Annotated in this window: 53 protein-coding genes and 1 tRNA gene (1 of these 54 only partly in view); 7 read left to right on the top strand and 47 right to left on the bottom strand. The window is 72.5% G+C overall.

Translation table 11 applies throughout. From position 1 onward, the window contains the following. On the bottom strand, window positions 1-974 hold the 5' portion of the coding sequence (locus tag ACFVVL_RS22630) for a sensor histidine kinase (RefSeq protein ID WP_387677950.1). The gene continues 247 nt to the left of window position 1, outside the view; 974 of the gene's 1221 nt are visible here — the first part of the coding sequence; its start codon is at window positions 972-974; its stop codon lies beyond the left edge, outside the window. A gap of 147 nt (window positions 975-1121) precedes the next feature. On the opposite strand from ACFVVL_RS22630, the gene ACFVVL_RS22625 reads away from it, so the two are divergent. Continuing rightward, the gene (locus ACFVVL_RS22625; RefSeq protein ID WP_387677947.1) at window positions 1122-1715 is read left to right on the top strand and encodes a hypothetical protein; all 594 of its coding nucleotides are present in this window, start codon (window positions 1122-1124) and stop codon (window positions 1713-1715) included. Window position 1716: 1 nt separating this feature from the next. On the opposite strand, the gene ACFVVL_RS22620 is transcribed toward ACFVVL_RS22625, so the two are convergent. The 26 genes from ACFVVL_RS22620 to ACFVVL_RS22495 form a co-directional block, all read right to left on the bottom strand. Beyond that, window positions 1717-2289: a cob(I)yrinic acid a,c-diamide adenosyltransferase gene (locus ACFVVL_RS22620; RefSeq protein WP_387677944.1), complete on the bottom strand. Its 573-nt coding sequence runs from the start codon at window positions 2287-2289 to the stop codon at window positions 1717-1719. Between the two features lie 40 nt (window positions 2290-2329). Further along, window positions 2330-2830, bottom strand: coding sequence for a DUF2550 domain-containing protein (locus ACFVVL_RS22615; RefSeq protein WP_344324216.1), 501 nt, complete (start codon window positions 2828-2830; stop codon window positions 2330-2332). Between the two features lie 147 nt (window positions 2831-2977). Beyond that, window positions 2978-3361: a F0F1 ATP synthase subunit epsilon gene (locus tag ACFVVL_RS22610; protein WP_380286721.1), complete on the bottom strand. Its 384-nt coding sequence runs from the start codon at window positions 3359-3361 to the stop codon at window positions 2978-2980. A 185-nt stretch (window positions 3362-3546) separates the two neighbouring features. Continuing rightward, the gene (gene atpD / locus ACFVVL_RS22605) at window positions 3547-4992 is read right to left on the bottom strand and encodes a F0F1 ATP synthase subunit beta (RefSeq protein ID WP_380286723.1); all 1446 of its coding nucleotides are present in this window, start codon (window positions 4990-4992) and stop codon (window positions 3547-3549) included. 2 nt (window positions 4993-4994) lie between these two features. Next, window positions 4995-5909, bottom strand: coding sequence for a F0F1 ATP synthase subunit gamma (locus ACFVVL_RS22600; protein ID WP_387677939.1), 915 nt, complete (start codon window positions 5907-5909; stop codon window positions 4995-4997). 32 nt (window positions 5910-5941) lie between these two features. Next, the gene (atpA, locus tag ACFVVL_RS22595) at window positions 5942-7516 is read right to left on the bottom strand and encodes a F0F1 ATP synthase subunit alpha (RefSeq protein ID WP_380286725.1); all 1575 of its coding nucleotides are present in this window, start codon (window positions 7514-7516) and stop codon (window positions 5942-5944) included. Window positions 7517-7671: 155 nt separating this feature from the next. Further along, window positions 7672-8487: a F0F1 ATP synthase subunit delta gene (locus tag ACFVVL_RS22590; protein WP_380286726.1), complete on the bottom strand. Its 816-nt coding sequence runs from the start codon at window positions 8485-8487 to the stop codon at window positions 7672-7674. Beyond that, entirely contained in the window at window positions 8484-9044 is a 561-nt protein-coding gene (locus tag ACFVVL_RS22585) for a F0F1 ATP synthase subunit B (protein ID WP_376091430.1), read from the bottom strand. The genes ACFVVL_RS22590 and ACFVVL_RS22585 overlap by 4 nt, the downstream gene beginning before the upstream one ends. Before the next feature lie 33 nt (window positions 9045-9077). Then, the gene (atpE, locus tag ACFVVL_RS22580; RefSeq protein ID WP_030302757.1) at window positions 9078-9320 is read right to left on the bottom strand and encodes an ATP synthase F0 subunit C; all 243 of its coding nucleotides are present in this window, start codon (window positions 9318-9320) and stop codon (window positions 9078-9080) included. A gap of 90 nt (window positions 9321-9410) precedes the next feature. Then, entirely contained in the window at window positions 9411-10223 is an 813-nt protein-coding gene (gene atpB / locus ACFVVL_RS22575; protein WP_224277566.1) for a F0F1 ATP synthase subunit A, read from the bottom strand. Window positions 10224-10508: 285 nt separating this feature from the next. Continuing rightward, window positions 10509-10883 (bottom strand): hypothetical protein, encoded by a 375-nt coding sequence (locus tag ACFVVL_RS22570; protein ID WP_387677934.1) that lies wholly within the window; start codon window positions 10881-10883, stop codon window positions 10509-10511. A gap of 361 nt (window positions 10884-11244) precedes the next feature. Next, window positions 11245-12630: an MraY family glycosyltransferase gene (locus tag ACFVVL_RS22565; RefSeq protein ID WP_380286728.1), complete on the bottom strand. Its 1386-nt coding sequence runs from the start codon at window positions 12628-12630 to the stop codon at window positions 11245-11247. 160 nt (window positions 12631-12790) lie between these two features. Beyond that, entirely contained in the window at window positions 12791-14065 is a 1275-nt protein-coding gene (gene glyA, locus ACFVVL_RS22560) for a serine hydroxymethyltransferase (RefSeq protein WP_380286729.1), read from the bottom strand. Between the two features lie 124 nt (window positions 14066-14189). Further along, window positions 14190-14828, bottom strand: a complete 639-nt coding sequence (locus tag ACFVVL_RS22555) for a protein-tyrosine-phosphatase (RefSeq protein ID WP_380286772.1) — start codon at window positions 14826-14828, stop codon at window positions 14190-14192. A gap of 29 nt (window positions 14829-14857) precedes the next feature. Continuing rightward, entirely contained in the window at window positions 14858-15505 is a 648-nt protein-coding gene (locus ACFVVL_RS22550; RefSeq protein ID WP_380286730.1) for an L-threonylcarbamoyladenylate synthase, read from the bottom strand. 37 nt (window positions 15506-15542) lie between these two features. After that, window positions 15543-16409: a peptide chain release factor N(5)-glutamine methyltransferase gene (gene prmC / locus ACFVVL_RS22545; protein WP_380286731.1), complete on the bottom strand. Its 867-nt coding sequence runs from the start codon at window positions 16407-16409 to the stop codon at window positions 15543-15545. 58 nt (window positions 16410-16467) lie between these two features. Continuing rightward, a complete protein-coding gene (gene prfA, locus ACFVVL_RS22540) occupies window positions 16468-17544 on the bottom strand; it encodes a peptide chain release factor 1 (RefSeq protein WP_380286732.1) in 1077 nt (358 codons plus the stop codon). A gap of 132 nt (window positions 17545-17676) precedes the next feature. Then, window positions 17677-17898 carry a 50S ribosomal protein L31 gene (rpmE, locus tag ACFVVL_RS22535; protein ID WP_030057539.1) on the bottom strand — a complete coding sequence of 74 codons (222 nt, stop codon included), beginning with the start codon at window positions 17896-17898 and terminating at the stop codon, window positions 17677-17679. A 136-nt stretch (window positions 17899-18034) separates the two neighbouring features. Beyond that, window positions 18035-19138, bottom strand: a complete 1104-nt coding sequence (locus ACFVVL_RS22530) for an LCP family protein (protein WP_387677928.1) — start codon at window positions 19136-19138, stop codon at window positions 18035-18037. Between the two features lie 136 nt (window positions 19139-19274). Continuing rightward, a complete protein-coding gene (rho, locus tag ACFVVL_RS22525) occupies window positions 19275-21359 on the bottom strand; it encodes a transcription termination factor Rho (protein WP_387677925.1) in 2085 nt (694 codons plus the stop codon). A 581-nt stretch (window positions 21360-21940) separates the two neighbouring features. After that, on the bottom strand, window positions 21941-22876 hold the full coding sequence (gene thrB / locus ACFVVL_RS22520) for a homoserine kinase (RefSeq protein WP_380286735.1): 936 nt from the start codon (window positions 22874-22876) through the stop codon (window positions 21941-21943). Between the two features lie 359 nt (window positions 22877-23235). Beyond that, window positions 23236-24333 carry a threonine synthase gene (thrC, locus tag ACFVVL_RS22515; RefSeq protein ID WP_387677921.1) on the bottom strand — a complete coding sequence of 366 codons (1098 nt, stop codon included), beginning with the start codon at window positions 24331-24333 and terminating at the stop codon, window positions 23236-23238. Window positions 24334-24342: 9 nt separating this feature from the next. Further along, window positions 24343-25635: a homoserine dehydrogenase gene (locus ACFVVL_RS22510; protein WP_380286737.1), complete on the bottom strand. Its 1293-nt coding sequence runs from the start codon at window positions 25633-25635 to the stop codon at window positions 24343-24345. A gap of 136 nt (window positions 25636-25771) precedes the next feature. Then, window positions 25772-27166 (bottom strand): diaminopimelate decarboxylase, encoded by a 1395-nt coding sequence (gene lysA / locus ACFVVL_RS22505; protein ID WP_387677917.1) that lies wholly within the window; start codon window positions 27164-27166, stop codon window positions 25772-25774. An 87-nt stretch (window positions 27167-27253) separates the two neighbouring features. Continuing rightward, window positions 27254-28915: an arginine--tRNA ligase gene (gene argS / locus ACFVVL_RS22500; RefSeq protein WP_380286739.1), complete on the bottom strand. Its 1662-nt coding sequence runs from the start codon at window positions 28913-28915 to the stop codon at window positions 27254-27256. A gap of 73 nt (window positions 28916-28988) precedes the next feature. Next, window positions 28989-29417: a response regulator gene (locus ACFVVL_RS22495; protein ID WP_380286773.1), complete on the bottom strand. Its 429-nt coding sequence runs from the start codon at window positions 29415-29417 to the stop codon at window positions 28989-28991. A 167-nt stretch (window positions 29418-29584) separates the two neighbouring features. Between ACFVVL_RS22495 and ACFVVL_RS22490 the strand changes: the two genes are divergently transcribed. After that, window positions 29585-29656 (top strand) — tRNA-Arg (locus ACFVVL_RS22490). A gap of 146 nt (window positions 29657-29802) precedes the next feature. Here the strand turns inward: ACFVVL_RS22490 and ACFVVL_RS22485 are convergent. The 5 genes from ACFVVL_RS22485 to ACFVVL_RS22465 form a co-directional block, all read right to left on the bottom strand. Continuing rightward, window positions 29803-30486 carry a hypothetical protein gene (locus tag ACFVVL_RS22485; protein WP_380286740.1) on the bottom strand — a complete coding sequence of 228 codons (684 nt, stop codon included), beginning with the start codon at window positions 30484-30486 and terminating at the stop codon, window positions 29803-29805. 100 nt (window positions 30487-30586) lie between these two features. Further along, on the bottom strand, window positions 30587-31525 hold the full coding sequence (locus tag ACFVVL_RS22480; protein WP_380286741.1) for a trypsin-like peptidase domain-containing protein: 939 nt from the start codon (window positions 31523-31525) through the stop codon (window positions 30587-30589). A 185-nt stretch (window positions 31526-31710) separates the two neighbouring features. Further along, window positions 31711-33315 carry an MFS transporter gene (locus ACFVVL_RS22475; RefSeq protein WP_387677913.1) on the bottom strand — a complete coding sequence of 535 codons (1605 nt, stop codon included), beginning with the start codon at window positions 33313-33315 and terminating at the stop codon, window positions 31711-31713. A gap of 213 nt (window positions 33316-33528) precedes the next feature. Then, window positions 33529-35253: a DUF885 domain-containing protein gene (locus ACFVVL_RS22470; protein ID WP_387677910.1), complete on the bottom strand. Its 1725-nt coding sequence runs from the start codon at window positions 35251-35253 to the stop codon at window positions 33529-33531. Between the two features lie 63 nt (window positions 35254-35316). After that, window positions 35317-36036: a rhomboid-like protein gene (locus ACFVVL_RS22465; RefSeq protein ID WP_387677907.1), complete on the bottom strand. Its 720-nt coding sequence runs from the start codon at window positions 36034-36036 to the stop codon at window positions 35317-35319. A 227-nt stretch (window positions 36037-36263) separates the two neighbouring features. Here ACFVVL_RS22465 and ACFVVL_RS22460 point away from each other — a divergent pair, with 227 nt between their 5' ends. Both ACFVVL_RS22460 and ACFVVL_RS22455 read left to right on the top strand, forming a co-directional pair. Next, the gene (locus ACFVVL_RS22460; RefSeq protein WP_380286745.1) at window positions 36264-37019 is read left to right on the top strand and encodes a TetR/AcrR family transcriptional regulator; all 756 of its coding nucleotides are present in this window, start codon (window positions 36264-36266) and stop codon (window positions 37017-37019) included. Window positions 37020-37074: 55 nt separating this feature from the next. Further along, window positions 37075-37776: an MBL fold metallo-hydrolase gene (locus ACFVVL_RS22455; protein WP_380286746.1), complete on the top strand. Its 702-nt coding sequence runs from the start codon at window positions 37075-37077 to the stop codon at window positions 37774-37776. Here ACFVVL_RS22455 and ACFVVL_RS22450 read toward each other — a convergent pair. The 7 genes from ACFVVL_RS22450 to ACFVVL_RS22420 form a co-directional block, all read right to left on the bottom strand. Beyond that, on the bottom strand, window positions 37732-38922 hold the full coding sequence (locus tag ACFVVL_RS22450) for a serine/threonine-protein kinase (protein ID WP_380286747.1): 1191 nt from the start codon (window positions 38920-38922) through the stop codon (window positions 37732-37734). The genes ACFVVL_RS22455 and ACFVVL_RS22450 overlap by 45 nt on opposite strands. Window positions 38923-39030: 108 nt before the next feature. After that, window positions 39031-40011, bottom strand: coding sequence for an ABC transporter substrate-binding protein (locus tag ACFVVL_RS22445; RefSeq protein ID WP_380286748.1), 981 nt, complete (start codon window positions 40009-40011; stop codon window positions 39031-39033). Window positions 40012-40068: 57 nt separating this feature from the next. After that, a complete protein-coding gene (locus tag ACFVVL_RS22440; protein WP_380286774.1) occupies window positions 40069-40821 on the bottom strand; it encodes an amino acid ABC transporter ATP-binding protein in 753 nt (250 codons plus the stop codon). A 56-nt stretch (window positions 40822-40877) separates the two neighbouring features. Next, a complete protein-coding gene (locus tag ACFVVL_RS22435) occupies window positions 40878-41906 on the bottom strand; it encodes an amino acid ABC transporter permease (protein ID WP_387677902.1) in 1029 nt (342 codons plus the stop codon). A gap of 52 nt (window positions 41907-41958) precedes the next feature. Continuing rightward, window positions 41959-42909 carry an ABC transporter substrate-binding protein gene (locus ACFVVL_RS22430; protein WP_387677899.1) on the bottom strand — a complete coding sequence of 317 codons (951 nt, stop codon included), beginning with the start codon at window positions 42907-42909 and terminating at the stop codon, window positions 41959-41961. Window positions 42910-42934: 25 nt separating this feature from the next. Beyond that, window positions 42935-43432: a GNAT family N-acetyltransferase gene (locus tag ACFVVL_RS22425; protein ID WP_380286752.1), complete on the bottom strand. Its 498-nt coding sequence runs from the start codon at window positions 43430-43432 to the stop codon at window positions 42935-42937. Then, window positions 43429-44598, bottom strand: coding sequence for an LLM class flavin-dependent oxidoreductase (locus ACFVVL_RS22420; RefSeq protein ID WP_387677896.1), 1170 nt, complete (start codon window positions 44596-44598; stop codon window positions 43429-43431). The genes ACFVVL_RS22425 and ACFVVL_RS22420 overlap by 4 nt, the downstream gene beginning before the upstream one ends. Before the next feature lie 675 nt (window positions 44599-45273). On the opposite strand from ACFVVL_RS22420, the gene ACFVVL_RS22415 reads away from it, so the two are divergent. Together ACFVVL_RS22415 and ACFVVL_RS22410 are read left to right on the top strand one after the other, a co-directional pair. Beyond that, a complete protein-coding gene (locus tag ACFVVL_RS22415; RefSeq protein ID WP_380286754.1) occupies window positions 45274-46293 on the top strand; it encodes an amino acid ABC transporter permease in 1020 nt (339 codons plus the stop codon). After that, entirely contained in the window at window positions 46290-48212 is a 1923-nt protein-coding gene (locus tag ACFVVL_RS22410) for an FAD/NAD(P)-binding protein (RefSeq protein WP_380286755.1), read from the top strand. Before ACFVVL_RS22415 ends, ACFVVL_RS22410 begins: the two co-directional genes overlap by 4 nt. A 94-nt stretch (window positions 48213-48306) precedes the next feature. Here ACFVVL_RS22410 and ACFVVL_RS22405 read toward each other — a convergent pair whose 3' ends face one another. Continuing rightward, a complete protein-coding gene (locus tag ACFVVL_RS22405; RefSeq protein ID WP_387677891.1) occupies window positions 48307-50058 on the bottom strand; it encodes a protein kinase in 1752 nt (583 codons plus the stop codon). Window positions 50059-50244: 186 nt separating this feature from the next. On the opposite strand from ACFVVL_RS22405, the gene ACFVVL_RS22400 reads away from it, so the two are divergent. Then, window positions 50245-52524 (top strand): FdhF/YdeP family oxidoreductase, encoded by a 2280-nt coding sequence (locus ACFVVL_RS22400; protein WP_387677888.1) that lies wholly within the window; start codon window positions 50245-50247, stop codon window positions 52522-52524. A 6-nt stretch (window positions 52525-52530) separates the two neighbouring features. Here the strand turns inward: ACFVVL_RS22400 and ACFVVL_RS22395 are convergent, their stop codons facing one another. The 7 genes from ACFVVL_RS22395 to ACFVVL_RS22365 form a co-directional block, all read right to left on the bottom strand. Beyond that, entirely contained in the window at window positions 52531-53016 is a 486-nt protein-coding gene (locus tag ACFVVL_RS22395) for a DUF6879 family protein (protein ID WP_387677885.1), read from the bottom strand. 72 nt (window positions 53017-53088) lie between these two features. Then, entirely contained in the window at window positions 53089-53577 is a 489-nt protein-coding gene (locus ACFVVL_RS22390; RefSeq protein WP_387677882.1) for a hypothetical protein, read from the bottom strand. 80 nt (window positions 53578-53657) lie between these two features. Beyond that, entirely contained in the window at window positions 53658-53900 is a 243-nt protein-coding gene (locus tag ACFVVL_RS22385; protein WP_387677879.1) for a DUF397 domain-containing protein, read from the bottom strand. 77 nt (window positions 53901-53977) lie between these two features. Continuing rightward, window positions 53978-54811, bottom strand: a complete 834-nt coding sequence (locus tag ACFVVL_RS22380) for a helix-turn-helix domain-containing protein (RefSeq protein ID WP_387677877.1) — start codon at window positions 54809-54811, stop codon at window positions 53978-53980. Continuing rightward, entirely contained in the window at window positions 54808-55335 is a 528-nt protein-coding gene (locus ACFVVL_RS22375) for a DUF6879 family protein (RefSeq protein ID WP_387677875.1), read from the bottom strand. Before ACFVVL_RS22375 ends, ACFVVL_RS22380 begins: the two co-directional genes overlap by 4 nt. Then, window positions 55319-55510, bottom strand: a complete 192-nt coding sequence (locus ACFVVL_RS22370) for a hypothetical protein (RefSeq protein WP_387677872.1) — start codon at window positions 55508-55510, stop codon at window positions 55319-55321. The genes ACFVVL_RS22375 and ACFVVL_RS22370 overlap by 17 nt, the downstream gene beginning before the upstream one ends. Window positions 55511-55653: 143 nt before the next feature. Further along, a complete protein-coding gene (locus tag ACFVVL_RS22365; protein WP_387677869.1) occupies window positions 55654-55845 on the bottom strand; it encodes a DUF397 domain-containing protein in 192 nt (63 codons plus the stop codon). Between the last annotated feature and the right edge of the window lie 648 nt (window positions 55846-56493).

Genomic DNA, 56493 nt, shown 5'->3' with positions numbered 1-56493 from the left:
GCGTGCTTGAGCGCGTTGGTCAGCGACTCCTGCACGATCCGGTACGCCGCCAGCTCCACCGGCACCGGCAGGTCGCCGCGCTCGCCCCGCTCGGCCATCGCGAAGTCCAGCCCGACGTCCTGCCCGGCCGCCCGTGCCTTGGCGAGCAGCGCGTCCACCGCCGACAGGTCCGGCGCGGCGTAGGACTCGTCGGCCTCGCCGCCGCCGCTGTCCCGCAGCAGCCCGATGATGCGGCGCATCTCGGCCAGTCCCTGGACGCTGTTCTCCCGGATCACCCCGAGCACCTCGACCACCGGATCGTCCGCCGGCCGCCGCTGACGCCGCGCCACCGACTGCGCACCGGTCGCGTGGATCGCGATCGCCGACAGGTGGTTGGCCACCACGTCGTGCAACTCGCGGGCCATCCGGGCCCGTTCGGCGACCACCGCCTCGCGCCGGTCCATCTCCGAGAGCAGCGCGGTCTGTTCCGCCCGCAGCCGCTGGGTCTCCGCCTCCTGGCGGTGCTTGCGCACGATGTCGGCGGTCCACAGCGGGCCCAGGAAGATCAGCACGGTGATCACGGCCACCGTGACGGCCGTCGCCGGCTGGTCGTACACGAGGGTCAGGGTGGTCAGCACCAGCACCGAGGCGGTGCCGGTGGCGTGCAGCACCGGCGACATCCGGCGGGGTCCGTACACCACCGCCGCGTAGAGCAGGTCGGTGTACATCATGGTGGTCGCCAGCAGCGCGCCGGAGAAGATGCTCCCGGCGAAGACCAGTCCGCCGAGCACCGCGATCAGGACCGGCCTGGTCCGCCGGACGAGCTCCAGCCCCGCCATGGCCACCAGGGCCGGCAGCACCTGCCAGCGCGGGATGGCCGAGGAGTGGTCGTACACCTGGAAGGCGATCAGCAGCAGCCCGCCGAGCAGGCCCGCGAGCGCGATGCCCGCGTCGACCTGCCGTGGGGTGGGTGTCGGTCTGCGCACGCCCCCCATCAGATCATCCCGGCCCGCCACCGGGCTCGGGTGCCGGGAGGAGCCCGGGTACATCGAAAGGTGCAGCCCGGGCCCGTCCCCGGTGACGACGCGCGCGCGGGGGATGCTCCGCGAGCCTGGAAGCATCACCCACTCCCGGAGGAGACCATGATCGTCACCCTGATCGTCGCCGCCGAGATCGCCTTCTGGCTGGTCCTCTCACTGGGCCTCGCCACCCGCTACCTGCTGCGTCTGCGCAGGGCGAGCACCGTTCTGCTGGTCGGGCTGCCCGTGATCGACCTGGTGCTCTTCCTGCTCACCTTCCTCGACCTGCGCGGCGGCGCCACCGCCTCCTGGACCCACCCGCTGGCCGCGAGCTACCTGGGCTTCTCGATCGGCTACGGCCCGTCGGTGGTCCGCTGGGCCGACGCCCGCTTCCTGCACCGCTTCGCCGGCGGCCCGAAGCCGCTGCCCGCGCCCAAGTACGGCAGCGCGCGCAGCCGCTACGAGTGGACGGTCTGCCGGCGCACACTGGTCTCGGTGGCGATCACGATCACCCTGATCACCGTGCTGAGGCTGTTCACCGACGCGCCCGGCAGCTCCGTCTTCGACCAGTGGTACTGGAAGCTGGGGATCGCCGCGGTGGTGAACACCGCGATCGCCGTCAGCTACACGCTCTGGCCGAAGGAGCCGCCGGCCGGCGCGATCGTCGAGGACGGCCGGATCGTGGGCTCGCGGGTCCCCGAGCGGGCGGACCGCTGACTCAGCGGTTCTCGCCCGGCACCCAGAGCACGTCGCCGCGCTCCTTGTTGGCCGAGCGGGCCAGGATGAACAGCAGGTCGGACAGCCGGTTGAGGTACTTGGCGGTCAGCGGGTTGACGGTGTCCCCGTGCGTGTCGATCGCCGCCCAGGTGGCCCGCTCGGCCCGGCGCACCACCGTGCAGGCCAGGTGCAGGTGGGCGGCGCCGGGGGTGCCGCCGGGCAGGATGAAGCTGCGGAGCTTCTCCAGCGTCTCCAGGTAGTGGTCGCAGTCCGCCTCCAGCTTGTCGATGTAGGACTGCTCGACCCGCAGCGGCGGGTACTGGGGGTCCTCCACCACCGGGGTGGCCAGGTCGGCGCCGACGTCGAAGAGGTCGTTCTGCACCCGGGTCAGCACCGCGACCACGTCCTCGGGCAGCGCGCCGGCCGCGACCGCCACGCCGATCGCGGCGTTGGCCTCGTTGGTGTCGGCGTACGCGACCAGTCGCGGGTCGGTCTTGGTCGTGCGGCTCATGTCGCCCAGCGCGGTGGTGCCGTCGTCGCCGGTGCGGGTGTAGATGCGCGTCAGATTGACCATGCGGCCAGCCTAGCGGGACCGGTCCGGGCGTCGGCCCCCGTCAGGCGACGTTGACCCGCTGCCCGGGCGGGGCCGCCTCCAGCCAGGCGAGGAAGCCGGTGAGCGCGTCCTCGCTCATCGCCAGCTCCAGCGGGGCGCCGTTGTGCAGGCAGCGCAGCACCACCGAGCCGGAGAGCAGGGCCAGCTCCTCCTGCCCCTCCGGGTAGCGCCGGCCGAGCACCTCGATCTCCCGGCGCGGCAGGACCTTGCGCGGGCGCGGGGCGTAGGAGAAGACCCGGAACCACTCGATCGAATCGCCGCTGTACCGGCCGATACCAAAAACCCACCCCTTGCCGTCGGTCTGCGGGACCGGGGCCGGGGTGGGTTGGCCGTTCTCGTCGAGGTCGGGCTGCGTCGAGGCGTCGGCCGGCATTTTGAGCCGGTAGCTGCAGTCGAACGTGCCACCGACCCGCTGGATCACACGGCGGCGTACCGCGAACGCGACCAACCCGATCACACCGAGCGCCACGACCGCCGCACACACCACAAGGGCGAGGACCATGCTCACCTACCTCCTCGCTACCCGCGTTCCCCGTGTCGGTCGTACCAACGACCGCGTTGACCTACCAACTGAGACGACAGTCCCGGGGTCACGCTCACGCGTCCCCGGGACCGTCGGTCGACCCCGCTCGGGCGGGGTCCGGCGCACTCAGGCGTGGACCTTGTGGCCGCGCGCCGCGAACAGCCGGACCTCGGCGCGACGCTCGGCGTGCGCGTCCAGGTCGGACTTGGCCTTCTCCAGTGCGCGCTCGGCGCGCGCGACGTCGATCTCGTCCGCCAGCTCGGCGATCTCCGCGAGCAGAGACAGCTTGTTGTCGGCGAAGGAGATGAAGCCGCCGTGCACCGCGGCGATCACGGTGCCGCCGTCCGTGGTGCGGATGGTGACCGGACCGGTCTCCAGCACGCTCAGCACCGGGGTGTGACCCGGCATGATGCCGGTGTCACCGGAGGCCGTACGGGCGACGACGATGGTGGCCGCACCGGACCACACCTTGCGGTCGGCTGCGACCAGCTCGACGTGCAGCTCAGCCAACGTGGGCTCCTAGGCTCATGCAACGCCCGATTACTCGGGAGTTTCGGTAAGAATAACGGGCCCGCGCCCCCGGCATGAAACCGGCGGCACGGATTTGACCGGAATCACAGCCGATGCGACGCGAGGGGTGGGTCCCAGGGTTGGGGCCCACCCCTCGCGGTCACGCTCGGCTGCTACCGGCCGGACTACTTCTTCGCCAGCTCGGCGGCGTTCTTCTCCAGGTCCTCGATGCCACCGCACATGAAGAAGGCCTGCTCCGGGACGGAGTCGTACTTGCCGTCCGCGATCGCGTTGAAGGCCTCGATGGTCTCCGACAGCGGAACGGTCGAGCCCTCGACACCGGTGAACTGCTTCGCCACGTAGGTGTTCTGCGAGAGGAAGCGCTCGATGCGGCGGGCACGGTGGACCGTGACCTTGTCCTCCTCGGACAGCTCGTCGATACCGAGGATCGCGATGATGTCCTGGAGGTCCTTGTACTTCTGCAGGATCCCCTTGATACGGACGGCCGTGTCGTAGTGGTTCGCAGCGATGTACCGCGGGTCGAGGATGCGGGACGTGGAGTCCAGCGGGTCGACGGCCGGGTAGATGCCCTTCTCCGAGATCGGACGCGACAGAACGGTGGTCGCGTCCAGGTGGGCGAAGGTGGTGGCCGGCGCCGGGTCGGTCAGGTCGTCCGCGGGGACGTAGATCGCCTGCATCGAGGTGATCGAGTGACCGCGGGTCGAGGTGATGCGCTCCTGCAGGAGGCCCATCTCGTCGGCCAGGTTCGGCTGGTAACCCACCGCGGAGGGCATGCGGCCGAGCAGGGTCGACACCTCGGAACCGGCCTGGGTGAACCGGAAGATGTTGTCGATGAAGAGGAGCACGTCCTGCTTCTCGACGTCGCGGAAGTACTCCGCCATGGTCAGCGCGGAGAGCGCGACGCGCAGACGGGTGCCCGGCGGCTCGTCCATCTGGCCGAAGACCAGCGCGGTCTTGTCCAGAACGCCCGAGTCGACCATCTCGTCGATGAGGTCGTTGCCCTCACGGGTGCGCTCGCCGACACCGGCGAACACCGACACACCACCGAAGTTCTCGGCGACGCGGTAGATCATCTCCTGGATCAGAACGGTCTTGCCGACACCGGCACCACCGAACAGACCGATCTTGCCACCCTGGACGTACGGGGTGAGGAGGTCGATGACCTTGATGCCGGTCTCGAACATCTCGGTCTTGGACTCAAGGTCCTTGAACTCCGGGGCCTTGCGGTGGATCGGCCAGCGGACCTCGACCTGCTTGTCGAACTCCGCCTGGTCCACGTTCAGCACGTCGCCGAGGGCGTTGAAGACCTTGCCCTTGGTGATCTGGCCGACCGGGACCGAGATCGCGGCACCCGTGTCGGTGACCTGCGAGCCACGGACCAGACCGTCGGTCGGCTGCATCGAGATGCCGCGGACCAGGCCGTCGCCGAGGTGCTGGGCGACCTCAAGGGTCAGGGTCTTCTTGCCCGTGCCGTCGGGGTTGTCCACCTCGACGTGCAGGGCGTTGAACATGTCCGGGATGGCGTCGACGGGGAACTCCACGTCGACGACCGGGCCGATGACCCGCGCGACGCGGCCCGTCGCCGTGGTCGGCTCAACAGTGGTGGTCATACTCATTCGCTCCCCGCGCTAGCGTCGGCCAGGGCGTTCGCGCCACCGACGATCTCGCTGATTTCCTGGGTGATCTCGGCCTGACGGGCCGAGTTGGCAAGCCGCGTGAGCGACTTGATGAGCTCGCCGGCGTTGTCCGTCGCGCTCTTCATGGCGCGGCGGCGGGCGGCGTGCTCGGAGGCGGCCGACTGCAGCAGCGCGTTGTAGATCCGGCTCTCGACGTACCGCGGCAGCAGCGCGTCCAGGACGCCCTCCGCCGACGGCTCGAAGTCGTACAGCGGGAAGATCTCCGACCTGGCCGGCTTCTGGTCGCTGAGCTGGACCTCGTCCAGCTTCAGCGGCAGCAGCCGCGCCTCCACCGCGTTCTGCGTCAGCATGGACACGAACTCGGTCGAGATCAGGTGGAGCTCGTCCACGCCGCCGGTCTCCGCCGTGAAGGCCTCGATCAGCTCGGACGCCACCGTCTTCGCGTCGCCGTAGGTCGGCTTGTCGGAGAAGCCCGTCCACGAGCTCTCGACCGCGAGGTTGCGGAACCCGTAGTACGAGACGCCCTTGCGGCCGACGATGTACGTCACCACGTCCTTGCCCTCGGCGCGCAGGCGCTCGGAGAGCGTCGCCGCGGCCTTGATGGCGTTGGTCGAGTAGCCGCCCGCCAGACCGCGGTCCGCCGTGATCAGCAGGACCGCGGCGCGCGAGGCGCTCGGGTTCTCGGTGGTGAGCGGGTGCTTGGCGTTGGACCGGGTGGCCACCGCCGTCACCGCCCGGGTGAGCTCATCGGCGTACGGAGTGGAGGCGGCCACCGCGCGCTGCGCCTTGACGATGCGCGACGCGGAGATCATCTCCATCGCCTTGGTGATCTTCTTCGTCGCGGTGACAGAGCGGATCCGGCGCTTGTAGACCCGAAGCTGTGCTCCCATGGGTCGTTACGTCCTTTCCCTCGCTACCGGACTCAGGCCTGCTCGGAGAGCAGCTTGCCGTCAGCGGTCTGGTAACCCGCCTTGAAGGACTCGATGGCCTTCGTCAGCGCGTCGACGGTGCCGTCGGCCAGCAGGCCGGTCTCGACGATGCCGGCGAGCAGGTCCTTGTGCTGCAGGCGCACGTAGTCCAGGAACTCGCGCTCGAAGCGGCGGATCTCCGCGACCGGGACGTCGTCCAGCTTGCCGGTGGTGCCGGCCCAGATGGAGACGACCTGCTCCTCGACCGGGAACGGCTGGTACTGGCCCTGCTTCAGCAGCTCGACCATGCGCGCACCGCGCTCCAGCTGGGCCTTGGAGGCCGCGTCCAGGTCGGAACCGAAGGCGGCGAAGGCCTCCAGCTCGCGGTACTGGGCGAGGTCCAGACGCAGACGGCCGGCGACCGAGCGCATGGCCTTGATCTGGGCGGAGCCACCGACGCGGGAGACCGAGATACCGACGTTCACGGCCGGGCGGATGCCGGCGTTGAACAGGTCGGACTCCAGGAAGCACTGGCCGTCGGTGATGGAGATGACGTTGGTCGGGATGTACGCCGAGACGTCGTTGGCCTTGGTCTCGATGATCGGCAGACCGGTCATCGAGCCGCCGCCGAGCGCGTCGTTCAGCTTGGCGCAGCGCTCCAGCAGGCGGGAGTGCAGGTAGAAGACGTCACCCGGGTAGGCCTCGCGGCCCGGCGGGCGGCGCAGCAGCAGGGAGACGGAGCGGTAGGCCTCGGCCTGCTTCGACAGGTCGTCGAAGATGATCAGGACATGCTTGCCGTCGTACATCCACTCCTGGCCGATGGCCGAGCCGGTGTACGGGGCGAGGTACTTGAAGCCGGCCGGGTCGGAGGCGGGAGCGGCCACGATGGTGGTGTACTCCAGCGCGCCGGCCTCCTCCAGGGCGCCGCGGACGGACGCGATGGTGGAGCCCTTCTGGCCCACGGCGACGTAGATGCAGCGGACCTGCTTCTCCGGGTCGCCCGAGCGCCAGTTGTCGCGCTGGTTGATGATCGTGTCGACGGCCACCGCGGTCTTGCCGGTCTGGCGGTCACCGATGATCAGCTGACGCTGGCCACGGCCGATCGGGGTCATCGCGTCGATGGCCTTGATGCCGGTCTGCAGCGGCTGCTTGACCGACTTGCGGGCCATGACGCCCGGAGCCTGGAGCTCCAGGGCGCGACGGCCGGTCGAGGCGATGTCGCCCAGGCCGTCGATCGGGTTGCCCAGCGGGTCCACGACGCGGCCGAGGTAGCCGTCGCCGACCGGGACGGAGAGGACCTCTCCGGTGCGGCGCACCGTCTGGCCCTCCTCGATGCCGCCGAACTCACCGAGGACGACGACACCGATCTCGCGGGTGTCGAGGTTCAGCGCGAGGCCGAGGGTGCCGTCCTCGAACTTCAGCAGCTCGTTCGCCATGACCGAGGGCAGACCCTCGACATGGGCGATGCCGTCCGCCGCGTCAGTGACCGTGCCGACCTCTTCCACAGAGGCGGCGTCCGGCTGGTACGACTGGACAAAGTCGGCCAGCGCGTCCCGGATCTCCTCCGGACGGATCGTAAGCTCCGCCATCAGGCTTCCCTGCTCTCCTAGTTTGCGATCCTCGGCCCGCCATTGAGGGCCGCAAGTACTCGACTCTCGGCCGGGTCGTATGAACCGGCCGTACGTTTTCCCGACTCCGGTGGAGCCGGTTTCCCGACCGAGGGTCGGATGTGCTGCTTGGGTGTTCAGCCTTCGAGCGACTGACGAGCGCCCTCAAGGCGGCTCGACACCGTGCCGTCGATGATCTCGTCACCGATCTGCACCCGGACACCGCCGACGACCTCGGGGTCGATGTCGATGTTCAGGTGGACCTGGCGGCCGTACAGTCGGCCGAGGGCACCCGACAGGCGCTCCTTCTGGCCGTCCGACAGCGGCGCCGAGGTGGTGACCTGGGCCACCACACGGTCACGCCGGGCCGCGGCGAGCTTGGAGTAGGACTCCAGCCCCTGCTCCAGGCTACGGCCACGCGGGTTGGTGACCAGGCTGGTGACCAGCCGCACGGTGCCCGCGTTGGCGCGGCCGCCGAGCAGCTTCTTGATCAGGGCCGCCTTGGCGACGGCGCCGGCCTTGGGCTCGGTCAGCGCGGAACGCAGCTCGTGCGAGCCGCTCACCACCCGGCCGAACCGGAAGAGCTCGTCCTCGACGTCGTCCAGGGCACCGGCCTTGTCGGCGGCGATGACCTCGGCGTACGCGGCCAGCTGCTCCGTGGCGTCGACCAGGTCGCGGGCGCCCGACCAGCGGGACCGGACCAGGCCGGAGACCAGGTCGACCGTCTCGCCGGACACCTGGCCGGTCAGCAGCGAGGAGACCAGCTGCGCCTTGTCCTGGCCCGACCGGGAGGGGTCGGTCAGAACGCGGCGGAGCGACACCTCACGGTCCAGCAGGGTCGTGACGGCGGTGAGCTCCTCGGCGAGCACGGCCGCGTCCACCGAGGTGGAGTCGGTCAGGCTCTCCAGGTTCTGCCGCCCGGCGGCCAGAGCCTCGCGGCTGGCGCCGATCACTTGGCCGCACCCTGAGCAACGGCGGCCTTGGCCTCCAGCTCGTCCAGGAAGCGGTCGACGACACCGCTCTGCCGCGCGTGGTCCTCAAGGGACTCACCCACGATGCGGGACGCCAGCTGGGTGGCCAGCGAGCCCACGTCCTGGCGCAGGGCGGCGGTCGCCTGCTTCTTGTCGGCCTCGATCTGGGCGTGGCCGGCGGCGACGATGGCCTCGCGCTGGCGCTGGCCCTCCTCGCGCATCTCGGCGAGCTGGGCGGCGCCCTGCTCGCGAGCCTGCTCGATGATGCGAGCAGCCTCGTGACGCGCCTCGGCGAGCTCCGCGCGGTACTGCTCAAGCGTGGCCTGGGCCTCGGCCTGAGCGGCCTCGGCGCGCTCCATGCCGCCCTCGATCGCGTCCCGGCGCTCCGACAGCACCTTCTCGATGCTGGGGAGGAGCTTCTTGCCGAGGATCCCGAAGACGATGAAGAAGCAGAGCAGGCCGATGATGATCTCGGGCCATGCGGGCAGAAGGGGGTTCATGATCTCCCCCTCCTCCGCGAGGTGAGCCGCGATGCTCATATCTGGACCTTCCTCGAAGGGTCTACGCCGGGATTACTTGGGGCCCTGGCCGAAGACGAACGGCATGACGATGCCGATGAGGGCGAGCGCCTCGGTCAGCGCGAAGCCGATGAACATGTTGGAACGGATCAGGCCGGCGGCCTCGGGCTGACGGGCCATGGCCTGGACACCGTTACCGAAGATGAGACCGACACCGATGCCGGGGCCGATCGCGGCGAGGCCGTAGCCGATGGAAGCGACGGAACCGTAGACGCCGACCTCAGCGAGCATGCTCATTGCAATGTGTCCTTTGCGGGGATGGTGATCCGGTGGTGATTGGCCACCGGGCGTTCCGGGGGGTGGTTCAGGAGGGCCGCAGCCCCTGGCTCAGTGCGCCTCTTCCAGGGCACCGGCGATGTAGCTGCTGGCCAGCATCACGAAGATGTAGGCCTGCAGGAACTGGACCAGCAGCTCGAAGGCGGTCAGGCCGACGGCGACGATGAACGAGGCCGAGCCGTACAGCGCGCCCAGGGTCGGGCTGAGCAGGTACCAGGAGGCGATGGAGAACATCACGATCAGCAGGTGGCCGGCGAACATGTTCGCGAAGGCTCGGACCGCGAGCGTGAAGGGGCGCACGAAGATGTTCGAGAAGAACTCGATCGGCACCAGGATGAACATGACCCAGCCGGGGATGCCCGAGGGCCAGCAGAGGTTCTTGAGACCGCCGACGAAGCCGTGCTTCTTGAAGGTCAGCGTCATGTAGGTGATCCACACGACCGCGGCCAGACCGGCCGGGAACGCGATCGCCGCCGTCACCGGGAACTGGGCGAACGGGATGACCGACATGATGTTCAGCAGCCATACGAAGAAGAACATCGAGACCAGCATCGGGACGTACTTCTCGCCCTTTTTGCCGATCGTCTCCAGCACGATGGAGCGCTTGACGAAGTCGTAGCCGATCTCACCGACCAGCTGCAGCTTGCCCGGGACCAGCTTCGGCTTGGCGAACGCGGCCCAGAAGAACACCACGACCAGCGCGGCCACGATGATCGACAGCAGCATCGGCTTGTTGAACTCGAAGCTGCCGATCGAGAAAATCGGCTCGAACTGGAACTCGTTCAGGCCCGGGGCCGGGAAGCCGCAGCCAGCGTCCCCGAAGTGGCAACTGCCTGAGGCGAGGGACGTGAGTTCAGCACTCACCACGGACTCCTTCGTCGTGACGCATGGTTACGGCAACCTCGCTGTGTCGGCGTGGCCTGCGACCACGGAGCGGCACTGGAACTTGATGGGTTTCTCGCCGACCCCGCGCGTCAGTGCGCTGCACCGAAGCGGGATCATCGAAGACTGCGCGGATCCGGGGGGCGATCGGTCCGCCGTGCGGACAGACCAGGCCTCTTCCCGTACTCCGTTGTTGCGACGGACGATAGCAGCCCGTCAGCGCGGCATAAACACCGCCCCCCTCGTTGGGGGGACAGTGGGGCGTCATCACTGTTGACGCCCCTTGTCGGACGGCTTCTCGGCCTTCTTTTCAGAGGCTTCGGGGTCGACGTAGAAGGTCTTGGCCTTCAGGGCGCCGCGCACCTGGAACCCGGTCCAGATCAGCGCGCAGCCGAGCAGCGTGAAGGCGAAGGCCTGCCGGTTGAAGAGTTCGGTGTCCTTGAAGACCGCCAGCACGATGCCGACCAGCAGGATCTGCGTGGTGTACACCAGCAGCGCGGCGGCCATCATGATCTGGGGGTTCGACCTGGTCAGCCGGTCGAGGGCGACCTGCCCGAAGGTGAAGAAGGCCATCACCAGCAGGGCGCCGAAGAGTGCTCCGAGCAGGCCCTTGCCCCCGGCGACGGCGAAGGAGATCGCCATCGCAATGACTCCGGCGGCCGCAGTGGGGATCGCGGCGCCTCGGAGGATCCGGGCGTCGTTGGACGGCATGTCGGCAACTCCGGCGGCATGTCGATGTGGCGGGGGGACGGGCGAGAAGCGCGGTGGGGACACCGGACCGGAACCGCCGCGGGCCGGCCGCTCGACGGCGAGCCCGTCGAGGGAGACCCACCAGGGACGGAAGTCATCCACCTGTCAGGTCTTTCGGCGTGTTCTCGGTACTCGTGAACGGTATCACAAACTATTTGATGAGAGCTTTACCATGAATGTGTGGCACCTGTCACACCGACGGGCCAAGGGTGCCGCCGAACGGGTGACGACGGTTGACGGGCCATCACCTCCGCTAGCGGCTCCGGCCGTTGCCGTGACCCCGGCCGGTGATCGCCGACGATCCCTTCGGCACCCCGCCGAGCAGGCGCTTGTCCTCGGCCGACAGTTCGGCCATCGGTTCGGAGGCCGCACGACCGGCCGATTCGGCGGTGAGCTCCGCGCGCTCCGCGCCCTCCCCACCTTCCGCGGTCCGGGCACCGTGCGCAACCGGCCCGGCGGTCCGGGCCACCGGACGGCGGCGGTAGCGCGGCGGCACGAAGGCCTGCACCGCGCGCGGGGCCCGCGGCCGGAACCGCGGAGTGAGCAGCACCACCAGGCCGACCAGGCAGAGCCCGGCCAGCGTGAGGACGACGGTGCGGCCGGTGTTGGTGACCGAGAAGGCGACGGTCCCGAACGCGATCAGCGCGGCCCAGAAGTACATGATCAGTACGGCACGGCTGTGCGAGTGGCCGACCTGGAGCAGTCGGTGGTGCAGGTGCCGCTTGTCGGCGGCGAACGGGGACTGGCCCGCCCAGGTGCGGCGGACCACCGCGAGCAGCAGGTCCGCCAACGGCAGCGCGATGACCGTCAGCGGCAGCAGCAGCGGGATGTAGATCGGCACCAGGGCGTGCACGGTGGCGGTCTGCGAGCCCAGCTCGCTGGTGATCAGGTCGGGGTCCACGCGGCCGGTGATGGAGATCGCGGCGACGGCCAGCATCAGCCCGAGCATCATCGACCCGGAGTCGCCCATGAAGATCCGGGCCGGGTGCATGTTGTGCGCCAGGAAGCCCAGACACATGCCGATCAGCAGCACGCTGAACAGCACGGCGGGGGCGGCGTCGGTGATCGTGTAGCCGTACCAGAGCCGGTAGGAGTACAGGAAGAAGGCCATCGCGGCGATGCAGACCATGCCGCCCGCCAGGCCGTCCAGGCCGTCGATGAAGTTCACCGCGTTGACCATGACGACGACCATGACCACCGAGATGACCATGCCCTGGGTGGGGCTGACCGCGACCGGCCCGACACCCGGCACCGGCAGGGTGATCACCGTGACGCCCTGCCAGACCATCACGCCGGCGGCGATCATCTGGCCGCCGAGCTTCACCAGGGCGTCCACGCCCCACTTGTCGTCCAGCACGCCGAGCAGCCACATGATGCCGGCGCCGGAGAGCAGCGCCCGGATGTCGGTGCCCTGGGAGAACACCTTGCTCAGGTTGTCCAGCTGGGAGGCGACCAGGATGCCCGCGCAGAGTCCGCCGAACATGGCGATGCCGCCGAGCCGGGGCGTGGGCTCGCGGTGCACGTCGCGGGCGCGGACCGGGGGCATCGCCCCCGCCGCGATGGCGAACTTCCGGACCGGGCCGGTCAGCAGGTAGGTGACGGCCGCGGTGCAGAACAGCACCAGCAGATACTCACGCACCACTGGCCTCCTGCATCGCTGTCCGACGGGTGGGTACCGAAGGTACGCCCGTGCCTGTCCGGGGTTCGAGGTGCGTCGCCACGGCACACACCTTATTGAGTCCGACGCCGGGGGCGCGCATCGCGGTTCGCCCTGCCGGGCAGGAGATTCGGACAGCCGTTCACCGGCGCCCGGCGAAGGCCCGCGCCAGCTCCCGCACCCGCTCCCCCACCCGGACGTCCGCGCCCCGGACGAGCAGCCGTCCGATCAGCCCGGCGATCTCCGCCAGCTCCGCCTCCCCCATGCCCTGCGAGGTCACCGTGCCGCTGCCGAGGCGGATCCCGGAGGCCTCCGCGGGCGGCGCCTCGTCGTACGGCAGCGCGCACTTGCCGAGCAGCAGCCCGGCGGCCGCGCAGCGGCGCTCCGCCTCGGCGCCGGTGACCCCGAGCGGGGCGACGTCGGCCGTCACCAGGTGGGTGTCGGTCCCGCCGGTCAGCGGGCGCGCGCCGGCCTGCGCGAGCCCCTCCGCGAGCACCCGCGCGCCGGCCACCGCGCGGTGCGCGTAGGCGCGGTAGGCGGGCGTCGCGGCCTCGGCCAGCGCGACGGCCTTGCCGGCCACCTCGTTCATCGCGGCGCCGCCCTGGCTGAACGGGAAGACCGCCCGGTCGACCCGCTCGGCCAGCTCCGCGGTGCACAGCAGCAGGCCCCCGCGCGGGCCGCGCAGCAGCTTGTGGGTGGCCGCCACCGTGACGTCCGCGTACGGCACCGGGGACGGCGCCGCGCCGGCCGCGATCAGGCCGGTGGTCTGCGCGGCCGCGGCCACCAGGTAGGCGTCCGCCTCGTCGGCGATCTCCCGGAAGGCGGCCCAGTCCGGGTGGCGCGGGTAGGAGATGGAACCGGCCACGATCGCCTTCGGGCGGTGGCGCAGGGCCAGCTCGCGCACCTGGTCGAGGTCGATCAGGCCGTCCTCGCGGCGCACCCCGTAGCCGACGAAGTCGAACCAGCGGCCGGAGAAGTTGGCCCGCGAGCCGCAGCTGAGGTGGCCGCCGTGCTCCAGCGACATCGCGAGCACCACGTCGCCGGGCCGCAGCAGCGCGGCGTAGGCGGCCAGCATCGCGGAGGTGCCGGAGCGCGGCTGCACATTGGCGTGCGGGGCGGCGAACAGCGCCCGGGCCCGGTCGACCGCGAGCAGCTCGGCGGCGTCGGCGAGCGCGCAGCCGGTGTGGTGGCGGCGGCCGGGGTAGCCCTCGGCGTACTTGTCGATCAGCGGGCCGGTGAGGGCCGCCAGGACGGCCGGGCTGGTGAGGTTCTCCCCCGCCAGCAGCTGGAGCGTCTCGGCCCGCCGCTCGGCCTCGGCGGCCAGCAGGTCGGCCAGCTGCGGATCGGCCCGGTGGAGGGCCGCGGAGAGCGCCTCGGAGGTCTCGACGGGGCCGGTCGCTGCATCGGTGACGGTCATGGCGGGGCTCCCGGGCGCGTCGGGTCGGATTTCTCCAGCGTAGGACCGCCTCCGTGCCCCGGCACGGCGGCGCGTGCCGGGGCACGCCCGCCCGGGCCGGGCACCGCCCGAGTGGGCGCGTCGGCTACAGCGCGCGGACCCCGGTCAGCGCGGTGACCACCGGGTCGACGGCGTGGAATATCTCCTCGCCGCAGTTGCGGAACATCCCGATCGGCGCGCCGTAGGGATCGTGCAGTTCGTCGGCCTCGGGGTCGGCGGCCAGCAGCCAGCCGCGCAGCGAGGCGGCGGCGCGGACCAGCGCGCGGGCGCGCTCGGTGACGTCCGCGCCGCGCCGGGGGTCCGGCAGGGTGCCCGGGTCGATCGTGCGCACCAGCCGGGTGAACTCCTTCAGCGTGAAGGTGCGCAGCCCCGCCTCGTGGCCCATCGAGATGACCTGGGCCCGGTGGTCCAGGGTCGCGGTGAGCACCAGGTCGGCCTCGACCACGTGCTCGTCCAGCAGTTCGCGGCCGGTGAAGCCGCCGCTGTCGGCGCCGTACTCGTCCAGCACCGTGGCGGCGTGCTCCTCCATCGGCGCGCCCACATGGCCCCAGGTGCCGGCCGACTCCACCAGGATCCGCCCGGCCACCCGGGGGTTGAGCCGGGTGTCCAGCTCACGCCGGGTCAGCCGCTCGGCGATCGGCGACCGGCAGATGTTGCCGGTGCAGACGTACAGGATCCGGAAGTGGTCCAGCGGCCTGGGGCCCACGCTCAGGTACGGCGATATGCCGGGCCCGGCATGGAGGGAGGCGGCCGTCAACTGCCGGCCTCCAGGTCGGGGACGACCTCCCTCAGCTGCTCGGCGGAGATCGCGCCGGCCCGCAGCAGCACCGGCACCTTGCCCGTGACGTCCACGATCGACGAGGCCTGGGCGTGGTCGGCGGTGCCGCCGTCCAGGTAGACCGAGATGGCGTCGCCGAGCTGCTGCTGGGCCTCGTCGCAGGTGGCCGGGGACGGGCCGCCGGTCCGGTTGGCGCTGGAGACGGCCATCGGGCCGGTGACGTTCAGCAGCTCGATGGCGACCGGGTGCAGCGGCATCCGCACGGCGACGGTGCCCCGGGTGTCGCCGAGGTCCCAGCGCAGCGAGGGCTGGTGCCTGGCGACCAGGGTGAGGCCGCCGGGCCAGAAGGCGTCGACGAGCTCCCAGGCCTGCTCGGAGAAGTCGGTGACCAGGCCGTGCAGGGTGGTCGGCGAGCCGACCAGGACCGGCGAGGGCATGTTGCGGCCGCGGCCCTTGGCGGCGAGCAGGGCGCCCACCGCCTCCGGCGAGAAGGCGTCCGCGCCGACCCCGTAGAGGGTGTCGGTGGGCAGCACGACGAGTTCGCCGCGGCGGATGGCCGAGGCGGCCTCGCGCAGGCCGGTTGCGCGGTCCCCGGCGTCGGCACAGTCGTAGCGGCGGCTCATCGGTGCGGTCCCCTTCCGGACGGGCTCATGGCGTGGTTCACAGCGACGCCTTGCGCGCCGTGGTGAAGCGGGGGCGGTTGTTGAGGTCCCGGTGGTCGGCGGCGTCGGTCCAGCCGCCCTCCTCGTTGAAGATCCACGGGACCTGTCCGCCCTGGGTGTCGGCGTGCTCGATGACCACGGCGCCGCCCGGGCGCAGCAGACGGGCGGCGACCCGCTCGATGCCGCGGATGGTGTCGAGTCCGTCCTCACCGGAGAACAGCGACATCTGCGGGTCGTGGTCGCGGGCCTCCGGCGCGACGTACTCCCACTCGGTGAGCGGGATGTACGGCGGGTTGGAGATGACGAGGTCGAAGCGGCCGTCCCAGGCGCGGTCGTCCTCGAAGGCCCGGGTGGCGTCGCCCTCGTGCAGGGTGACCCGGGCGCGGTCGGGCGAGGACTCGATGTTGCGCCGGGTGTACGGCAGCGCGCCCTCGTCGAGCTCGAAGGCGTGCACGATGGAGCGCGGCAGCTCCTGGGCGAGGGCGAGCGCGATGGCGCCGGAGCCGGAGCACAGGTCGACCACCAGCGGCTCGGCGACGTCCATCTCGCGGACCGCGTCTATGGCCCACTCGACGACCGTCTCGGTCTCCGGGCGGGGCACGAACACGCCCGGTCCGACCGCCAGTTCGAGGTAGCGGAAGAAGGCCCGGCCGGTGATGTGCTGGAGCGGCTCCCGGGCCTCGCGGCGGGCGACGGCCTCCCAGTACCGGGCGTCGAAGTCACCGTCCTGGACGGTGTGCAGCTGGCTGCGCTTGACGTTGTGGACGTGGGCGGCGAGCTCCTCCGCGTCGAAGCGCGGCGACGGCACGCCGGCCGCGGCCAACCGCTGGGTGGCCTGGGCCACCTCCGCGAGTAGCAGGTTCATCCGTACGACCTCTTGCTTCCGCTCTCCGGCCTCGACGTCGGTCTCGCTGCCGCCGGTGTCAGTTCTGTTGGGCCGCGGCGAGCTTGGCCGCGGCGTCCGCGTCGACGCAGGACTGGATGACGGCGTTCAGCTCGCCGTCCAGCACCTGGTCCAGGTTGTACGACTTGAAGCCCGTGCGGTGGTCCGAGATGCGGTTCTCCGGGTAGTTGTACGTCCGGATCCGCTCGGAACGGTCCACCGTGCGGACCTGGCTGCGGCGCGCGTCCGAGGCCTCCCGCTCGGCCTCCTCCTGCGCGGCGGCCAGCAGCCGCGAACGCAGGATGCGCATCGCCTGCTCCTTGTTCTGCAGCTGGCTCTTCTCGTTCTGGCAGGACGCCACGATACCGGTCGGCAGGTGGGTGATCCGGACCGCGGAGTCGGTGGTGTTGACCGACTGGCCGCCGGGGCCGGAGGAGCGGTACACGTCGATCCGCAGGTCGTTGGCGAGGATCTCGACCTCGACCTCCTCGGCCTCGGGGGTGACCAGCACGCCCGCCGCGGAGGTGTGGATGCGGCCCTGCGACTCGGTGGCCGGGACGCGCTGCACCCGGTGCACGCCGCCCTCGTACTTCAGCCGGGCCCAGACGCCCTGGCCGGGCTCGGCGTTGCCCTTGGTCTTCACCGCGACCGAGACGTCCTTGTAGCCGCCGAGGTCGGACTCGTTGGAGTCGATGATCTCGGTCTTCCACCCGATCCGCTCGGCGAAGCGCAGGTACATCCGGAGCAGGTCGCCGGCGAACAGCGCGGACTCCTCGCCGCCCTCGCCCGCCTTGATCTCCAGGATGACGTCCTTGTCGTCGCTCGGGTCCCGCGGGACGAGCAGCAGCCGCAGCTCCTCGGTCAGCTCCTCGCGGCGGGCCTCGCCGTCCTTCACCTCGGAGAGGAACTCCGAGTCCTCGGCCGCGAGTTCGCGGGCGGCCTCGATGTCCTCGCCGGCCTGCTTCCACTGCCGGTAGACCCGGGTGATCGGGGTCAGCTCGGCGTACCGCTTGGCCAGCTTGCGGGCGTTGGCCTGGTCGGCGTGGACGGACGGGTCGGCCAGCCTCGCTTCGAGGTCGGCGTGCTCGACGAGGAGCTCTTCGACTGCCTCGAACATGGGGTGGCCTTCTTCCCGGGGGATCGTCGTGCGGGGTGGGTTCGCGGAGGTGCGGGGGGACGCGAACGGCGCCGGTCCCCAGCGCCCCCGGAACGAGTTCGGGGGCACCAGGAGACCGGCGCCGAGGGAGCGCTAGGCCTTCGCGCTGTGCTGCTTGCCGAAGCGGGCCTCGAAGCGGGCCACGCGGCCACCGGTGTCGAGGATCTTCTGCTTGCCGGTGTAGAACGGGTGGCACTGCGAGCAGACCTCGGCGCGGATCTCGCCACTGGTCTCGGTCGAGCGGGTGGTGAACTCGGCACCGCAGGTGCAGGTCACGCGGGTGACCACGTACTCGGGGTGAACGTTGGGCTTCAAGGGGTTCTCCTAGTGTTCGGGAGGGCACCGGGTCGGCGGCTGGAATGCCGCACGTGAACCGGGACCGACGGTCCAGTCTGCCAGGACCGGCCGCCTCTTCCCAAACCGGGGGGCGCCGCGGGATATTCCGGGCCGCTCAGGGGCGCTTGGCGGGCGCCTTCGCCGGGGCCGTGGCGGAGGCGCCGGGGGTGGCCTGGGCGGGGTTCTGCGGCTGGGCGGCGAGCACCTCCGCCGGCATCGGGCGGTCGGCCTTGAGGGCCGCCCAGAGCTGGTCGGCCTGCGGCTGCTGCTGGACCACCCGGTCCCGGTCCGTGGGGGCGGCCGTCACCGGCAGGGTGACCATGGCGAGCTGGTCCGGCCCGATGCCCTTGAGCTCCTGGGCGAGTCCGACCAGCGAGTTGACCGAGGCGAGCGCGGAGTCGGTGGTGATCGAGCGGGTCAGGGTGTCGCCGACGGACCAGAGCTTGACCGGGTTGGTCAGCAGCCCGATCCCGCCGGCCTGCTGGAGCAGCGAGCGGACCATCTGCTTCTGGAGTTCGATCCGGCCGAGATCGCTGCCGTCGCCGACGCCGTGCCGGGTGCGGACGAAGGCGAGCGCCTGCTGCCCGTCCAGGTGGTGCTCCCCGGCCGGGAGGTCCAGGCCGCTGTCCTTGTCGTGGATGGCCACCGTGGTCGTCACGGTGGCCCCGCCTATCGCGTCCACCAGCCGGGCGAAGCCGTTGAAGTCCACCTCGACGTAGTGGTCCATCCGCAGCCCGCTGAGCTGTTCCGCGGTCTTGACCGCGCAGGCCGCGCCGCCGGCCTCGTAGGCGCTGTTGAACATGGCGCGCTTGGCGGCCGGCACGGCCTTCCCCCCGGGGCCGGTGCACTCGGGGCGCGGGACGAGGGTGTCGCGCGGGATGGACACCACGTCGGCGCGGGAGTGGTCCTGGCTGACGTGCACCACCATGGCGGTGTCCGAGCGGGCGGTGCCGCCGGTGTCGCCGCCGGCGAGGTCCGCGTTGCCGCCGGACCGCGAGTCGGAGCCGAGCACCAGGACGTTGAAGGAACCGTCGGTGGCGGCCGGCGGGCGGGCGGTGCCGAGGGTGGCGTCGATGTCGACGCTCCTGAGGTTGCCGTCCAGTCGCAGGTAGGCGTACCCGGCCGCACCGGCCCCGAGGACGGCGAGCGCGGCGACGGCGCACGCGGCCGTGCGCAGGAGCTTGCGACGGCGGCTCGGGACCCTCTTGTGTTCGGCCATACGGACCAGAGTAAATCGGACAAGACGCCGAAAAGGGCCCCAACTGTCCCGAGTCTGGAACAAACCGTCCGGACACGGCAGCGGGCCCCGGACCGCTCGCGCGGTCCGGGGCCCGGGTGCTTCGACGCGTTCCGCGTCAGTCGCCCGACCCGGGGGTCGTCTTGGCGATCTGCATCAGGAACTCGGCGTTGCTCTTGGTCTGCTTCATCTTGTCCAGCAGCAGCTCGATCGCCTGCTGCGAGTCGAGCGCGTGCAGCACCCGGCGCAGCTTCCAGACGATGGCGAGCTCCTCGCCGCCGAGCAGGATCTCCTCCTTGCGGGTGCTGGAGGCGTCCACGTCGACGGCCGGGAAGATGCGCTTGTCCGAGAGCTTCCGGTCGAGCTTGAGCTCCATGTTGCCGGTGCCCTTGAACTCCTCGAAGATCACCTCGTCCATCCGCGAGCCGGTCTCGACCAGCGCGGTGGCCAGGATGGTCAGCGAGCCGCCGTTCTCGATGTTGCGCGCGGCACCGAAGAACTTCTTCGGCGGGTACAGCGCGGTCGAGTCGACACCACCGGACAGGATGCGGCCGGAGGCCGGCGCCGCCAGGTTGTAGGCGCGGCCCAGACGGGTGATCGAGTCCAGCAGGATCACCACGTCGTGGCCCAGCTCCACCAGGCGCTTGGCGCGCTCGATGGCCAGCTCGGCGACGGTGGTGTGGTCCTCCGCCGGGCGGTCGAAGGTCGAGGAGATGACCTCGCCCTTCACCGACCGCTGCATGTCGGTGACCTCTTCCGGACGCTCGTCGACCAGGACGACCATCAGGTGGCACTCGGGGTTGTTGTGGGTGATCGCGTTGGCGACCGCCTGCAGCACCATCGTCTTGCCGGTCTTCGGCGGCGCGACGATCAGACCGCGCTGGCCCTTGCCGATCGGCGACACCAGGTCGATGATCCGGGTGGTCAGCACGCCCGGGTCGGTCTCCAGGCGCAGCCGCTCCTGCGGGTAGAGCGGGGTCAGCTTGTTGAACTCGGGACGGCCGCGGCCGCTCTCCGGGTCCATGCCGTTGACCGAGTCCAGCCGCACCATGGCGTTGAACTTCTCGCGGCGCTCGCCCTCGCGCGGCTGGCGCACCGCACCGGTGATGGCGTCGCCCTTGCGCAGGCCGTTCTTGCGGACCTGGGCGAGCGAGACGTAGACGTCGTTCTGGCCCGGCAGGTAGCCGGAGGTGCGCACGAACGCGTAGTTGTCGAGGATGTCGAGGATGCCCGCGACCGGGATCAGGACGTCGTCCTCGCCGATCTGCGGCTCGGTGCCACCGGTCTCGAAGCCCTCGCGGCGGCCCCGGCCCCGGCGGTCGCGGTAGCGCCCGCGGCGGCCGCGGCGGCCGTCGCCGTACTCGTCGTCCTCGAAGCCGCCCTGCTGCTGCGCCTGCGGCTGGGCCTGCTGGCCGCCCTGACGGCTCTGCTGGCCCTCGCCCTGGGCGCTCTGCTGCTGGGGGCGCTCGGTGCGGTCGGCACGGTCGCGGCGGTTGCGGCGGTCGCGGCGCGACTCACGGCCCTCGCCGTCCTGGCCGGCCTGGACCTCGGCGGTCTCCGGACGGCTCTCGCGCTCGCCGCCGTCGCGGCGCTCACGGCGCTCACGGCGGTCGCGACGGGTCTCGCGGCCCTCCTCGCGCCCCTCGAACGCGCGGGCGCCCTCGGTACGGGTCTCGGCCTGCTTGGCCTCGGTCACCACGGCGGCGGGCGCCTCGGCGGCGCTCTCGGCGGCCGGGGCGCCGGCGGCCGAGGTGGCCCGGCGGCGGGTGCGCTCGGTGCGCGCGGGGGCGGCGGTCTCGGCGGCGGCCTGGACCGGGATCTCGATCTGGGCCTGCGCCTCGGCGGCGGCGGGGGCCTCGGCCCGGGCGGCGGCGGCCTTGGTGGTCCGGCGGGCCGGCTTCTCGGCCGGCTCGGCGGTCTCGGCCTTCGCGGTGCGCTTGGCGGCCGGAGCGGCGGTGGCGCCGGCGAGCAGCGGGTCGCCGCCGCTCTTCTCCTTGATGGTCTCGATCAGCTGGCTCTTGCGCATGCGTCCGGTACCGGTGATGCCCAGGTCCGCGGCGAGCTTCTGCAGCTCGGCCAGGACCATGCCGTCCAGGCCCGCGGCGGCGGTACGGCGGCGCCGCGCCGGGGCCGCGGGGGCGGCGGCGGCGTCCGACGCGTCGGCGTCCGGGCGCGCGCCCATCAGATCGGTGGTGTCGCTCACTAAGGGTCCTTCCCTGGAGCGGACGTCGGCCTGTCTGGCTCGGCGACCGGTTGTGCTGTCCTGACCAACGCTCGACTGCGTCGGTCCGAGGCGGTGGTCCCCCGAATGGCGCTGGGTGCCAGTCGGAGGAGAGCTGCGAGGTGCGGTGCTTGAAGCACGGTGGTGCTGAGTGGCGTGGCGGGACGGTCGAGTACCGACCCTCCCCCCGGCCGCCGGCCGGGAGGTGCCCCCACGCTGCCTGCGAATCCCGGGCCCCCGTCGCGTGACGGTGGCCCGTGCTCCGCCCGTCCTGGCCTCCAGGTGGGAGGCTGCGGGTGGGAGTCAGGTGCCGTCACGGCTTCGGGATGCGACCGCAAGTCGCGCAGGCAGGCTGCGTACGCGCTGCGGTGGGCTCCCGGAGAATCGTCGCCCCGTACATCGCCGGGACTCCGCTGGTGCGGAGTGCTGGGATCGGGACGCGGCGCACCGAGCCCCGGAGGGCACCTGGTGCAGCAATGAGGTTAACACTACCGACCCCCTCAGACATTCCCCAGCCTTGCGGTTGCCAATCGTGTCCGGACGGTCCGGCCCGAACGGCCTGCTCAGACGCCCAGCGGGAGCACTGCGGCGCCGGTCCGGTCGAGTTCGAGCCGGTGCGCGGCGAACGCCGGGCCGCCGTTGCCGTGGTCGCCGGCGAAGCCCAGGACCTTCTGCACGCCGGCCTCGTCGGTGAGCGCGAGCACGGTCGGGCCGGCGCCGGAGATCACCGCGGGCACGCCCTCGGCGCGCAGCGCGCCCACCAGCGCGGCGCTGTCCGGCATCGCGGAGGCCCGGTAGTCCTGGTGGATCCGGTCCTCGGTGGCGGTCAGCAGCAGGTCCGGGCGCCGGGTCAGCGCCTCGACCAGCAGGGCGGACCGGCCGGCGTTGGCGGCGGCGTCGGCCAGCGGGACGGTCCGCGGCAGCAGGCCGCGGGCGGTCTCGGTGAGCACCTCGGTGGCCGGGACGAACACCACCGGGACGACCTCGGCGGACGGCTCCAGGGCGATCGCCCGGGCGGTGTCCTCCTCGGTCCACGCCACGGTGAAGTTGCCCCGCAGGCAGGCCGCCACGTTGTCCGGGTGGCCCTCCAGCTCGGAGGCGAGGGCCAGCAGGGCGTCGTCGTCCAGGGCGGACGGGCCGCCGATGGTGACGGCGCGGGCGGCGACGATCCCGGCGCAGATCGCGGCGGACGAGGAGCCCAGGCCGCGGCCGTGCGGTATCCGGTTGGCGCAGACCACCTCCAGGCCGCGCGGCTGGCCGCCGAGGCGGTCGAAGGCGGCGCGCATCGAGCGGACCAGCAGATGGCGCTCGTCGCGCGGAAGGGTGTCGGCACCCTCGCCGGCGATGTCGACGGAGAGCCCGGAGTCGGCGACCCGGACGACCACGTCGTCGTACAGACCCAGCGCGAGTCCGAAGGCGTCGAAGCCCGGACCGAGGTTGGCACTGGTCGCGGGAACCCGGACCCGGACGGCGGCGGCACGGAACGCAGGACCGGCCATGCGGTGGACTCTCCTGGGGAAATCGGGCGGCGCGAAGCGCGTCGGTGCGAGGGTGGGGAGCGGGCCGCGGGCCCCGGCCGGGGCGGACGGTCACAGTCGGTGGTGCGGCCCGCGATGGGGCCGGACCCGGGGCATGTGCCACACGGCCGGACCCAGAGTATCGAAGAGAGGTTCCACAGCGGTACACCCCGTGGGCCTTCGATCTGGTGTGTTGCCGCTTCTGGCCGGATTGCATGCGGGAATCGGATCGGAATGCGCCGGTGAATTGACACAAAAGTGTCGGTCGAGAACGCGAACCGGGCCGACCCCCGAAAGGGTCGGCCCGGGTGGGGGCTGAGCCCCCGGATCGGGTGGGGGGGCTAGTCCAGCAGGCCCAGTCGCCGGGCGGCGGCCTCGGGGTCGACCGGGACGATCTGCGGCTGCGGCGCGCCGGCCACCGCCCAGTCCGGGTCCTTGAGGCCGTTGCCGGTCACGGTGCAGACGATCCGCTGGCCCGGGTCGACCAGGCCGGCCTCCGCCTTGGCCAGCAGGCCGGCCACCGAGGCGGCCGAGGCGGGCTCCACGAAGACGCCCTCCTGGGAGGCCAACAGGCGGTAGGCGGAGAGGATCTGACGGTCAGTCACCTTGTCGATCAGGCCGCCCGACTCGTCCCGCGCGGCGAGCGCGAAGTCCCAGGAGGCCGGGTTGCCGATCCGGATCGCGGTGGCGATGGTCTGCGGCTTGAGCACCGGGGCGCCGTCGACGATCGGGGCCGAGCCGGAGGCCTGGAAGCCCCACATCCGCGGGGTGCGGGTGGCCAGGCCGTCCGCGGCGTACTCGCGGTAGCCCTTCCAGTACGCGGTGATGTTGCCCGCGTTGCCGACCGGCAGCACGTGGATGTCCGGCGCGTCGCCGAGCATGTCGACGATCTCGAAGGCGGCGGTCTTCTGGCCCTCGATCCGGACCGGGTTCACCGAGTTGACCAGCGCCACCGGGTACTTCTCGGACAGTTCACGCGCAAGGGTGAGGCAGTCGTCGAAGTTCCCGTCCACCTGGAGGATCTTCGCGCCGTGCACCAGCGCCTGGCCCATCTTGCCGAGGGCGATCTTGCCCTGCGGGACGAGCACCGCCGACACCATCCGGGCCCGCACCGCGTAGGCGGCGGCGGAGGCCGAGGTGTTGCCGGTGGAGGCGCAGATGACGGCCTGGGCGCCGTCCTCCTTCGCCTTGGAGATGGCCATCGTCATGCCGCGGTCCTTGAAGGACCCGGTCGGGTTGGCGCCCTCGACCTTGAGGTGGACCTCGCAGCCGGTGCGCTCGGAGAGCACCTGGGCGGGGACCAGCGGGGTGCCGCCCTCCAGCAGGGTGACCACCGGGGTCGTCGCGCTGACCGGCAGGCGGTCCCGGTACTCCTCGATCAGGCCCCGCCATTGGTGGGTGTGGGTGCCACGGGCGGCGTTCTCGGCAACGCTGCTCATCATCTGTTCCTATTCCCCTTCGACCCGCATGATGCTGGCCACGTCGCGCACGCTGTCGAGTGCGCGGAGCTTGTCCACCGTCGCCGACAGCGCGGCGTCGGTGGCGCGGTGGGTGACCACGACGAGCGAGGCGTCGCCGTCGCGGCCCTGCTGGCGCACGGTGTCGATGGAGACGCCGTGCTCGGCGAAGACGGAGGCGACCTGGGCGAGCACGCCCGCGCGGTCGTCGACGTCCAGGCTGACGTGGTAGCGGGTGACGACCTCGTCCATCGGCTTGGCCGGCAGCCGGGTGTACACCGAGTCGCCGGGGCCGGTGGCACCGGCGAGCTTGTTGCGGCAGACCGCGACCAGGTCGCCGAGGACCGCGGAGGCGGTCGGCGCGCCGCCCGCGCCCGGGCCGTAGAACATCAGCCGGCCGGCCGCCTCGGCCTCCACGAACACCGCGTTGTACGCCTCGCGGACCGAGGCCAGCGGGTGCGACAGCGGGATCATCGCCGGGTGGACGCGCGCGGTCACCGACTCGCCGTCGGCGGCCCGCTCGCAGATCGCCAGCAGCTTCACCACGCAGCCCATCGCCTTGGCGGAGGCGATGTCGGCGGCGGTCACCTCGGTCAGGCCCTCGCGGTAGACGTCCGCCGCGGTCACCTTGGTGTGGAACGCGATGCCGGCCAGGATCGCGGCCTTGGCGGCGGCGTCGAAGCCCTCCACGTCCGCGGTCGGGTCGGCCTCGGCGTAACCGAGCGCGGTGGCCTCCTCCAGCGCCTCCGAGTACCCGGCGCCGGTGGTGTCCATCTTGTCGAGGATGAAGTTGGTGGTGCCGTTGACGATGCCCAGCACCCGGTTCACCCGGTCGCCGGCCAGCGACTCGCGCAGCGGGCGCAGCAGCGGGATCGCCCCGGCCACCGCGGCCTCGTAGTAGAGGTCCACGCCGGCCGCGGCGGCCGCCGCGTGCAGCTCGGTGCCGTCCTTGGCGAGCAGCGCCTTGTTCGCGCTGACCACCGAGGCGCCCTGCTCGAACGCCGACAGGATGAGGTGTTTGGACGGCTCGATGCCGCCCACGACCTCGATCACCACGTCGATGTCGCCCCGCTTGACCAGGGCCTCGGCATCGGTGGTGAGCAGGTGCTCGGGCACCCCCGGGCGGGGGCGGCCCGCCCGGCGCACCGCGATGCCGGCGAGCTCGACCGGCGCGCCGATGCGCGCGGCGAGGTCGGCGGCGTCTGTCGTCATGATGCGCGCCACCTCGGAGCCCACCACACCACAGCCCAGCAACGCCACCTTCAGCGGCCGCGTACGCATCATCCGACTCCGCTCTGCATTCATGCTTCGGTCGATCCGGCGGGATTTTCGGGGGCCCGCCGGACTTTCGGTTCCTACCAGTCTCCGGGACTTTCCGTACAGATCTACGGTCGTTCCATGATCTGAGACGAGGATTTCGTCATCCGATATCGAGACGCAGGAGATCCTCCTCCGTCTCGCGCCGGACGATCACCCGGGCCGCACCGTCCTGGACGGCGAGCACGGGGGGCTTGAGGGCGTGGTTGTAGTTGCTCGCCATCGAACGGCAGTAGGCGCCGGTGGCGGGCACCGCGACGAGGTCGCCGGGCGCGAGGTCGGCCGGCAGGAAGGCGTCCCGGACGACGATGTCGCCGGACTCGCAGTGCTTGCCGACCACCCGCACCAGCATCGGCTCCGCGTCGCTGGTGCGCGACACCAGGGCCACCGTGTACTCGGCGTCGTACAGCGCGGTGCGGATGTTGTCGGACATCCCGCCGTCCACGCTGACGTAGGTGCGCAGGCCCTCCAGCGGCTTGACGGTGCCGACCTCGTACAGGGTGAACGCGGTCGGGCCGACGATCGCCCGGCCCGGCTCCACGCTCAGCCGGGGGGCGGTGAGGTTCGCGGCCGCGCACTCGCGGCGCACGATGTCGGCCAGCGCGGCGGCGATCTCGGCCGGCTCGCGCGGGTCGTCCTCACTGGTGTAGGCGATGCCCAGGCCGCCGCCGAGGTCGATCTCGGGCAGCTCGACGCCGTGCTCGTCCCGGATCTGCGCCAGCAGGCCGACCACCCGGCGGGCGGCCACCTCGAAGCCGGCGGTGTCGAAGATCTGCGAGCCGATGTGCGAGTGGATGCCGCGCAGTTCCAGGCTCGCGCCGTGCGCCAGGACCCGGCGCACCGCCTCGGCGGCCGCTCCCCCGGTCAGCGAGAGGCCGAACTTCTGGTCCTCGTGCGCGGTGGCGATGAACTCGTGGGTGTGCGCCTCGACGCCGACGGTGACCCGGATCAGCACCGGCTGGCGCACGCCCTGGTGACCGGCGATCACCGCGAGGCGCTCGATCTCCTCGTAGGAGTCGACCACGATGTGCCCGACCCCGGACTTCACCGCGTGCTCCAGCTCGTCCACCGACTTGTTGTTGCCGTGCAGCGCGATCCGCTCCGCCGGCATCCCGGCGGCCAGCGCCACGGCGAGCTCGCCCGGGCTGCAGACGTCGAGGTTGAGGCCCTCCTCGTGCAGCCAGCGCACGACCGCCTTGGAGAGGAAGGCCTTGCCGGCGTAGAAGACGTCGGCGTCCGCGCCGAAGGCCTCGCGCCAGGCCCGGGCCCGGGCCCGGAAGTCGGCCTCGTCCATGACGTACGCCGGGGTGCCGTACTCGGCGGCCAGCCGCTTCACGTCGACGCCGCCGACGGTGACCACGCCCCCGGCGTCACGGGCGACGGTCCGGGACCAGACCTTGGGGTCGAGCGCGTTCAGGTCGCTGGGCGGCGCCTGGTAGTGGCCCTCGGGCAGCACGTCGCCGTGCCGGGGGCCTGCGGGGTGTGCGGAGCGAGACATGTCGTTGGTTTCCTCGACCTATGGCGAGGGGCGGCGACGGTCCCCGTTGACCGTCCGCCGCCCCCGCTGTGCACATGGGGGTGGTGCCTACATCCGCTCGGGCGCCGAGACGCCCAGCAGCGTCAGGCCGTTCGCGATGACCGTGCGTGTCGCGTCGGCCAGCCAGAGCCGGGCGTGCGTGAGGTCGGTGACCTCCTCGTCGCCCCGCGGCAGGATGCGGCAGTTGTCGTAGAAGCGGTGGTACTTGGCCGCGAGGTCCTCCAGGTACGTCGCGACCCGGTGCGGCTCGCGCAGTTCGCCGGCCGAGGCCAGCACGCGCGGGAACTCACCGAGGTGGCCGAGCAGGTCGTTCTCCCACTCGGTGGCCAGCAGCTCCGGTTTGAAGTCCTCGGCCGCGCCGCGCGAGATGCCGTGCTCGTCGGCGTTGCGCTGGACCGCGCACATCCGGGAGTGGGCGTACTGGACGTAGTACACCCGGTTCTCGTTGGTCTGGCTGGTCAGGATGTTGATGTCGAGCGTGATGGTGGAGTCGGTGGAGGAGCGCGCCAGGGTGTAGCGGGCCGCGTCCACGCCGATCCACTCGACGACGTCGTCGATCGTGATGATGTTGCCGGCCCGCTTGGACATGCGGACCTCTTCGCCGTCGCGAAGCATCTTCACGAACTGGCCGATCTTCACCTCGATGTTGTGGTTCATGTCGTCGCCCGCGCAGGCCGCGATGGCCTTGAGGCGGTTGACGTAGCCGTGGTGGTCGGCGCCCAGCATGTAGAGCGCGACCTCGGTGCCGCGGTCCCGCTTGGACAGGTAGTACGCGGCGTCGGCGGCGAAGTAGGTGGTGTCGCCGTCGGCCTTGACCAGGACGCGGTCCTTGTCGTCGCCGAAGTCGGTGGTGCGCAGCCAGATGGCGCCGTCCTTCTCGAAGACGTGGCCCTGCTCGCGCAGCCGGTCGATGGCCGTGCCGACCGCGCCCGAGTCGTGCAGCGACTTCTCCGAGAACCAGACGTCGAAGTGGGTGCCGAACTCGTCCATCGAGCGCTTGATCTCGGCGACCATGAGCTTCAGGCCCTCGGCGCGGAAGACCTGGAGCTGCTCGTCCTCGGACTTCTCCAGCAGGCCCGGGAGCGCCTCGGTGATCGCCTTGGCGATGTCGACGATGTACTCGCCGACGTAGCCGCCCTCCGGCACCTCGCGGCCGTTCGCGGCGGCCTGCAGCGAGGAGGCGAACTTGCTGATCTGCACACCGGCGTCGTTGAGGTAGTACTCGGTGGTGACGTCGGCGCCGCAGGCCCGCAGGACCCGCGCCAGCGAGTCGCCGACGGCCGCCCAGCGCACGCCGCCGATGTGGATCGGGCCGGTCGGGTTGGCGGAGACGAACTCCAGGTTGATCTTCAGGCCGGCGAGGTCCTCGTTGCGGCCGTAGGCCTCGCCCGCCTCGACGATGGTGCGCGCCAGCGCGCCGGCGGTGGCGGTGTCCAGGGTGATGTTCAGGAAGCCCGGACCGGCGATGTCGACCTTGGCGACGCCGGTGATCCCTCGCAGGCGGTCGGCCAGTACCTCGGCAACGGCTCGCGGCGGCTTGCCGGCCGCCTTGGCGAGCTGGAGGGCCACGTTGGTCGCGTAGTCGCCGTGGTCCCTGTTCTTGGGCCGCTCGACCGTCACGTGCTCGGGCACGGCGACGGCCAGCTCGCCCGCCTCGACGGCGGTGCTCACTGCGGCCTGGACTGCCTGGGAAAGCTCTGCGGGGGTCACGACGCCAAGCGTAGGCGAGAGGGGGAGGGCGCCCGCCACTCGGTTTGCCGGTTGAGACGTTGGACGCCGTCGCTCAGCCCCGATCGCTCCGGTCTGTTCGCCGAGGGCGAAACTCCTCGGCGGCCGCGCCCCGGCGGCCGAGCTCCACCAGCCGCCGCACCAGCGCGACCAGGTCCGCCGGGTCGAAGGGCTTGCCCAGGTAGCCGTCCACCCCGACCGACTCCCCCAGGTCCAGATCGGCCGGCGTGCAGGCGCTCACGATCGCGATCGGCAGCAGCCGGGTCCCCGGCGCCGCCCGCAGCCGGGCCGCCGTGCGCAGGCCGTCCAGCCGCGGCATCATCACGTCCAGCGTCACCACGTCGGGCCTCACCCGGCGGACCACCTCCAGGCACTCGGCACCGTCGGCGGCGGTCACCACCTCGAAGCCCTCCAGCTCCAGGTTGACCCTGATCAGCTGGCGGATCACCTCGCTGTCGTCCACCACGAGGACCCGCCCGGACACTCCCGACACCTCACCGAGGGTATCGGCGGCCCCGCCGCCCCGTCCGGCCTTTGCGCACTTCCACCGGCCCGCCCCGGCCGGCCGCCGCGGAAACCCGTGCACGGAGCACGCCCCGGGCCTGGTAGTGTTCTCCACGTCGAAGCGAACGCGACGACAACACCGAGCAAGCCCCCGTAGCTCAGGGGATAGAGCACCGCCCTCCGGAGGCGGGTGCGTAGGTTCGAATCCTACCGGGGGCACTTCGCGAGAAGTGCCGAAGAGGCCCAGGTCAGCGGGTAGTTACCGCCGATCTGGGCCTGATTCGTTTTCCGGCCGCGCCGGGGGCGCCAACGGGCGCCCGGAGCGGCGGAGTTGCCCCGGGCGCCGGGCGCGGGCCGTCGGGGCGTCAGCCGGCGACGGGGCCGGGCGCGGTGAAGGTCTCGGCGGGGCCGAAGTCGCCGAAGACCAGCGTCAGCACGTCCTTGCGGCCCTCGACGACCATCGCCTGCTCGACGTGACGGGTGCGGCCCTGCGCGTCGATCCACTGGTCGAGGTCGATGCCCGTGACGCCCGCCGAGGTCAGCATCCGGTGGGCCGCCGGGAGCGGCCCGGCGAGCTGCTCCACGCCGAGGTGGCCGGCGAGGTGGTAGGTCGGCACGCCGTCGGTGGTCTCCATGCCCTTGCGGGCGGACGCGCCCTGGGCGAGCAGCAGCCCGGCGTAACCGCCGTAGTCGAGGTCCGAGACCTCGACGGTCCGCGGGGTCTTCAGCCAGGTGCCCGTGGCGTCGTGCCCCCGCAGGTACTCGGCGTCCGCGGTGGTGACGGTCTCCCGGAGGTTTCCGTCCTCGTCCTTGAACTCCCAGCGGCCGGTGTACACGGTGTTGAGGTTGAACCGCGCCGTGATGGTGGAGGAGTCCCCGGCGTGGGTCGCCTTCACGGTGACCGCGTAGGGCTCCCCGGCCCCCTTCGCCACGGCCTCCGCGGGGTCGAAGGCACCCGCCGCGGCGGAACCGTCGTCCCCCTCGCAGCCGGTGAGCAGGGCGAGGACGGCGGCGGTGGCGGCGAGGACGGGAACGGTGGTTCGGCGCACGGTGGAACGGCCCCCCGGGGCATCGTGGACGATCTTTGCGCGCAGAGCGTCCCACAGGGCGGGCCCGGGGTCGAACGGGATTCCGGGCGGGCGGGGCCGGTCAGGACGAGGCGGCGGCGACGGCCTCGTCGCACAGGGCGGCGACGGTGTGGTCGAAGTAGGCGCTGTAGGAGGTGTCGTCGGTGTCGCCGCCCTCCTGGTGGCCTCCTATGGCGCCGACGACGTGGCCGGTGGCGGTGGAGATCCAGGGGCCGCCGCTGGTGCCGCCCGGGTAGTCGGGGCAGTCGACGACGCGCTGGAAGGTGCCCTGGCGGCCGGTGGTGTTGGTGCACAGCAGGGGCCGCTCGCCGCCGGCCGGGTAGCCGTAGAGGCGGACGGTGGTGCCGAACGGCTCGTCGGTGCCGAGGACGTTGCCTCCGACGACGTCCTCGATCCGCCGGCCGGCGTCGTCGACGGCGGTCTCCAGGACGGCGAAGTCCTCGTCCTGGTCGCCGTCCCGGGACCAGCCGGTGGTGGTGTGCACGGCGGTGACCCGCCAGGTGCCGTACGGGGCGCGGCCGTCGCGGTAGCCGGGGGCGAAGGTGACGCCGGCCGGGTCGTCGAGGCAGTGGGCGGCGGTGAGCAGCAGGTTGCGGGTGGGGCTGTGCAGCACGCTGGCGGTGCAGAAGTGGTTGCCGGCGCGCACGGCGCCGTTGAACAGGGCGCCGACGGTGGCCACTTCGGAGGTGGCCGGGGCGGCGGCGGTGGTGCCCGGCAGGTCGCTCGACGTGGGCGCCGGGGCGGGGGCGGGGGTCCGGGTGGCGGTGGGGGTCGGGGCGGGAACGGGCGTCGCCACCGGGCCGACGGTCACCTTCCGGGGCGCCGTGGCCGGGGCCGCCGTCGCCGCCGCGGTCCCCGGGGAGGCGACGGCGGTGGTCCGGGGGACGACGCTGTGGGTGCCGACGACCACGGCGGCCACGGTCAGCGCGGAGAGGGTGGTGGTGACCAGGGTCGGGGCCAGGTAGCGGCGTCGGGTGGTGCGGCGGCGGTGCTGGCCCATGCGCGGTCTGCTCCTTGCCCCGGTCGACGGCGGTACGGGATCCGACTATGGCGCCCCGAGCTGGGAAGGCCGTGATGCGCCGCTGGGAAGGCGATGAGAATTCAGCCGGTCGCCGCCCTGCCGCGGGGCCCGGACGGCGCCGCCGCGGCCGTGGGAGGTCGGGTGGCACGCGGGCGCCGCGGGCTTCATCGGGCGCGCTGGCGCTGGTGGGCCGGACTCTGCGCCTGGGTCTGCGGCGCCCGGGCGCCGACCGCGCCGGCCGCGCCGGTCCCGGCCTGCGCCGCGCCGGCCTCGGCCTGCGCCGCGCCGTCGGCGGCCCCGGCGGCCTCCCCCGGCGCCGGCCGGTGGTCGATCATCAGGAACGCGATCAGCGCGGCCAGCAGCAGGATGCCCATCGCCACCCAGGTGGCGACCACGTAGCCGTGCACCGCGCCCTCGGCCTGGACGGCGGGGTTGCCGGCACCGGCGGCGCGGGCGGCCAGCCAGCTCGCGGTGGCGCTGGCCGCGATGGTGTTCAGCAGCGCCGTGCCGAAGGAGCCGCCGACCTGCTGGGCCGAGTTGATGGTGGCCGAGGCCGCGCCCGCCTCGCTCGGGGCGACGCCGAGGGTGGCGAGGCTCATCGACGGCATGAAGATCAGGCCCATGCCGAAGCCGAGCAGCAGTTCGGCGGGCAGCACCATGCCGGCCCAGGGGCTGTCCACGTGCATCCGGGTCAGCCAGGCCATGCCGGCGGCGGCCAGCAGCAGTCCGGGGCCGATCAGGTTGCGGGACGGCACCCTGGTCATCAGCCGGGCCGCGAAGGCGGTCGAGCTGATCACGATGGCGGCGGTCATCGGCAGGAAGGAGACGCCGGACATGATCGGCGAGAAGTGCTTGATCACTTGCAGGTAGTAGGTCAGGAACAGGAACAGGCCGAACATGCCGATCATCGCCAGGCCGACCGAGAGGGCGCCGCCGCCCCGGTTCCGGTCGGCGACGATGTGCGTCGGCAGCAGCGCGTGCGGGGTGCGCTTCTCGACCAGCACGAACACCACCAGCAGCAGCACGCCGAGCGCCAGCGAGCCCAGCACCAGGGCGTCGCCCCAGCCCCGGGTGACCGCCTCGGACATGCCGAACACGATCGCGAGCAGACCGCCGCAGCCGAGCAGCGCGCCGGGCAGGTCCAGTCTGATCCGGGCGCCCTTGCCGATGTGGTCGCGCTCCAGCACGGAGAACGCCGCGAAGGCGGCCGCCACCGCGATCGGGGTGTTGACGAACAGGCACCAGCGCCAGTCGAGGTACTCGGTCAGCACGCCGCCGAGCAGCAGGCCGATCGCGGCGCCGCCACCGGCGATCGCGCCGAAGATCCCGAAGGCGGTGCTCCGCTCCTTGGGATCGGAGAAGGTCGTGGAGAGCAGGCCCAGCGCGGAGGGGGCCAGCAGCGCTCCGAAGGCACCCTGCAGGGCCCGGGCCGCGAAGAGCATGGTGGGTCCGTTGGCGCCGCCGCCGATCGCGGAGGCGAGCGCGAAGCCGAGCAGGCCGACGATGAAGACGCGTTTGCGGCCGAAGAGGTCGCCGAGCCGGCCGCCGAGCAGCAGCAGTCCGCCGAAGGCCAGCGTGTAGGCGGTGATCACCCACTGCCGGTCGGCGTCCGAGATGCCGAGGTCCTTCTGGGCCGACGGGAGGGCGATGTTCACGATGGTGATGTCGAGGACGATCATCAGCTGGGCGATGGCGATGACCGCCAGGGCCCACCAGCGGCGGGACTCCGCCGCCGCATGACCGGTGGGGGCTTGGGCTTGGGCAGACACTGGGGGAGCCTTTCCGGAGGGGTGCGGAGAGGTCACGCAGTCGCCTTCCAGCCAAACGCTCGGCGCGGCGAATGGCAAGGAAAAATCTGTACAAATCGGTAGAACCAGGACCAGCGAACCAGGGGCGTGGGACCACGGCAGGAGGCCCCCGGGACCGTTCCCGGGGGCCTCGCGCCGTGCTCGTCCGCGGCTACAGCGCCGACGGCTCCGCGACTACAGCGCCGACAGCTCCGCGACCAGGTCGTCCAGGCCCAGCGAGCCCTGCGACAGGGCCGCCATGTGCCAGGCCTTGAGGTCGAACACCTCGCCGCGCGCCTCGTGCGCCGCCCGGGCCGCCGCGCGCCCGCGCAGCCAGGCCCGCTCGCCCAGCTTGTAGCCGATCGCCTGGCCGGGCAGGCCCAGGTAGCGGACCAGCTCGCTGTCCAGGAAGTCGGCGGACAGCCCGCAGTACAGGCCGAAGAACTCCCGCGCGGCCTCCGGCGTGACCGGCTCCCCCGCGCGGTACGGCGAGTCCGCCGGGAACTCCAGGCCGGCGTGCATGCCGATGTCGACGATCACCCGCAGCGCCCGCATCATCTGCGCGTTGAGGTAGCCGAGCCGGTGGCCGGGGTCGGTGAGGTAGCCGAGCTCGTCCATCAGGCGCTCGGCGTACAGCGCCCAGCCCTCCAGGTTGGCGCTCACCCCGCCCAGGCTCACCTGGTAGGTGGAGAGCCGGTCGGCGACGTAGTTCCACTGCGCGAGCTGCAGGTGGTGGCCGGGGACGCCCTCGTGGTACCAGGTCGAGACGAGGTCCCACTCGGGGAAGCGCTCCCGGCCCAGCAGCGGCAGCCAGGTCCGGCCGGGGCGGCTGAAGTCCAGCGACGGGGCGGTGTAGTACGGCGCGGCGGCGCTGCCGGCCGGGGCGATCCGGGACTCGACCCGGGTGATCGGCTCGGCCAGGTCGAAGTGGGTGCCCTGGAGGTCGGCGATCGCGGAGTCCATCAGGCCCTGGAGGAACTCACGGGCGGCCTCGGCGCCGGTCCGCGCGGGCCCGTCGGTCTCCAGCCACTTCATCGCCTCCATCGGTTCGGCGCCGGGCCGCACCCGGTCGGCCTCGACCCGCATCTGGGCGAGCAGGTCGTGGAACTCCCCCCAGGCCCAGGCGTAGGCCTCGTCGAGGTCGAGGTCGGCACCGGACCAGTAGCGCACCCAGCGGCCGTAGCGCTCGCGGCCGACGGTGTCGGGGGCGCCGGCGGCGGCCGGCCCGTAGACGTCGCGCAGCCAGTCGCGCAGCGCGGCCAGCGCCTCGGCGGCGGCCACGGCGTGCCCGGCCAGTTCCTCGCGCAGCGCCTCCGGGGCCTCCTGGACGAGGCCGCCGAACCAGCCGCCGGGAACGTCCCCGGCCAGCCACTCGCCGAGCTGGCCGGTCACCGTGGTGACCTGGCGGGGGCCGGAGAGCAGACCGCGCTCGATGCCCTCGGCGAGGGTCGCGCGGTACCCAGTGAGCGCCTGCGGCACCCGGGCCAGGCGGCGGCCGAGGATCCGCCACTGCTCCTCGGTGTCGGTGGGCATCAGGGTGAAGACGTCACGGAGATTGTGGACCGGGGAGCCGAGGTTGTGGACGGCCCGGTACCGCTCGCCCGCGTCGTGGACGGCGAGTTCGGCGGTGAGCCGCTCGCGCAGCAGGCGGGCGCAGCGCCGTTCGGCCTCGTCCCGGGGGGTACCGGCCGCCTCGGCGGCGTCGAGCGCCGCCTCGGCCTCGTCGAGCCGGGCCAGGACGGAGCGGCCGAGTCCGGCGATCGCCTCGGCACCGGCCGGGGAGAGATCGGGGAGGCGGTCGTCCTCGGGGTTCAGGCCCAGGTACACCGCGGTCAGCGGGTCGAGCTCGGCAAGGTCCCGGACATAGGCGTCGGCGACACTGCGGGGTGTGGTGCCGTCGGAGCTGATCAGTTCAACCATTCCGACATCATGGCGTGGCCCGCGCGGTTTGCAAGCCCCTACCGGGTGGCATGGACCGGCCAATCAGCGTCCGGCCGGACGGGGCTGCCCGGGTGGACCGGACTGCCGCCGACGGCGCAGGGCCCGGCCCGGGTCCCAGCGGGGCCGTCCGCGTGCGAACGGGAAGAAGGCGAGCCCGATCAGCGCGGCGGTGAAGTGCCCGAGGTCCGTGAAGGTGTGCGAGAACACCAGCGGCACCAGGTAGAAGACCACCACCCCGCCGCCGTACAGCCACCGCCAGCGGCCGGCGAACCGGTGGGTGAGCACCCCCGCCACCCCGGCCAGCGCGTAGGAGACGCCGACGTCCACCGTATCGGCCATGCTGCGCTGCAGGGTGCCGCGGACGATCCCCCAGGCCACCACGCCCTCGCTCACCAGGGTCGCCAGCACGTGCGCGGTGGCGGCCACCGTGAACCAGCGGGCAGTGCCCAGCCAGCGCTCGGCGTTGGCGTGGACCAGCGTGAACAGCACGGCGTACAGCGGCCAGCTCGACGTCTCCGTCCACAGCGCGCTGGCCACCAGGGCGTGCACCGGGCGCGAGCGCAGGTGCTCCAGATTGGTCGAGCGGGCGGCCAGGAACCAGTCCAGGGTGCGCGGGTCCGTCCGCGCCACGACGAAGCTGGTGACCGCCAGGACGAGCAGCCACAGGTAGGTGCCGGGCGCCGAGCGGACCCACGCCAGGAGCGCGCGCGGCACCCCGCGCAGCCGGCGCGCCCGGGGCGGCCGTTGCAGCGTCTGCGCCATCCGGCGGGCCTCCTCGGTGCGGCGGCGTGGTGCGTCCCATCCTCGGGCGGGGCCCGGCGGGCCGCCTCCCGGCACGGGCGTCCGGCCGGGTGGAACGGCCCGCCGGGGCGGTCCGGCGGACCGCCCCGCAGCCGGCCGGGCCGGGCCCCGGACGGGCGCAAACGCCCGTTCGGAAGATCGGTGCAGACCCGGCTCCGATCCGGCCCGGGGCGGTTACGCTGACCGCCATGGAAGCCAGCCCAGCGTCCGTCCCGCCCGCCCCCGAACCGGCCGCCCGGCCGCGGCGCGCCGGGTACCGGCGGCTACCGGTGCAGCAGCGGCGCGAGCAGCTGATCGCGGTGGCGCTGGAGCTGTTCGCCCACCGGCCGCCCGAGGAGGTCGGGCTGGACGACGTCGCGGAGGCCGCCGGGGCGTCCCGGCCGCTGGTCTACCGCTACTTCGCCGGCGGCAAGCAGCAGCTGTACGAGGCCGCGCTGCGCAGCGCGGCCGAGGAGCTCACCGACCGCTTCACGGTGCCGCCCGCCGGCACCCCGACCCAGCAGCTGTCGGCCGTGCTGGAGCGGTACTTCTCCTTCGTCGCCGAGCACGACGCGGGCTACTCGGCGCTGCTGCGCGGCGGGTCGGTGGTCGAGACGGCCCGCACCTCGGCGATCGTCGACGACGTCCGGCGGGCGGCACTGCGCCGGACGCTGCGCCACCTCGGGGTGCGGCAGGCCGGGCCGCGGCTGACGCTGCTGGTGCGCTCGTGGATCGCGGTGGTCGAGGGGGCCTCGCTGAGCTGGCTCGACGAGGGCCGGGCGCTGCCGGTGGACGAGCTGCGCGAGTGGCTGGTGGACCAGTTCGTGGCGATGGCGGCGGCGACGGCGCTGCACGACCCGCAGACCGCCGAGGTGCTGACCGCGCTGCTGGCACTGGAGGGCCCGGACTCACCGCGCACGGCGCGGCTGCGGGCGGCGCTGGACCCCGTCGGGCCGTCCCGCTGATCAGCCCGGGGCGAACAGGCGCGTGGACGGCCGCCCCGCGGTACAGGATCCGGCCATGGAGCTCATCCGCATACGCCCCGACCTGACCGTCATCACCCTGGACTTCGGCACCGCCTACCTCTGGCGCGACGAGGACGGCGCGCTCACCCTCGTCGACACCGGCATCGCCGGGCAGGCCGACGCGATCGAGGAGGCGGTCCGCGCCGTCGGCGCCGACCCCGCCGCGCTGCGCGGCATCGTGCTCACCCACCACCACGAGGACCACGCCGGCTCGGCCGCCGAACTCGCCCGGCGTCACGGCGCCGAGGTGACCGCCCACCGGCTGGAGGCCCCGGTGGTCCGCGGCGAGCAGCCGCCGAAGCCGTTCACGCTGAGCCCGTTCGAGCAGGAGCTGCGGGACGCCCTGCCGGCGCTGCCGCCCGCCCCGCCGTGCCGGGTGGACCGCGAGGTGACGGACGGCGAGGTGCTCGGCTTCGGCGGCGGCGCCGTGGTGGTGCACGTGCCCGGCCACACCGACGGGTCGATCGCCCTGCACCTGCCGCGCGCGGGGGTGCTGTTCACCGGCGACCTCGCCGCCAACGTCGGGCACCGGACCATGCCCGGCGTCTTCAACACCGATCCGGCGCTGGCCCTGGAGTCCTTCCACCGGCTGGCCGCGCTGGACGCCGAGACCGTGCTGTTCGGCCACGGCGAGCCGCTCGCCGAGGGCGGCTCAGCCGTGCTGCGCCGGGCCGCCGAGCAGCTCGGCGAGCACTAGCGGCGGCTCCTGCTCGGCCTCGGCGGCGGCGCTCTCGCGCTCCCAGCGCTCCAGGTCGCGCCCGACGTCCTCGCGGGCCCGCGGGTGGCCGTCCAGCACCGGCAGCAGCTCGCGCAGCAGCGCGACGGCCGCCCGCGGCCGGCCCGAGCGGGCCAGCCAGAGCGCCAGGTCGTGGCAGGTCCGCAGGGTGCGCGGGTCGGCCGGCCCGAAGGCCCGGGAGAACTGCGGGATCAGCGTGACCAGCTGTTCGACGGCCCGCTCGGGCGAGCCGGCCGCGCCGCGCCGCCAGGCGTCGTCGGCCTTCCGCCGCAGCGCCTCCGGGTCGGGGCCGAGCTCGCGCAGCCGGAGGCGGACCTCGGCGGCGTCGGCGGGCCGGTCCTCCGGGTTCTTGGCGAGCAGCTGGAGGATCAGCCGGTCCAGCGCCGGGTAGGGCGAACCGGGGGCCGGCGGCGGCTCGTTGACGTGCTTGTACATCATGCTCACCGGCGTGGTGGCGCTGAACGGGCGGCGGCCGGTGAACAGCTGGTAGAGGATCACGCCGAGCGCGTAGAGGTCGGCCCGGCCGTCGATGTGCTCGCCGGACCAGCACTCGGGCGCCAGGTAGGCCGGGGTGCCGATGACCACGCCGGTGGAGGTGAGCCCGCCGCCCTGCTGGGAGAGCAGCCGGGCGATGCCGAAGTCCAGCACCTTGGCCTCACCGGTGTCGGTGATCATGATGTTCTCGGGCTTGATGTCCCGATGCACCACGTCGCTGCGGTGCGCGGAGTCCAGCGCCTTGCAGACCTGCCGCATCCAGCGCAGGGCGACCGCCGGCTCCGGCCCGGTCCCGGCGCCCAGCAGCGCGGAGAGCGGGCGGCCCCGGACCAGCTCCATCACCAGGTAGTGCGTCCAGCGCGCGCCGTCCTGCACCCGCCCGTAGTCGTACAGGGTGACGATGTGCGGATGGGACAGGCCCCCGACGGTCTTGGCCTCGCGGATGAACCGGCCGACCGCCTCCTCGTCCCCGGCCTTCTCCTCGGAGAGCACCTTGAGCGCGACCGCGCGCCCGATGACCTCGTCGTGGGCGGCCCAGACCACGCCGAACCCGCCCCGGCCGAGCTCCCGCTCCAGCCGGTAGCGGCCGCCCACGACATCGCCCGCCTTCATGCCTTCCCCCACCAAGTCCGCCGGAACCGAACAGCGTTCATCCTGACCGGGTCAGGGTAGCGGCGGGCAGGGGCGTTCGGGTGAACTACCCGGGGCCCGGTCCGGGGCCTACGTCTTCGGCAGGCCGACCGGGTTGATCTCCGAGGTCTGCACGGCCTCGGCGTCCAGGCCCCAGCGCTTCAGCACCTGCCCGTAGGTGCCGTTGCCGATCACCTCGTTGATCGCCCCGTTCAACGCCTTGACCAGGCCGTTGTCCTTCTTGGTGGTGGCGCCGATCTTGCCGAGCACCGCGGCCCCGGCGCCCGAGTAGGTGCCGATCACCTCGGTCTCGCCGGTCTGCACGGCGTGGAAGGCGGTCACCGGGTTGGGGCCGACGTAGATGTCGATCCGGCCGGAGGAGAGCGCCAGGTAGTAGTCCGAGGAGCTCTGGAAGTACTTGATGTCGGCCGGCTTGAGGCCGTTGCGCACGTTCTCCTCGTTCCAGGCGACGAGCAGCTTCTCCTGGTTGGTGCCGGAGCTGACGGCGACGGTCCGCCCCGCGATGTCCTTGGGACCGGTGACCTTCCAGCCGGTGCCCTTCTTCGCCTCGAAGCCGAGGATGTCCAGGCGGTAGGTGGCGAAGTCGTACTTCTCCTTGCGGGCCTCGGTGACGGTGATGTTGGAGAGGCCGACGTCGTACTTGCCGCTGTCCAGACCGACGAAGATGTTCTCCCAGGAGACCGGGTTGAACTCGATCTCCAGGCCGAGCACATTGCCGATCAGCGAGGCGAGGTCCGGCTCCACCCCGATGATGGTCCGGTCGTCGTTGGCGTAAAAGTCCAGCGGCGGCGTGGTGCCCAGCGAGTCGACCACGGTCAGCTTGCCGCGCTTTCTGATCTCCTCCGGCACCAGCGCCGCGATGGCCTCCACCTTGGGCGTGGTGACCCGGTTCTGCTGGGGCGTCAGGTTCACCGTGGCGCCGTTGGGCGCGGTGCTGCCCTTCGCGGGGGCGAGGTCCGCCGCGACGTCCGAGGAGCTGCCGCAGGCGGCCAGGGTGAGGGCGGCGGCGAGCGCGGCGGCGGTCACGAGGGCGCGACGGGGTAGGGACATGGCGGTACTCCTGCCGGTGAGAGGGAGGGGGGTGGTGCCGGTGAGGGGTTCGGCGGGTCAGAGGACCTTGGCCAGGAAGGCCCGGGTCCGCTCGTGCTGCGGTTCGTCGAGGACCGCCCGGGGCGGGCCCTGCTCGACCACGACGCCGCCGTCCATGAAGACCACGGTGTCGGCGACCTCGCGGGCGAAGCCGATCTCATGGGTGACCACGATCATCGTGGTGCCGCTGCGGGCGAGGTCCTTGACGACGTCCAGCACCTCGCCGACCAGCTCCGGGTCGAGCGCCGAGGTCGGCTCGTCGAACAGCAGCACCTTCGGGTCCAGCGCCAGCGCCCGGGCGATCGCCACCCGCTGCTGCTGGCCGCCGGAGAGCTGGCGCGGGTAGGCCTGCGCCTTCTCGGCCAGGCCCACCCGTTCGAGCAGCTCCAGCGCCCGGGCCCGGGCCTCGGCCTTCGGCCGGCGCAGGGCGCTGACCGGGGCCTCGGTGAGGTTCTCCAGCACGGTCAGGTGCGGGAAGAGGTTGAAGTTCTGGAAGACGAAGCCGATGTTGGTCCGCTGCCGCAGGACCTCGCGCTCCTTGAGCTCGTGCAGCCGGTCCCCGGAGCGGCGGTAGCCGATCAGCTCGCCGTCGATCGCGACGAAGCCCCGGTCCACCTTCTCCAGGTGGTTGATCGAGCGCAGCAGGGTGGACTTCCCGGAGCCGGACGGCCCGAGCACCACGGTCACCGAGCCGGCCGGCACGTCGAGGTCGACGCCGCGCAGCACCGCGTTCGCCCCGAAGCTCTTCCACAGGCCGCGCACCTGCACCATGGGCGCCGGCGCGGGCACCTCGGCCCGCTCGCCGGCGGTTTCCTCGACGAGGGTGGTCACGAGCGTCCTCCGGTTGCGGTGGTGGCGGCGGTGGCGGTGCGGGCACGCAGGCCCCGGACGAACGTCCGGGCCCGCTGGAGCGGGGTGGGCGGCGGCGTGCGGTCGGCGCCGCGGGCGAAGTAGCGCTCGACGTAGTACTGGCCGATCGACAGCACGGTGGTGAGCAGCACGTACCAGACGGTGGCGACCATCAGCATCGGCACCACCCGGCCGGTGCGGCCGTACACCACCTGCACCTGGTAGAAGAGCTCGCCGATGGCCATCACATAGACCATCGAGGTGCCCTTGAACAGCGAGATCACCTCGTTGGCGGCGGCCGGCAGGATGCCCCGCATGGCCTGCGGCAGGACGATCCGCCAGGCCTGCCGCCAGCGCGGCACGCCGAGCGCGGTGGCGGCCTCGCGCTGGCCGGGGTCGACGGCGATCACGCCGCCGCGGATGATCTCGGCGGCGAACGCGGCCTGGTGCAGCCCGAGGCCGATCACCGCCGCGCCGAGCGCGCCCATCACGCCGACCGTCTCGAACTCCCCGAAGGTCGGCCCGAACGGGATGCCGAAGCCGAACCGCCGGTAGAGGTAGGAGAGGTTGAACCAGAAGACCAGCTGGACGATCAGCGGGATCGAGCGGAACACCCAGACGTAGGCCCAGGCGACGGACCGCAGGACGGCACTGCGCGACAGCCGCATCGCGGCCACCACGGCGCCCAGCGCGAAGCCCAGCACGGTGCCGTAGAGGGTGAGTTCGACGGTCCGCCCGACCGCCCGCAGGATGGCGTCGGCGGAGAAGAACAGCCGGAAGGTGGCCCAGTCCCAGCCGGGGTTGGTGGCCAGGCCGTGGGCGAACTGGGCCAGCACGACGAGGGTGGCGAGGCCGGCCGCCCAGCGCCACGGGTGCCGGGCGCGGACGGTGCGCAGCCCGGCCAGCTCGCCGAGGTCGAGCGGGGCGCCCGGGCCGGCGGCCGCGGCGGGCGCGGGTCTGCCGCCGGGTTTCGCGAGGGGTTCGGTGGTGCCGGTGACGGTGCTCATGGGGGACTCCTCCCAAGGGGCCCTGGACAGGGGGTCGCGGATGCGCGGACGGTCACTTGTGCTCGGGAGGGCTGATCCGGGACTCCTCCACGGCCGAGTCCGTCACCCCCCACTTGCGGAGGATCCGCTCGTACGTCCCGTCCTTGATCAGCTCGTTGACGGCCGCCTGGAACGCCGGGGTGAGCGGGGAGCCCTTCTTGAACGCGAAGCCGACGTCGAGGCGGTGGAACTCGCCGAGGAAGCGGGTGCCCGCGGCCTCCTGGGCCGCCTCGTAGCGCAGGCCGTTGATGGTCGACATGACGATGTCCACCCGGCCCTGCTGGAGGCTGGTCAGCCGGGCGCCGTTGTCGCTGAACGCCTTCACCTCGTAGGGCTTCTTGCCGGCGTCGGCGCAGACGCTCTTCTTCGCGTTGAGCGTGGTCTCGAAGGTGGTGCCGGCGCCGGTGCCGATGGTCAGCCCGCAGAGCTGGACCAGATCGGTGACCGGCTGGATCGAGGTGTTGTCCTTCTTGACCGCGAAGCCCTGGCCGTCGTCGATGTAGGTGACGAAGTCGATCGTCTTCAGCCGGGCCTCGGTGACCCCGAAGTTGCCGGTGCCGACGTCGTACTTGCCGCTGCCGAGCGCGGGCAGGATGGTCTCGAACGCCGCCTCCTCGCGCTGCACGGTCAGGCCGAGCACCTTGGCCACCGCATCGGCGAAGTCGATGTCCAGGCCGGCGGCCTTCTTGGTGGCCTGGTCGGAGTAGAAGGCGGAGGGCGGGGTGCCGATCGAGACGCCGAACTTGACCGTCCCGGCGGTCCGGACGTCGGCGGGCAGCAGCGCGGCGGCGGTGTCCGACTTCTTCAGACCGGAGACGAGGTCCTCGGCGGCGGCGGAGACGGCCTGCTGCCCCGGGCCCGCCGCGGCCACCGGCTTCGGGTCCGACCCGCACGCGGCCAGCGCCAGGACCGGCAGCAGGGCGGTGGCCGCGAGCAGGCGGCGGCGGACAGTGGTGGTTCTCACGGGTACGGGTGCCTTTCGGGGTGGGTCAGTGGAGGTGCTTCTCGAACGGCAGCGGGCCGATGGTCAGCGGGTCCGCGGAGACGTCGAACAGCGGGGTGTAGCCGTTGGCCAGGTAGAGCCCGCGGGCCTCGGGCTGGCGCGGGCCGGTGGTGAGGTAGAGCCGGCGGTAGCCCGCCGCGGCGGCGGCCCGCTCCAGCTCGGCCAGCACCCGGGTGGCCAGGCCCCGGCGGCGGTGCGCCGAGTGCGTCCACATCCGCTTGACCTCGGCCGTCCCGGCGTCGAGGCGCTTGTACGCGCCGCCCGCCACCGGCGCACCGCCCTCCAGCAGGAGCAGCAGGACGCCGCCGTGCTGTTCGGCCCAGCTGTCCGCCGGGTAGCGGGTCATCTCCTCGTGCGCCTCGGGGCCGTAGCGGCGGACGTACTCCTCGGTCAGCTCGCGCACCAGCGGCTCGGCGAGCGGGTCGTCGATGTGCACCCGGCGGACCTCGAAGCCGAGCGCCGTCGCACCGCTCGCGCCCGTCACGCCTGGACCGCGATCAGCTGATGCCGGTCGTGCTCGGCGCGCTCGGCCCGCCCGGCCTCGGCGGCCGCCTTGGCGGCGTCCCGCTTGGCGACCTCCTCGCGGACGATCGGGATCACGTACCGGCCGAAGTCGACGGCGTCGTCGACCAGGTGGTAGCCGCGCGCGGAGAGGATGTCCACGCCCAGGTCGTAGTAGTCGAGCAGCGCCTGGGCGACCGTCTCCGGGGTGCCGACCAGCGCGTTGGAGTTGCCCGCCCCGCCGGTGGCGGCGGCGGTCGGCGTCCACAGCGCCCGGTCGTAGCGCTCGCCCGCCTCGGCGATCTCCAGCAGGCGCTGGGAGCCGGTGTTCTCGGGGGCCGCGGCCCCGGCCGGGCGGCCGCGGCGGATCAGCTCGCCGCCCTCCCGGCGCGCCCGGATCGCGGCCACCGTCCGGTGCGCCTTCTCCCAGGCGAGCTCCTCGGTCGGCGCGATGATCGGCCGGAACGCCACCTGGATCCGCGGCAGGTCGCTGCGCCCGGCGGCCCGGGCCGCCTCCTTCACCCGCTCGATCTGCTCGGCGGTGCGGGCCAGCGGCTCGCCCCAGAGGCAGTAGACGTCCGCCTCGGCGCCGCCGGCCGCGTAGGCCGCCGCCGAGGAGCCGCCGAAGGAGACCCCGGGGCGCGGCTGCTGCACGGGGAAGACGTCGGAGACGAAGTCCCGGAAGCGGTAGTGCGCGCCCTCGTGGTCGAAGGGCTCCCGGCTGGTCCAGGCCTTCTTGACGATCCCGATGTACTCCCTGGTCCGGTCGTACCGCTCGTCCTTGGTGAGGAAGTCGCCCTCGCGCTGCTGCTCGTGGTCGTTGCCGCCGGTGATGAAGTGGACGGTGAGCCGGCCCTCGCTGATCCGGTCCAGGGTGGCGAAGGTCTTCGCGGCGAAGGTCGGGTACGAGACGTTCGGGCGGTGGGCGAGCAGGATCTGCAGGGTGTCGAGGCGGGCGGCGACGAACGCGGCGGCGGGCGCCGGGTCGGGGGCGCCGGAGCCGTAGGCGAACAGCACGCGGTCCCAGCCGTGGTCCTCGTGGGCGCGGGCCAGCCGCAGCGTGTAGTCGCGGTCGAACGCGGCGGTGGTGCGCGCGGTGGTCTCGGTACCGTCGGCGGTGGCGGCGATGCCGAGGAATTCGACGGGCATGGTGGCGGAGCCTTTCGGGTCGTGCGCAGTCCGGTGGGCTGCGGGTGGGCAGGCCGGAGGAGGCCCTGGCGGTGCGGCGGGCCGGGCCGTGGTGCGGGGAGAGCGGCGGCGGGCACGTGACGGCCCGCGGGCGGACGGGGGAACTGCCGGAGCACAGCGCGGTGAGGAGGGGAGGAGGGGCGGCGGCAGCGCGCGACCGACGAGCCGTCAGGACGTGACGGCTCTCCCGGCCCGGGACGGGGCACCGAGGGAGGTCCCCGCGAGGGAGGACGGGGCCGGACGGACGGCCCGCTGCCGGGTCAGCCGCGACACGCCGCGGACCACACCCGACCGAAGTCGATGTGGTCGCGGGTGACCAGGGGCTGCTCGGCGTACATGGCCTCAAGTTGAGCAGCGAACCGCGCACGGCGTCAACCACCCTCCATTGCCACCGTGTTGCGATCTCCTGTCGCCCCGCGAAGCCTCCCGGGACCCGGCCCGGACCGGGCTTCCCGCCCTTGACACCCGCCGCTCGCTCACGCGTACGATCGCGGCCGGAGTGCAGTGCACCGCCGGCCGTGTTGAGGGACGCGGGCCGGCCGCAACGGCCGTACGTGACCACGCCGTACCCCGCCCCGTGCGCCCGCGCGCCTCCCCGCGTGCGCGCACCTCCGCCCTCCCGCCTGGAGCCCGAGCATGGCCACCCCGCCGGACGTCCTGCCCGCCCCCGCCCGCCCCCTCACCGGGTCCGCCGCCCCGCCGTCCGCGGCCGCGCCCGACGCCGCGGCCGCCACCGCCCGGATCGTCCCCCGCCGCCGCCCCGGCCAGTGGGTCTCCGCCGCCGTCGCCCTGCTGGTCTTCGCGATGGTGGTCAACTCGCTGGCCCGCAACCGGGCGTTCCAGTGGGACGTGGTCGCCGACTGGTTCACCGCCACCTCCGTGCTGAACGGCCTGACCCTGACCCTCTGGCTGACCGCCGTCACCCTCGGCCTCGGCTTCCTGCTCGGCACCGTCCTCGCCACCATGCGGCTGTCCGCCAACCCGGTGCTGCGCACGCTCAGCTGGGTCTACATCTGGATCTTCCGCTCCACCCCGGCGCTGGTGCAGCTGCTGCTCTTCTTCAACATCGGCGCCCTCTACCCCACCCTCGGCCTCGGCATCCCGTTCGGCCCGGAGTTCCTCACCGTCCGCACCGTCAACCTGTTCGGCCCGACCCTCACCGCCGTCGTCGGCCTGACCCTGCTGGAGGGCGCGTACGCCGCCGAGGTGGTGCGCGGCGGCATCCTCTCCGTCGACCGCGGCCAGCTGGAGGCCGCCTCCGCGCTCGGCCTCGGCCGGTGGCGGGTGCTGCGCCGGATCGTCGTCCCGCAGGCGATGCGCTCGATCGTGCCGACCGCCGGCAACATGCTGATCAGCGCGCTCAAGGGGACCAGCATCATCAGCGTGCTGGCCGTCTCCGACCTGCTCTACTCGGTCCAGCTGGTCTACCTGCAGTCCTACCAGGTCATCCCGATGCTGATGGTCGCCACCATCTGGTACATCGTGATCACCACCGTACTGTCCGTCGGGCAGTACTACGTGGAGCGGCACTACGCGAAGGGCGCCACCCGCGAGGGGCTGCCGCCCACCCCGCTGCAGAAGGCCCGCGCCGGGTACCGGCGGCTGCGCGCCGCCGCGTCCGCGCCCACCGGCCTCCCCGGGGAGGCCGGCCGGTGAGCGCCGTCCTGGTCATCGTCGGCGCCGGGCCGCGCGGCACCGGCGTCCTGGAGCGGATCGCCGCCAACGCGCCCGAACTGCTGCCCGCCGACCGGCCGCTGCACATCCACCTGGTCGACCCGCACCCGCCCGGCGGGGGCCGGATCTGGCGCCACGAGCAGTCCCCGCTGCTGCGGATGAACTCGATGGCCGAGGACGTCACGATGTTCACCGACGAGCGCTCCACCATCGACGGACCGGTGCGCCCCGGCCCCTCGCTGGCCGAATGGGCCGCCGCGGTCGAGGAGTTCGCCCCGTACCGGGAGATCGCCGACCCGGACGTCCGGGACGAGCTGCGCACCCTCGCGCCCACCGACTTCCCCACCCGGCGGGCCCAGAGCGCCTACCTGGACTGGGTGTTCCGGCGCGCCGTCGCCGACCTTCCGCCGCACGTCACGGTCACCGTCCACCGGGACACCGCGCACCGCGTCGAGGGCCCGGCCGACGGGCCGCAGCGGGTCCACCTCACCGACCGGGTGCTCACCGCCGACCACGTCGTGCTCACCCTGGGGCACCTCGACTCCGCCCCCGACCCCCGGTACGCCGCCGACACCGCCTTCGCCGACCGGCACGGCCGCGTCCACGTCCCGCCCGCCTACTCCGCCGACGCGACCGCCGAGCTCGACCGCATCGCCCCCGGCGAGCACACCGTGCTGCGCGGTTTCGGGCTCGCCTTCGTCGACCTGGTCTCCCTGCTCACCGAGGGCCGCGGCGGCCGCTTCGAGCCGGACGGCGCGGGCGGCCTGGTCTACCGCCCCTCCGGCCGCGAGCCCGTGCTGCACGTCGGCTCCCGGCGCGGCGTGCCCTACCACTCCAAGACCGACTACCGCCTCCAGGGCCCGCGCCCGCCGCTCCCCCGCCACTTCGACGCCGCCGCCGTCGACGCCCTGCTCGACCGCCCCGGGCCTCTCGAACTGCGCCGCGACGCCTGGCCGCTGATGGCCAAGGACATCGGCTTCGGCCACTACCACGAGCTGTTCCACGCCCACCCCGCACGCACCGCCCTGCCCTGGGCGGAGTTCCTGGCCGGCTACGACGCCCTCCCCTGGGCGTCCCCGGAGCTGCACGCCCTCGTCGAACGGGCCGTCCCCGACCCGGCCGACCGGCTCGACCTCGAACGCCTCGACTTCCCGCTCGCCGGCCTCGAACTCGGCTCCGCCGAGGAGCTCCAGCAGCACCTGCGCCGCTACATCACCGAGGACGCCGACCGCCGCGCCGACCCCGCCCACAGCGCCGACCTCGGCGCCTTCCTCGCCCTGCTCTCGCTCTTCGGCCAGCTGCCCCGGCTGCTCGGCTCCGGCCGGCTCACCGCCCGCTCGGTGGCCGAGGAGGTCGACGAGTGGTTCTTCGGCTACTTCAGCTACCTCGCCTCCGGGCCGCCCGGCTTCCGGCTGCGCCAGCTGCTCGCGCTCTCCGAGGCCGGGGTGGTCCGCTTCCTCGGTGCCGGCATCCGGGTCGAGCGCGACGAGGCCGGCGGCACCTGGCGGGCCCGGGGTGCCACCGTGCCCGGCCACAGCGTCACGGCCACCGCGCTGGTCGAGGCGTACCTGCCCAAGCACGCGCTGGCGCGCACCCGTGACCCGCTGCTGCGCGACCTGCACCGCACCGGGCGGATCACCGAGGAGGTCGTCACCGACCCGGAGTACACCCACCGCTCGGGCCTGCTCACCATCCGCCCCGGGGACAGCCGGGTGCTCGACCCGGCCCTCGACGGTGACGCGCACCCCCGCCGCACCGCCCTCGGCCCGCACACCAGCCTGCGGGCGGCCGCCGCCTTCGCCCGCCCGCGCACCGACTCGCCCGGCTTCCGCCAGAACGACGCCGCCGCCCGGGCCCTCCTGTGCGCCCTCGCCCGCGCCGACTCGGCGGTGCCGGCGTGAGCGCCGGGCCGCCGGGCGCGGCGTCCGGGCGGGGTGCCCGGGTGCGGCGTCCGGGCGGGGCGTCCGGGCGGGGTACCCGGGTGCGGCGGGCCCGTCACGGGCCGTAGATCTCCTCCACCAGGTCCTCGGCCGTGACGTGGTCCGGCGCGGAGAGGATCCAGTCGCCGACCTGCTTGATCCCGGTGCCGCGCTCCAGCGCCGTCAGGCACGCGTTGGCCTCCTGGTCCGAGGCGAAGTCCCAGGCCAGCAGGCGGTGGATCAGCAGCAGCGCCTCCCCCGGGTGCATCTGCGGCCGCCGGCCGGGCCGGGCGCGCCCGGCCGGGGCCGCGGCCAGCCGCTGCTGGTAGCCGGCGAGGTCCTGCCAGGCCTGGAGGGTGGCCGGGTGCTGCTCGCCGAGGGTGCGGGCGAGGTCCGGCAGCAGGGTGCGCAGCTGGAGCACCGCGCCGTCCAGGTCGCCCCGGTTGGCCGTGTACACCGCCAGGTCGTGGCGTGCCTTGAGCACGCGCGGGTCGTGGGCGCCCCAGGTCGCGTGCAGGTCCGGGAGCAGTTGGCCGAGCCGGCGCAGCGCGCTGACCGTCTCGCCGCTCTCCCCGATGCACCACACCAGGTGGTAGCGGGCGGCGAGGGTGTCCGGGTCGGTCCGGCCGAGGGCGAGCCCCATGTCCTCGGCCACCGTGGAGAGCAGTCTGATCGCGCCGCCGAGGTCCCCGGCGCGGCTCAGGAACCAGGTGAAGTCGCGCCAGGCGTTGAGGGTCTGGCGGTCGCCGGCGCCGAGCGCGGCCACGGCCTCCTGGGCCACCGCCTGGAGCTGGACGGCGGACTCGCCGGCCGTCGCCGCCCGGAAGGCGGCGTTGCGGCGCTCGTGCAGCGCGGCCCGCACCTCCTCCTGCGACGGGGGTGGTGGGGACGGGGCCGGAGCCGGCGGGAGCGGAGGGGGCGGCGGCGCGGTCACCGGAGGAGCGGCCGGCGCAGGCGGCACGGGCCCCGGCAGCACCGTCCCCACCGCCCCGGCCGGCCGGCCCGCCTCCAGCGCCGCCAGCCGCCGCTCCACCGTCCGGGCGTCCGCCGGCCGCTCCCCCGGGTCCTTCGCCAGCAGCTCCGTGACCAGCCCCGCCAGCTCCGCCGGCAGCCCCGTAGACGCCCAGTCCAGCGCCGGCGGCGCCTCGTTCAGGTGCTGGTACATCAGCACCGGCGTCGAGTCCCCGCCGAACGGCCGCGCCCCGGTGCAGAGCTCGACCAGCACGCAGCCGAACGCGTAGAGGTCCGCCCGCCCGTCCACCCGGCCCCCGGTCCAGCGCTCCGGCGCCATGTACGCCGGGCTGCCGATGACCGTGCCGGTGGTGGTCAGCCCGCCCGCCCCGATGTCGAGCTGCGCGATGCCGAAGTCCAGCACCTTCACCACGCCCGCGTCGGTGACCATGATGTTCTCGGGCTTGATGTCCCGGTGGACCATCCCCGCGTCGTGCGCGGCGGCCAGCGCGGAGCAGATCTGCCGCCCCCAGCGCAGGCTCAGCACCGGGTCCGCCGGGCCGTCGCGGAGCACGGCGGTCAGGGTGCGGCCGATCAGCAGCTCCATCACCAGGTACGTCACCCGCCGGCCGGCCAGCTCGGCCTCGCCGAGGTCGTGCACGGTGACGATGTGCGGGTGGGAGAGGTTACCGGCCGCGCAGGCCTCCCGGACGAACCGCAGCGCCGCCTTCTGCTGGTCCTCGCCGTGGTGGTTGATGACCTTGACCGCCACCGGCCGCCGCATCCGGGTGTCGAAGGCCCGCCACACCACGCCGAACCCGCCCTGGCCCAGCCGCTCGATCAGCTGGTACCGCCCGTCGAGCACGTCTCCGACCATCACCCGCCCACCCCCGGCCCTGTCGCAGCATCCGCACTCTATCCGCGCCGGCCCGCCGTCCGCCCTCCCCCGTTCCTCCCCGCCCTCCCCCTTTCCTCCCCTGCCGCTCCCGGCCCCGCGGGTGCGAGGATGGCAGCAGGCGCCGCGACGAGACGGCGGCCCCCGCACCAGCCGAGGAGCGCAGTCATGGCCAAGCAGGCCCCGCAGAGCGACCCGGCGCAGGACGCCCCCGAGGTGTCCGCGCGCCAGCACTCGGCCGCCGGGCTGCCCGCCGTCGGCCACAGCCTGCGGATGGCCACCGAGCAGATGAGCGCCCGCCGCACGATCAGCACCCTGCTCAAGGTCAACCAGCCGGACGGTTTCGACTGCCCCGGCTGCGCCTGGCCGGAGCCGGGGAAGACGCACACCGCCGAGTTCTGCGAGAACGGCGCCAAGGCCGTCGCCGAGGAGGCCACCGAGCGCCGGATCCGCGCCGAGTTCTTCGCCGCCCACCCGGTCGCCGAGCTCGCCGAGCGCTCCGGCTACTGGCTCGGCCAGCAGGGCCGGCTCACCCGGCCGATGTTCCTCGACGAGGGCGCCACCCACTACACCCCCGTCTCCTGGGACGACGCCTTCGCGCTGATCGCCGAGGAGCTGCGCGCCCTGGACACCCCGGACGGCGCCGCCTTCTACACCTCGGGCCGGACCAGCAACGAGGCCGCGTTCGCCTACCAGCTGTTCGCCCGCCGGCTGGGCACCAACAACCTGCCGGACTGCTCCAACATGTGCCACGAGTCCTCCGGCTCGGCGCTCACCGAGACGCTCGGCGTCGGCAAGGGCAGTGTCAGCCTCAAGGACCTCTACCAGGCCGATCTGATCATCGTCGCGGGCCAGAACCCGGGCACCAACCACCCCCGGATGCTCTCCGCCCTGGAGCGGGCCAAGCGCGCCGGCGCGACCATCGTCAGCGTCAACCCGCTGCCCGAGGCTGGGCTGGAACGGTTCAAGAACCCGCAGCAGGCCCGCGGCCTGGTCGGCCACGGCACCAAGCTGACCGACCTGTTCCTGCAGATCCGGCTCGGCGGCGACCTCGCCCTGTTCCGCGCGCTCAACCAGCTGCTGCTGGAGGAGGACGCGGTCGACCACGCCTTCGTCGAGGAGCACTGCCACGGCTTCGAGGAGTTCGCCGCCGAGGCCCGGTCGACCTCCCGCGAGGAGGTGCTCGCCGCCACCGGGCTGCCCTGGTCGCAGATCGAGGAGCTGGCCCGCCGCGTCCTCGACTCCGAGAAGGTCATCGTCTGCTGGGCGATGGGCCTCACCCAGCACAAGCACGCCGTGCCGACCATCCGCGAGGTGGTCAACTTCCTGCTGCTGCGCGGCAACGTGGGCCGCCCGGGGGCGGGCGTCTGCCCGGTGCGCGGGCACAGCAACGTCCAGGGCGACCGGACGATGGGCATCTTCGAACGCCCCACCACCGCCTTCCTGGACGCGCTCGGCCGGGAGTTCTCCTTCGAACCGCCGCGCGAACACGGCCTGGACTCGGTCGACACCATCCGCGCCATGCGCGACGGCCGGATCGGCGTCTTCTTCGCGATGGGCGGCAACTTCGTCGCCGCCACCCCGGACACCGAGGTCACCGAGGCCGCGATGCGCCGCTGCCGGCTCACCGTGCACGTCTCCACCAAGCTCAACCGCTCGCACGTGATCACCGGCGCCCGCGCCCTGATCCTGCCCACCCTCGGCCGCACCGACCGGGACGTCACCGCCCGCGGCGCCCAGTTCGTCACCGTCGAGGACTCGATGGGCCAGGTCCACTCCTCGCGCGGCGGCCTGCGCCCGCCGGCCCCCGGCCTGCTCTCCGAGACGGCCATCGTCTGCCGCCTCGCCCGCGCCGTCCTCGGGCCCGGGGACACCGTGCCGTGGGAGGACTTCGCCGCCGACTACGACACCCTGCGCGACCGGATCGCCCGGGTCGTCCCCGGCTTCGAGAACTTCAACGACAAGGTCCGCCGCCCCGGCGGCTTCACCCTCCCGCACGGCCCGCGCGACTCCCGCACCTTCCCCACCGCCACCGGCCGGGCCAACTTCACGGTCAACCCGCTGACGGCGCCCGAGGTGCCGAAGGGCCGCCTGCTGCTGCAGACGCTGCGCTCGCACGACCAGTACAACACCACCGTCTACGGCCTGGACGACCGCTACCGGGGCATCAAGGGCGGGCGCCGGGTCGTCCTGGTCGACCCGGCGGACGCCATCGAGCTGGGGATCGCCGACGGCCAGTACGTCGACCTCGTCAGCGAGTGGACGGACGGCGTGGAGCGCCGCGCCCCGCACTTCCGCGTCGTCTACTACCCGGTCGCCCGCGGCGGCGCGGCCGCGTACTACCCCGAGACCAACGTGCTGGTCCCGCTGGACTCCACCGCCGACATCAGCAACACCCCCACCTCCAAGGCCGTCGTCATCCGCTTCGAGCCCGACAGCGGCGCCTGACCCGTCCTACGTGCGGTACGTCGCCCACCACTCCTCGAACGGCACGGCCCGGGCCGTCGCGGCGTCCCGGTACGCCCTGAACCGGGCCGCTTCGCCGGCGTCGGGGAAGCCGACGCCGAGGTACTCCCCGTCGTCGCCGTAGCGCGGCACCGCCACGGTCTCGTCGTCGAACAGCCAGAAGTCCGGCGCCTGCGGGACGGGGTTCTCCTGCTCGGTGACGTCCAGGACGTAGTACTCCTCGCCGGCCGGCACGTGCCGGACCCGTCCCCACGTGAGGTCCTCCTCGACGCAGGCACTGAGCGGGCGGGTCAGCACATGGACCCGGTACATGCGCTTCCCGGCCCGGCGGGCCGCCATCACGACCCTGGACCAGGCGCCCGTCCGGTACTCCTCCGGCCACGTCGAGCCGCACTCGCCCAGAACCTCCAGCCGGAACGCCTCCCGCCCGAACCCCGAGAACCGATCACCGGGCACAAAGGGTGAGGTCGACACGCCCAGCCTCCCCGAAGGACCACGCACACGAACGCCCGCCCTCCGCACCATCCCGCCCACCCCCACCCCGGGTCAACCCCCACCCGGCCCCCGCCACCCGACCCCACCGCCCCCATCGCCCCCCGCCCACCCCACCGGACAGGGCGGGGGCGGCTCCGAGGTGGGGTTGTGGGTGCGGGGGCAGGAGACGGCGGCGACGGAGCGCAGTTGCTGTCCGGGGGTCCAGTACGTCCACACCACGTCGTGGGGATAGCCGGCGAGGAAGGCACGGGCGTGATCGAGCCGGAGTGCTGCGGGGAGGTCGCCCTCCAGGCCAGGAGCGTCGGCGAGCTGCTTGCCGAGCCAGTCCAGGGTCTCGGCCGGTTCGGCGGTGGTGAGGCTGATCCGGTCGGCCGACTTGGCGAGCCAGTGCACGATCTCCAGGGGAGGAACGGGGCTGTTCCAGACCGGCCGCCCACCGTTGCGCGGTTCGGGCGGCCGCCGTTCGACGTCCTCGGGCCGCTTGCCGCCCACCCAGGCGTAGCAGTGCCAGTGAAGTGCGGGCCTGTGCCAGTGATCCATACGCGCCTACCCTTGGTGGATGGGTCGGCCCCGCCCCCAATTGGCGTGGGGGCGGGGCCGGTTCATTCGGGTGTGGTGGGTCAGACAGCCGTGTCGAACCGCGCCGGGTCGATCCCCGCCGCCGCCAGCTCGGCCGTGCTGAACCGCAGCTCCACACCCGGACGCTTGGTGTCGCCCATCACCCACAGCCCGCCCACGACGCCGGGCACCTCCCGCAGGGTCGCGCAGGTCTCGTGCTCCGACTGCTGGTTGCCCCCGCACGCCCGGTACGCGGTCACCCCGCCCGGAACCTCGATCCCGTACAGGTCGATGTGCTTCGACACTTCCGCCTCCCATGGATCGACGGGAGCCACGGTGGTTCCCGTCGAGCGGCCACCAACCTAGGGGCGGGAAGCCGGCACTACGACGCGGTTTCCTGTTCCCTCAAGAAGTCGTCCCGGATGCCTTCGACCAGGCTGCGCATTCCTTCCCCTGCCAGGGCCCCGGCCGCAAATCCGTCGAACTTTCGAACATAGGCATCGATGTCCCGCGGATCCGTGACCGTGATCTCGGCATGAACGGTCTCGACCGTGACCATGCGGTCGTCCCGGATGACGAAGGAATGCGCCGGCACGTCGGACTGTCGTGCGGCGAGCGGAACCACCCGAACGTCCACATGGGACATCCGGGAGGCGGAGACGATCCGGTCCAACTGCGCGGCCATCATGGCCGCCGGAACGAGACGCCATCGCAGGACCGGCTCGGTGATCACCAGCCGCAGCGTCTTGGTCGTGTCGTAGAGGGTCGACTGCCGCGCCAACCGCGCTGCCACGGCTCTCGACAGCTGCTCCTCACCGAGGCCTTTCCGCCCGAACACCGCCCGCACGTATTCCGGGGTCTGCAACAGGCCTGGGACGATGGAGGGCTGGAACACCCGAAGAAGCCCGGTGGTCTCGTCCAACGCCTTGATCTGCTGCTGCTTGCGATGGTGCCCCAGGCGCCGGACCAGTCGCCATGCCGTCGCCTCGGTGGCCTCCGCCCGCGCGGCAGCCATGTACTCGGCCTTGACCTCGTCCGAAACTCCTATGGCGGTGAGAATGCGCTCCACGTCCACGACGGTGGGCGCCACCCTGCCGGTCTCGATCTTGCTCAGCTTGCTCGCAGACATGACGGCGCCACGGGCGACGGCCTTGGCCTCCTTACCGGAAGCCTGCCGAAGTGCCCGCAGCGCCGCGCCGAGCTCCGTTCTGTTCACTCGCCGTACTGGGCCCACCAGTCCGTGAAGGGCACGGAGTGCGCCATCGCGGTGTCGCGGTAGGCCCTGAACTCGTCGAGCCGTGCGGCGTCGGGGTAGTCGGCGCCGAGGTACTTGCCGTTGCCGTCGTAGTTCATCGCGGCCACGGCCTCGTCGTCGAACAGCCAGAAGTCCGGCGCCTGGGGGATGGGGTTCTCCCGGTCTGTGGTGTCCAAGATGAAGAACTCCTCGCCAGCCGCCATGTTCCGGTGATACCCCCACGCGAGTTCGAAGCGGAGGTAGTCGGTGAGCGGGCGTGAGAGGACGTGGACCCGGTACATGCGCTTCCCGACGCGGGTGGCCTCGGAAACCGTGCCGACCCAACCGGCGCTCCGATAGTCCTCCGGCTGCTCCTTCCCGGCGAGGAAGGCGTGAAAGGCGTCCACCCCACCGGACTGGCTGTAGTCGTCCAGCGTCTCCAGCCGGAATGCCGCCCGTTCGAACGCCGAGAACCAGTCCCCCAAGGTTCTAGATGAGGTTGTCACGGACGGCCTTTCGGATGAGTTCGACAGGGATCTCGACCACTGACTCATGAGCTGGAATCCGGAGACCGTGCTCAGTGATCCGGTCCCCCTGGACGGCGAGGGTGCCACGATCCGTCAGGTACAACGTCGGGCAGTCTCCATCGTCACATGAACCTACAAGCCGCGTCAGTTCCACTGCCGCCTCCTCGGTGACCCGGTGTCACGACCATGGTCCCGAGACCCACAGCGGCCGACAAGAGGTTGCCGTTTCCAACACTGGAAACCACCCGCCCATGAATCCGTGGCCCCTCGCTCGCGGCCGAGCGAGGGGCCACCAGGTCAGGCGCGGCGTTCGAGTTCGTCGGCCTTGATGGCGCCAGAAAAGCCCGCGAAGGCGGCCGGGGCGGTGCGGAGGATGGCGTCGCTTTCGTCGGATTCCCTGAGCTCAACCAGGCCGGCCCCTGCACGGACCTCGACGCAGTTGGATTCCTCTCCGCTGAAGCTGGACTTCTGCCAAACAGGCTGTGACATGTGCGCCTTCCTTGGAAGGTGTCGGTGTTGAATCAGTCCCCATGAGTCGTGTTCGGCACGGGATCACAGGGCGCGAGAGGCATCCAGCGCCGGAACCGCAAGGGACTTGAGCTGCTCGAACTTCGAGCGGCAGGCTGTGACTTCCGCCGGTTCGCACCCTCCCCGACGGCACCCCCGAATACACCTGGATCGCCCACCAGGCCCGCCACTTCAGCCCCGAAACCAACCCCCACAACCACCAATCCCGCCGCATGCCCCACTGACCACCCGGAGTGGGAAGTCGGCCGGTCCGACTTCCCACTCCCAGCAGCACAGCACGGCTCCGGTGGCCCCTTGCAGGCAAAAGGGGCCACCGGAGTAGGAAGTCGGTGCCGTCGATTTCCTACTCCCCAGGCAGACCCTGAAGTCGTCGGCCGACCCGCCGAACCTCGGAGGCAGGAAGTCGGACGGGCCGACTTCCTACTCCGGCGGCGCGGCTCGGGTGGTGTTCAGTGACCCTCACAGGGCGCACGGGTCCACCGGAAGCAGCTGCCGCAGTGCACCCGGGAGTGGGAAGTCGGCCTCGTCGACTTCCCACTCCCGGGCTGTGGTCAGCGGCGCAGGCACCCCGCGGGCGAGACCCCCCCAGGGTCAAGGGACCGCCGCCGG

The sequence above is a fragment of the Kitasatospora sp. NPDC058115 genome, assembly GCF_042884635.1.
Lineage (GTDB): Bacteria > Actinomycetota > Actinomycetes > Streptomycetales > Streptomycetaceae > Kitasatospora.
This window is presented reverse-complemented; position numbering and strand designations above follow the sequence as displayed.

Bases quoted from the DNA above. Each gene is read 5' to 3' on its own strand.
- ACFVVL_RS22435 (WP_387677902.1), bottom strand. From the start codon at position 41,906: ATGAGCACCGTCACCGGCACCACCGAACCCCTCGCGAAACCCGGCGGC.
- ACFVVL_RS22450 (WP_380286747.1), bottom strand. From the start codon at position 38,922: ATGAAGGCGGGCGATGTCGTGGGCGGCCGCTACCGGCTGGAGCGGGAG.
- ACFVVL_RS22470 (WP_387677910.1), bottom strand. From the start codon at position 35,253: ATGGTTGAACTGATCAGCTCCGACGGCACCACACCCCGCAGTGTCGCC.
- ACFVVL_RS22405 (WP_387677891.1), bottom strand. From the start codon at position 50,058: ATGGTCGGAGACGTGCTCGACGGGCGGTACCAGCTGATCGAGCGGCTG.
- prfA (WP_380286732.1), bottom strand. From the start codon at position 17,544: ATGTTCGAGGCAGTCGAAGAGCTCCTCGTCGAGCACGCCGACCTCGAA.
- ACFVVL_RS22460 (WP_380286745.1), top strand. From the start codon at position 36,264: ATGGAAGCCAGCCCAGCGTCCGTCCCGCCCGCCCCCGAACCGGCCGCC.
- atpE (WP_030302757.1), bottom strand. From the start codon at position 9,320: ATGAGCATGCTCGCTGAGGTCGGCGTCTACGGTTCCGTCGCTTCCATC.
- ACFVVL_RS22585 (WP_376091430.1), bottom strand. From the start codon at position 9,044: ATGAGCATCGCGGCTCACCTCGCGGAGGAGGGGGAGATCATGAACCCC.
- ACFVVL_RS22570 (WP_387677934.1), bottom strand. From the start codon at position 10,883: ATGGCGATCTCCTTCGCCGTCGCCGGGGGCAAGGGCCTGCTCGGAGCA.
- ACFVVL_RS22550 (WP_380286730.1), bottom strand. From the start codon at position 15,505: ATGAGCCGCCGCTACGACTGTGCCGACGCCGGGGACCGCGCAACCGGC.
- thrC (WP_387677921.1), bottom strand. From the start codon at position 24,333: ATGAGCAGCGTTGCCGAGAACGCCGCCCGTGGCACCCACACCCACCAA.
- ACFVVL_RS22455 (WP_380286746.1), top strand. From the start codon at position 37,075: ATGGAGCTCATCCGCATACGCCCCGACCTGACCGTCATCACCCTGGAC.
- ACFVVL_RS22620 (WP_387677944.1), bottom strand. From the start codon at position 2,289: ATGGTCAATCTGACGCGCATCTACACCCGCACCGGCGACGACGGCACC.
- ACFVVL_RS22465 (WP_387677907.1), bottom strand. From the start codon at position 36,036: ATGGCGCAGACGCTGCAACGGCCGCCCCGGGCGCGCCGGCTGCGCGGG.
- ACFVVL_RS22365 (WP_387677869.1), bottom strand. From the start codon at position 55,845: ATGTCACAGCCTGTTTGGCAGAAGTCCAGCTTCAGCGGAGAGGAATCC.
- lysA (WP_387677917.1), bottom strand. From the start codon at position 27,166: ATGTCTCGCTCCGCACACCCCGCAGGCCCCCGGCACGGCGACGTGCTG.
- ACFVVL_RS22390 (WP_387677882.1), bottom strand. From the start codon at position 53,577: ATGGATCACTGGCACAGGCCCGCACTTCACTGGCACTGCTACGCCTGG.
- ACFVVL_RS22530 (WP_387677928.1), bottom strand. From the start codon at position 19,138: ATGGCCGAACACAAGAGGGTCCCGAGCCGCCGTCGCAAGCTCCTGCGC.
- ACFVVL_RS22625 (WP_387677947.1), top strand. From the start codon at position 1,122: ATGATCGTCACCCTGATCGTCGCCGCCGAGATCGCCTTCTGGCTGGTC.
- thrB (WP_380286735.1), bottom strand. From the start codon at position 22,876: ATGGCCGGTCCTGCGTTCCGTGCCGCCGCCGTCCGGGTCCGGGTTCCC.
- atpD (WP_380286723.1), bottom strand. From the start codon at position 4,992: ATGACCACCACTGTTGAGCCGACCACGGCGACGGGCCGCGTCGCGCGG.
- ACFVVL_RS22600 (WP_387677939.1), bottom strand. From the start codon at position 5,909: ATGGGAGCACAGCTTCGGGTCTACAAGCGCCGGATCCGCTCTGTCACC.
- glyA (WP_380286729.1), bottom strand. From the start codon at position 14,065: ATGACCGTCACCGATGCAGCGACCGGCCCCGTCGAGACCTCCGAGGCG.
- ACFVVL_RS22420 (WP_387677896.1), bottom strand. From the start codon at position 44,598: ATGCCCGTCGAATTCCTCGGCATCGCCGCCACCGCCGACGGTACCGAG.
- ACFVVL_RS22400 (WP_387677888.1), top strand. From the start codon at position 50,245: ATGGCCAAGCAGGCCCCGCAGAGCGACCCGGCGCAGGACGCCCCCGAG.
- ACFVVL_RS22415 (WP_380286754.1), top strand. From the start codon at position 45,274: ATGGCCACCCCGCCGGACGTCCTGCCCGCCCCCGCCCGCCCCCTCACC.
- atpA (WP_380286725.1), bottom strand. From the start codon at position 7,516: ATGGCGGAGCTTACGATCCGTCCGGAGGAGATCCGGGACGCGCTGGCC.
- ACFVVL_RS22480 (WP_380286741.1), bottom strand. From the start codon at position 31,525: ATGGGCCAGCACCGCCGCCGCACCACCCGACGCCGCTACCTGGCCCCG.
- ACFVVL_RS22510 (WP_380286737.1), bottom strand. From the start codon at position 25,635: ATGATGCGTACGCGGCCGCTGAAGGTGGCGTTGCTGGGCTGTGGTGTG.
- ACFVVL_RS22615 (WP_344324216.1), bottom strand. From the start codon at position 2,830: ATGGTCCTCGCCCTTGTGGTGTGTGCGGCGGTCGTGGCGCTCGGTGTG.
- prmC (WP_380286731.1), bottom strand. From the start codon at position 16,409: ATGAACCTGCTACTCGCGGAGGTGGCCCAGGCCACCCAGCGGTTGGCC.
- ACFVVL_RS22440 (WP_380286774.1), bottom strand. From the start codon at position 40,821: ATGGTGCAGGTGCGCGGCCTGTGGAAGAGCTTCGGGGCGAACGCGGTG.
- ACFVVL_RS22445 (WP_380286748.1), bottom strand. From the start codon at position 40,011: ATGTCCCTACCCCGTCGCGCCCTCGTGACCGCCGCCGCGCTCGCCGCC.